Genomic DNA, 57,671 nt, shown 5'->3' on the forward strand with positions numbered 1-57,671 from the left:
GCGTTCTGCAGCTGGTAATACACGGTTTGGATCTACGCCTTTTTCGAAACGTGCAGACGAATCTGAACGTAAGCCAAGGTCTTTTGATGTACGACGAACTGAACTACCTGCGAAATAAGCTGCTTCAATAACAACAGTAGTCGTTGCATCTGAAACCTCTGATTTTGCCCCACCCATAACACCTGCTACTGCTTCAGGCTCTACACCATTTGTAATTAAGTAGTTATGTGCTTGTAATGTGCGTTCTGCATCATCTAAAGTGATAATTTTTTCGCCATCACGGGCTGGACGCGTTACAATTTCACCAGTACCTAATTTGTCGTAATCAAATGCATGAAGTGGTTGGCCGTATTCCATTAAGATGTAGTTTGTAATATCGACTACATTATTATGTGGACGTACGCCAGCCGCCATTAAGTAATGTTGTAACCAAAGTGGAGATTCAGCTACTTTGACATTTTTAATAACTTTTGCAGCGTATAATGGGTTTGCTTCAGTATCTTCAACACGAAGTTGAAGGACATCTGCTGCTTTTTCAGTTGAAGCAGTGTATGTGATTTCCGGTAGCTTCACATCTGTTGAAAGAATGGCTGCTACTTCATATGCCACACCTAACATTGATAAAGCATCTGAACGGTTTGGTGTTAAACCAAGCTCTAAAATTGTATCGCGTAAGCCTAATAATTCAAGTGCATCTGAACCTGGTACACTGTCAGCTGGTAGTACGTAAATACCTTCAGCATAAGCTTTTGGTACAAGACGACCTTCAACACCTAGCTCTTGTAATGAACAGATCATCCCGTTTGATTCTTGTCCACGAAGTTTTGCTTTTTTAATTTTAATGCCGCCTGGTAATTTTGCGCCTGGGCGTGCAACGATTACTTTTTGACCCTCATCAACGTTTGGTGCGCCACATACGATTTGTTGTAACTCTTCTTCACCAACGTCTACTTGGCAAACATTTAATTTATCTGCTTCTGGGTGTTTTTCTTTTGCTACGACATGTCCGACAACGACATTTGACATGCCATGAGAACGGTCGATTATTGCGTCTACTTCAATTCCTGAGCGCGTAATTTTTTCCGCTAACTCTGCAGGAGCTATATTTTGTGTGTCTACATATTGACTAAGCCATTTTAATGATACTAACATTGGTTGGTCCTCCTTACGCCTCTGTGCGGTGGAATTGTGATAGGAAACGTGTGTCATTTGTATAGAAATGACGGATATCATCCACCCCGTATTTTAACATCGCGATACGTTCTGCACCGATACCGAATGCAAAGCCTGACACTTTCTTCGGATCGTAGCCAGCCATTTCAAGTACATTCGGGTGAACCATACCAGCACCTAAAATTTCGATCCAGCCAGTTTTCTTACAAACGTTACAGCCTGATCCGCCACATTTGAAGCAAGAAACGTCTACTTCTACAGATGGCTCTGTGAATGGGAAGAATGATGGACGTAGGCGGATTTCACGTTCTTCACCGAACATTTTCTTCGCTAGTGCATTAAGTGTTCCTTTAAGATCGCTCATGCGGATGTTTTCGCCGATGACAAGGCCTTCTATTTGCATGAATTGGTGTGAGTGCGTTGCGTCATCTGTATCACGACGGAATACTTTACCTGGGCAGATGATGCGGATTGCTTCGCCTTTTTTCGCTTCCATTGTACGGGCTTGTACTGGAGACGTATGTGTTCGAAGTAAGATTTCTTCTGAGATATAGAATGAATCTTGCATATCACGTGCCGGGTGACCTTTTGGCAAGTTAAGTGCTTCAAAGTTGTAGTAATCTTTCTCGACTTCTGGACCTTCTGCAATCTCATAACCCATTGCGACGAATAAGTCCTCAATTTCTTCGATTACGCGAGTAAGTGGATGACGGTTTCCCGCTTTCACTGTTGCACCTGGTAAAGTTACGTCGATTGACTCATTTTCAAGCTGTTCAAGGATGGCTTGCTCTTCCAGTGCAGTTACTTTTGTTTCTAGCACAGCTGTTACGTTTTCACGTACTGTGTTGACAAGTGCCCCCATTTTTGGACGTTCCTCAGCAGATAATTTACCCATACCTTTAAGTAAATCTGTGATTGGTCCTTTTTTACCTAAATAGGCAACGCGGACGTCATTTAGTTCTTTTAGGTCGCTAGCTGCTTCAATTTTCGCTAACGCTTCTTGTTCTAGTTGCTTTAATTGTTGTTCCATTGTTTGAATTCCTCCTTGTAAAAGTGCGTGCAGCCAAAAAAATGTTTGTTCATGGGCATTTGCAGGTGATCTCTATCAGTTATGGCGAGTTATCTATCTCGTCAGAAAAGTTATCTATCATTCGCCCACAAAACACAGGCCAAACACATTGTTTAGGCATTAGAAAGACACATCTCACCCCAAAATAGGGGGAAGATGATGTCCTTTATTATGTGGTTATGGAAGTTATACTTTCTTAACCACAAAAAACCCCGCCCCTATAAAAGGGACGAGGACGAGTTTCGCGGTACCACCCTAGTTATTGCAACTCGTGCAATCACTTCATTTGAAATAACGACTCTTCGCCGGCTAACCTTTCATCAGGCGTACTGAATCCCGGTAGCTGCTCGCGGGGTGAACTTCAATATTCATGTTTGTACGCAAGCTTACAGTCAAGGCTCGCATTCCCTAAAACAAACAATAGAACATCTACTCTTCCCGGTCGATGCATTTTAATCATTATTAATTTACATCTTTCATAGTACGACAGTTTCGTTTTCGTTTCAAGCGTTAACGTACAAATGCATACAGTAAAATCCCAGTAGCAACAGCGACATTTAGTGATTCTGCTTGTCCTAAAAGCGGGATAATGACATTTTGATCTGTTTTTGCAAGAAGTTGCGGACTAATACCACTACCTTCATTGCCAACGATTAATGCAAATGCATCACTTGCTTCAATGTCTTTATAAGATACAGACTCTTCTAATGAAGTACCGTATACTTGCACTCCATCCTCTTGTAGGTTTTCCACCCATTCAAGTAACTCGCCGCGCACTACGGGAATATGGAAGTGAGAGCCTTGAGCAGAGCGCACTGTTTTTGGATTAAATGCATCCGCACAGCCTTTTCCTAAAATAACAGCATCAATACCTGCAGCATCTGCTGTGCGAATCATCGTGCCGATATTGCCTGGATCTTGCACGGCATCCACAAGTAACACTTTACGCCAGCCTGCCATTTCAATTTCAGTTGCCATGCGCTGTTTGCAATGTGCAAACACACCTTGAGAGCTTTCTGTTTCTGCAATTTCTTTTGCAACAGCTTCATTTACTTGTACCATTTCTACTTCGTCAATTGCCCAAAGTAAAGGTAGGTCGACATCTTCACGTACGATAATTTGTACGATTTGGTCACTATTTTTCAATGCTTCTTCTACTAAATGGAAACCTTCTACGATAAATTCACCTGATTTTTCACGTTCTTTGCGCGTTGTCACAAGCTTTTTCCAGTGCTTTACTAGAGAATTCTGTGTTGATTCGATTCGTTTCATATTGTTTACGTACCGTCCTTAAATAATTATTTCTTTTATTATACTGCATTTTTGACAAAGAATCATTTTACCACGTCATGTTGGAAAAACACAGTTTGTTCAAAATCGAGTGAACCGACTTCTTTTCTCATCCACCGAAAAAATCCCCTACTAGTATTTAATGGAATGATATTTTTTCGAAACAAGCTAAATTAAAGGACTTTTTACCCGTATTTCAAATAAAACGAATCAACTATTTGAAAACAACCTACACTATAAAGAAAAAGGAGGTTGCATAATGGATTTTCAAATTCGACAAGCAATTACATCAAATGTTACAGGACAGACTGCTGAGGAGTTTACGGACATTGTTGCGGATGCCATTGATCGTGGTGAGGAACATTTACTCCCAGGACTTGGAGTATTTTTAGAAAAATGGTGGACGAGCGCTAGCGATGCAGAACGACAAGCCTTCTCACAAAAATTAGCACAAAATTTCGCTTCGTAACCGAGCAGCCATTGCTCGGTTTTTTAATTTTCTAAATATTTTCTCTATGATATAGTTACTCTATACAAGGGGGTTTGAAAATGGCTTACATAGTTGAAGAAATTACTATTTTACTTAAAAAAATATTATCGGAGGAGCAAATTTCCACAAATTTAACTGTCCGTGAACTGCATGGACGTGATGAATCCTATCATGAACCTGCCCTACCTGATATTGTTGTGTTTCCAAAAACGGCACAGCAAGTAAGTGACATTTTGAAAGTTGCCAATGCGCACCGAATTCCGGTCGTGCCGTTTGGTGTTGGTTCAAGTCTTGAAGGACATGTAATACCTTATGACCGTGGAATTACGATTGATTTTAGTGAAATGAATGCCATATTGGAAATTCGAGATGAGGATTTACTTGTTAAAGTGCAGCCTGGTGTGACACGTTCGCAGTTAAATAAGGAACTGAAAAAACACGGCTTGTTTTTCTCAGTTGATCCAGGTGCGGATGCAACTTTAGGTGGAATGGCCGCAACGAATGCAAGCGGCACAACTGCTGTCAAATACGGCGTCATGCGTGACCAGGTTCATGATTTAGAAGTTGTACTGGCAAACGGGGACATTATTCATACGGGGAGCTCTGCAGCAAAATCCTCATCTGGCCTACATTTGAATGGTCTATTTGTTGGCTCTGAAGGAATATTAGGCTGTATTACGGAACTCACATTGCGCGTTTACGGGATACCAGAGTTTGAAGTAGCGGGCCGCGCTATATTTGCATCAAATGAGGCTGCTATACAAGCAGTCGTAGCGATTACACAAGCAGGCATTCCAATCGGCCGCGTAGAGCTCGTTGATAGCGCATCAGTTCATCAGGTAAACGCTTATAGCGAAACGAACTATCCAGAGCGTCCAACCCTATTTGTTGAATTCCACGGCAATGAGGCTGGTCTTGCGCAAGATATTGAATTTGCGACAGAAATTTTCAATGATTTCGGCTGTGAGGATATCCAGTTTGAAAAGGATACAGCTGCGCGAAATAAGTTATGGGAGGGGCGCCATCACTTAGCCTATGCATATATTCATAGTTTCCCGAGTAAAAAGCTAATGAGTACCGACGTCTGTGTACCGATTTCACAACTTGCATCTTCCATTGATTTTGCTCGTGTAGAAATGGATCAGCTTGGTCTAGATGGCGGCATTGTTGGGCATGTGGGCGATGGCAATTTTCACGCGCTCTTAATGATTAATATGAAAGACCCCGAGGAAATAGCGAAATCCATTGCTTATAATGAAAAATTAGTAAAGTTCGCCATTGCGCGCGGTGGCACTTGTACAGGGGAGCATGGCGTTGGTGTCGGCAAACGCAAATATCAAGTACAGGAACATGGTGCAGCACTTGATGTCATGAAGGCTATTAAAGCAACACTTGACCCGAACAATATTATGAATCCGAATAAGCTTCTATAATTAGAAAGACACATTTTTCCCCAATAGTGTGCGAGATGCGGTTCATTCTTAACTACTAAACAAAGCGGTCCATCAGATGGTTTGATGAAACCGCTTTTTGTTCATTTCATTTCCACATGTTCAATCTAATATTTATACACTTACCCACCGTCAATTGGAATGGCCGACGTAATTTTAGGTGCGCTTGCTGGGGCAATTGAAATTATCGGTACGCCATATAGCGCAGGGTTTGGCACTGCTTGTTTTTTTGATTTTAGTGCGTTCAGCTTGGTCTTTAGTGCGTTCGCGACCCTCTTTAGTTCGTTCAGCAGCGTGTTTAGTTTGTTCACACCTGCAATTATGCGGATACCATTTTTTAGTGTGTTCAGCAGCCCACTCAGTACCCTCACCAATCTCTTCCCAACAATAAAAAGAACAACCCAGCGTCTCCCAGGTTGTTCTCATATGTAGTGATGAGGCTATCCATCTTGACAACATTCATCACATTTGTAGTATATTCATGCATTGCAGCGTCTCCCGCACATCCATGAATAAGAACTACACCAATGCCTATTCGCCACGTCCTGCTTCCAGACATTGGGTATTTCACAAAATGAAGGCCGCTACCCGCGAACCCAGCATTTATTAATTGGTATTAAGCAAGCACAGATGCTAGTACTGCTTTTTGAGCATGAAGTCTATTTTCAGCTTGTTCGAAAATGTAAGAATTAGGTCCATCAATAACTGATGTTGCCACTTCTTCCTCACGATGAGCTGGTAAGCAGTGCAGGAACATATAATCTGGCTTCGCATGCGTAACTAACTCTTCGTTAATTTGGTAACCCGCGAAGTCTTTTAAGCGTTGTGCCGTTTCTTCCTCTTGACCCATTGACGTCCAAACATCTGCATATACTGCATCAGCATCTTTCACCGCAAGTACTGGATCGTTTGTTACGTATACTGTACTACCATTTGTTACTGCAATTGCTTTTGCTTTTTCGATAATTTCTAAGTCGCATTCGTAGCCAACTGGTGTAGCCACTACTACGTCCATTCCTACATGGGCTGCCGCAACAACTAAAGCATGCGCTACATTATTACCGTCACCTACGTAAGCAAGTTTCAAACCTTTTAACTCACCTTTATTTTCAGCAATTGTTTCAATGTCTGCAAGTGCTTGGCATGGATGATCAATATCTGTTAATCCGTTAATAACAGGAATTGTCGCGTACGCAGCAAGTTCTTTTACCATCTCATGAGAGTTTGCGCGAATCATGATCCCGTCTAAATAGCCTGATAACACACGACCTGTATCTGAAATCGGCTCGCCTCGACCAATTTGCATATCGCGTGCATTCATAAACATGCCGTAGCCACCTAGCTGTTGCATGCCTACTTCAAACGATACGCGCGTACGTGTTGAACTTTTTTCAAAAATCATGCCTAGTGTTTTACCTTCTAACAAACGAGGACATTTGCCTGCTTTTGTAATTGTTTTTAATTGAGTCGCTAATTTTATTAAGTCTTGAACTTCTTCACTTGTATAGTCAAGTAATGTTAGTAAGTCTTTGCCCTTAAGACTTGTTACTAACTTCAGTTGTACTTCCTCTAACAGTTTCATAATACTTTCGCTCCTTTAAGGTTAATCATATTCCATATTATACATATGCATAATTATAAAATCAAGTGAATTAATATTTTATTTTTAAAAAATCTAAATTTTACATTAATTCATTTATTAATACCACATTTCTTTCAACACAACCTTATTTAATACGTTTTAACTCACTTATCATTATTCATCTTATTTTTATTTTTATGCATTTTTTGTATATTATTTTTTCTTTATTATTCACTTATATACAAAATTAAAAGCCTCCTCTTAGAAGAGAAGGCTTTACGATTGCAGTTATTCAAAAATAATTTTATTCACTGTATCACGGTCTAGCTTTTTGATCACCGCAACGATTAATTTTACTGCATTTTCATAGTCATCACGGTGAAGGATACCTGCGTGTGAGTGGATGTAGCGTGTTGCTACGCCAATTGCTAGCGATGGTACACCGTTTGCTGTTATGTGAATGGAACCTGCGTCTGTTCCACCGCCAGCGAGTGCTTCAAATTGATACGGAATGTTGTTTTCTTCTGCAATGTCGATAACGAAGTCACGTAGTCCATTATGTGCAACCATTGACGCGTCGTAAATAACGATTTGCGGCCCGGCACCCATTTTTGATGTGGACTCTTTAGGTGTTACGCCCGGTGTGTCTCCAGCAATGCCGACATCAACTGCAAAACCGATATCTGGCTCAATTTTATGTGTAGAAGTTTTTGCACCGCGTAAGCCGACTTCTTCTTGCACGTTTCCTACGCCGTACACGATATTAGGATGTTGCTCGTCTTTCAGTGCACGTAGCACATCAATGGCAATCGCACAGCCGATTCGGTTATCCCATGCTTTTGCGAGTAGATGCTTGTCGTTTCTCATGACGTTGAATTCAAAATATGGTGTGACCATATCTCCAGGTAACACGCCCCAGCTTAGTGCTTCTTCCTTTGAGGTAGCACCGATATCGATGAACATTGCCTTAATATCCACTATTTTATTTCGTGCTTCAACAGGTAAAATATGGGGCGGTTTTGAACCGATGACGCCAATGACTTCCTCCCCTTTACGTGTTGTAATCGTTACGCGCTGCGCTAGCATTACTTGACTCCACCAGCCCCCAACTGTTTGGAAGCTTATAAAGCCACGGTCATCGATTTTAGTAACCATAAAGCCCACTTCATCTAAGTGACCGGCTACCATAATTTTGGGGCCGTTTGCATCGCCTACTTTTTTTGCGATTAAGCTGCCAAGGTTATCTGTTTCGATTTCATCTACGAATGGTGCGATATACTTTTTCATCACTTCACGCGGTGCACGTTCATTACCAGCAATTCCGTTTGCATCAGTTAACTCTTTAAGCATTTGTAACGTTGGGTCTAGCTGTGTCATTATTTCACCCTCCTATATATCTATTCACTCCATTATAGCTTGAGTAATTTGAAAAATGAATTAATTTAATATCCCGAACGCTGACGCTCATAGTTTTTTTCATTTTTCGCGATATAGGCTGAGATAATATCTTCTTCTGTAAAATCAAGGTTAAATGCTAATACACTGTACGCATTCCACATCGCAATATACGTTTGTTCGGATTGCTGCTCGATAAATGTCAGCACGGCTGTTGTCGTGTATAAAAACCATAGTGTAAGGTCCTGCTTCCCTTCCACTGTTGGCCACTGTTGCAATGCAAAGCCACGCATATTGCCTAGCGACAGCATGAAATGAATTGAGTCAACAAACTCCTCTAAAATAACGTCACGCTCAGATGCACCTTTCGTTGACCAAAACTTAAAGCAGCGTGTTTCGTTCGCAAGCTCTGACAGTTCGACTAGTAAAGCTAGCCCTTTTTCATTAAAAACATCATGTTCAATATTTTGTGTGTCCTCGATAAAACGGTCAAGTTCACGCTGCATTTCAAATAATTTTTTGAATTCCATAAAAAATCCCTCATTTTCTTTCTAAAAGTGAAACTTCTACTGCTACTCAATCGTATAGCAAAGAAACATGGTATGACAAGGGGGAACTTTCATGGCTCTTCTAATCCGTTTACTTATTATTGTGCTCATCATTTACATATTTTATAAAGGGGTTCGTTATTTAACCGATCCTAAGCGGAAGCTAGATGAAGCGTTTGAGAATGGACAATATTATTTTTATGATGATGTAAAGAATGTACGAAAAAATTTCTTCATCTCCTATAAGGGTGCTCTGTTTGAAGGCGAAAAATATTTAGGGACGACTGACAATGCGTTCGAAGTTGTATCTATCTTCGTTTTTGTCCATGAAGCAATGAAGCTACAAGGCTTTACAAAAGAGGATTTTCTTTATTTAGAGAAGGAAATAACGATGAACTATCCGAATGCAAAAATCAATTGGAAAAATCCTATTGAAAAGCTGATGAATCAATGAATAAAGGACAAAGAAACATGAACTACGTTTCTTTGTCCTTTTTACTCGCTATTTAGGCAATAAGTCTGACAATGAGATAAATTTGAACAGCCGTAATCAACGGAAAACCAAATGCAAAGGTATTGTGCTGGGTTTTATGACGGAATAAGTACATCCCTAACACACCACCAGCTGCCCCACCAAAAATCGCTAGAATAAATAATGTTTTTTCGGCAATTCGCCATTCTCTTTTTATGGCGCGTTTTTTATCAATATACATGAACGCACATAGTATGAGCGACATAATGCCTACATACGAAAGTAAAGCTAGTTCCATACATATTCCACCCCTTATGAACAAATGCGCTAAAGCGCCTGTTTAGCCCCGACAAGCTGCTTGCGAGCCCGAAGTGAAGGCGCTCTCTTTGCCTTCGCCCGAGGACAGACCGCGACCTCGAGGGGCTGGCGCTTTAGCCTAGACGTTGCATTTACTTATTTGAATGTTATCCACATGGCGAATTTTTATAATTTCCTTAACAGTTAGAAAGTCACATCTGGCCCAAAATAGGGCGAGATGCTGTCCTTACTTATGTAGATAAGAAAGTTATACTTTCTTATCTACCAAAAAAGACTGATAGGAACGAATCCCTACCAGTCTTGAGCTGTTTGAAATTAAATTATTTCGCTACTTAAGTTAAATCGTCTGTTCGAAAAGTTCGAAGTTCTTATTTAGCTTGTGCAGTTTTAGCAGCTTCTGCTAATTGAGCGAATGCTACTGCATCAGTTACAGCTAGGTCAGCTAACATTTTACGGTTAACTTCGATACCAGCTAATTTTAAACCGTGCATTAAACGGCTATATGAAAGACCATTCATACGAGCTGCCGCATTGATACGAGTGATCCATAATTTACGGAAATCACGTTTCTTTTGACGACGGTCACGGTATGCATATTGACCTGATTTCATTACTGCTTGGTTAGCTACTTTATATAATGTATGTTTTGAACCATAATAACCTTTAGCTAATTTTAAAACTCGTTTATGACGCTTGCGCGTTACTGTTCCGCCTTTTACGCGTGGCATACTAATTACCTCCTGCTAATTCTTTCGAATGTTAGTTGTTTTTGTTTGAACGATTGTTCAACGATTATTTCATGTAAGTTAATAACGTACGGATACGTTTGAAATCGCCAGAAGTAGCGATTTTTGCTTTACGAAGCTTACGTTTCGCTTTAGTTGATTTGTTAGCGAATAAGTGGCTACCATAAGCACGGTCAAATTTTAATTTTCCAGTACCCGTCTTTTTGAAACGCTTCGCAGCTCCACGGTGAGTTTTCATTTTTGGCATGTCGATTTCCTCCTAAACTATTTCATCAAATAATTATTGCTTTTCGTTCTTTGGTTGAAGAACTAAGAACATGCTTCGGCCTTCCATCTTCGGTTTTTGTTCCACCGTAGATACTTCAGCACAAGCTTCAGCAAAGCGATCTAATACGCGCTGTCCGATTTCTTTGTGCGTGATAGCACGTCCTTTAAATCGGATACTACATTTAACTTTATCACCTTTTTCAAGGAATTTGATACCGTTACGTAGTTTCGTTTGGAAATCATGTTCATCGATTGTGGGGCTCAGACGAACCTCTTTCATCACGATGATTTTTTGATTTTTACGAACTTCGCGGTCCTTCTTTTGCTGTTCGAACTTAAATTTACCATAGTCCATGATACGAGCGACTGGCGGCTTGGCTTGAGGGGCCACAAGGACAAGATCCAAGTTTACACGAGTTGCAATTTCAAGCGCTTCGTTACGTGTTTTGACGCCTAGTTGATCTCCATTGTGATCGATTAATCGAAGTTCACGTGCGCGAATGCCTTCGTTTACATACATGTCTTTGCTAATAATAATCCACCTCCAAGGTAGTGTCGCGAATACATGGTTTGGTGTATAGTCTAACCCGGTTGAACGGTACACCTCTTTGTCGTGTCCATATAAGAAAGACACATCTCGCCCCAAAATAAGTCGAGATGATGTCCTTTCTTATGTAGGAAAAGGAAAGATTTACTTTCTATTTCCAACAAAAAAGGACGGACACTTGAGATGTCCGCCCGCTTATATATGTATACGCAAAGTCCTGCGTAAAACAATTCAACGTGTCATACCTGCTAACAGCTTTATGCGTTCATCAGGTGAGAAGCGGGCAGCCTCTACTTTCAAACTTTGTATTCATAACTTAAATAATCTTAACATCGCTATTAATAAGTGTCAATACTTTTATTCCATTATTTTTTTAAAATGAAGTTTTCAATACCCATCTTTCATATAAACGGTTACTTTTACTTTATCACCATTTGATGCTGTAATCGTTGTTGTCCCCTCTATTAAAGGCTTTAACAACGACACGCATAGTATGATTTTTTTGGATTTGCATAATCAGAACCACTCACCGGATTTGGGGGATAAGCAGTTATTTTTACAATAGATGTATCGTCAGCAGTGGGCGGTAATATTTTTTGATCTACATTAAAATGCTCATATAAAAATAGTTTATGACATCACTTCAAGAATTAATCACGTATATCTCAATAATTATACATTGTTAAATCGCTCAAGATTAGCGTACGCTTATATAGAAAGAAGCGGTTCACCAAAGCTTTTTCTACTATTTTCGCCATTTGCCCACTTGTTAAAAATCATATGGTAATTATTTTAAATAACTTTGCTTATTATGAGGACTTACTTAAATGGTACATAATTCCCTTAACAAATTAGAAAAACGCACCAACAACTGTTGATGCGCTTCCTCATTATTTTGCTACTTCTTTTTTAATATTGCTTAAGAACTCTTCAAATGATACTGTTTCTGAGTCTTTTGAGCCGTAACGACGAACGTTTACGCCGCCCGCTTCCACTTCTTTGTCCCCGATTACTAGCATGTACGGGATTTTTTTCATTTGGGATTCACGGATTTTGTAGCCTAGTTTTTCTTCACGATCATCCATTTCAACACGGATACCTGCAGCAACTAATTTCTCCTCGATTTCACGAGCGTAGTCATAGTGTACTGCGTTTGATACTGGAATAACCGCTACTTGAACTGGCGCTAACCAAGTTGGGAATGCCCCTTTGTATTCTTCGATCAAGAAGGCTACGAAACGTTCCATAGTTGATACTACACCACGGTGGATAACTACTGGTCGTTGTGGTTGACCATCTTCACCGATGTAAGAAAGATCGAAACGTTGTGGTAATAGGAAATCAAGTTGAGCAGTTGATAATGTTTCTTCTTTACCAATCGCTGTTTTCACTTGAACGTCTAGTTTTGGACCGTAGAATGCAGCTTCATCTTCTGCTTCGTAGTAATCTAAACCAAGCTCATCCATTGCTTCTTTTAACATGCGTTGCGCAGTTTCCCACATTTCATCGTCATCAAAGTATTTCTCTTTATTGTTCGGATCACGGTAAGACAGACGGAATGAGTAGTCTGTTAAATCAAAGTCTTTGTATACGTCAAGAATTAACTCCACAACTTTTTTGAACTCTGATTTAATTTGGTCAGGACGTACGAATAGGTGAGCATCGTTTAAAGTCATCCCGCGTACACGTTGTAGACCAGAAACTGCACCACTCATCTCGTAACGATGCATTGTACCAAGCTCTGCGATACGTAATGGTAAGTGACGGTAAGAATGCAGACCATTTTTGAAAATCATCATATGGTGCGGGCAGTTCATCGGACGTAATACAAGTGTTTCATTGTCCATTTCCATAGGAGGGAACATGCCGTCTTGATAGTGATCCCAGTGACCTGACGTTTCATATAAAGTTTTTGAACCAAGTACTGGTGTGTAAACATGTTTGTAACCTAATGATACTTCTTTATCTACGATGTAACGCTCGATTACACGACGGATTGTCGCACCATTTGGTAACCATAGTGGTAAACCTTGACCTACCGTTTGAGACGTCATGAATAAGTCTAATTCTTTACCAATTTTACGGTGATCACGCTCTTTTGCTTCTTCAAGCATTTGTAGGTGATGTTTTAATTCTTCTTTTGTGAAGAATGCAGTACCGTATATACGTTGTAGCATTTTGTTGTCTGAGTTCCCTCTCCAATAAGCGCCCGCTAAAGAAAGAAGTTTGAACTCGCGTAATTTACCTGTTGACGGTACGTGGATACCACGGCAAAGGTCAAAGAAATCACCTTGGTAGTAAATTGATACTTGGTCATCTGCAGGAATTGCTTCAAGAAGTTCTAGTTTGTACTCGTCGCCAACTTCTTCGTAAATCTTTTGCGCTTCGTTGCGCGATACAGCCTTGCGTTCAATTTCGATATTTTCAGCAATAATTTTTTTCATTTCTTTTTCGATTAACGGAAGATCTTCCATTGTTAGCGGTGTTTCTAGGTCAATATCATAGTAGAAACCTGAGTCAATAACTGGACCAATCCCTAGTTTTACTTCTGGGAATAAGCGTTTTACCGCTTGTGCTGTTAAGTGAGCCGTTGAGTGACGTAGGATTTCTAAGCTTTCAGGTGATTTTGGTGTAATAATTTCAATTGCAGCATCTTCTTCAATCGGCGTTTTTAGGTCGATCAAAACGCCGTTAATTTTACCTGCTAACGCTTGTTTGCGCAGACCCGGACTAATTGAGCCCGCTACGTCTTCAGTTGAAGCCCCGCGTGCGAATTCTTTTACCGCACCGTCCGGGAATGTTAATTTAATCATTTCTGACATGTGAATGTCCTCCTTTAGATTGTTTGTTGAGTATGAGGTGAGCGTGGGGTTATGAATTAGTTTCCTGAAGTTATCTATCACTTCCGAAAAATATCGATCAACCCACAAAATAAACACAAAAAAGCACCGTCCGCGTAAAGGGACGATGCGTATATGCTCGTGGTGCCACCCTTCTTCCTTCCGAGTTAAACTCGAATGAAGCTCAAGGTCAGTTAACGTACTGAAGAACGTTGACGGATTGGCCCCGTCACTGCTCCAAGGTAGTAAAGTATATGTCGTACTAGGAAGCTCCCAGCCTAGGCTCCCCTCTCTAAAAGTCGGTTCATAAAACTTCTTATCCTTTTCAAAGCATTTACAAATGTTTTAATTACTAGCAAAGTATACGCTCGTTTCGCACGAATTGCAACTGCCCAAGATTGAATTTTTTGTGCAATTAACTACGACGATTGGCGCCGTCCATTTGAATCGGTGTTGTCAGGGCCTTAATACGCTCCATAATTCGAGCAGCCTTCACTACCTCTACATCCCCACGCTGTGATTGCGCCAAATGATGCTCAAGACCCGCATAGTCAAAGTTGGACGTAATAAATGTCGGTAGTTCCTCGCTCATACGATAATGAAGAATCGTCCCTAAAATTTCATCGCGCGTCCAGCTTGATAATGTTTCCGCCCCAATATCATCTAGCATCAGTACTGGTGCCTTCTTCACATAATCAATTTTTTCATTCAAGGATTGATCTTGAATGGAATTTTTCATCTCACGTAAAAATTCAGGAACGAAAACTACGACTGAACGCACTTTAAAAGTTGCTAATTCATTGGCAATGGCACCAAGCACAAATGACTTCCCAACGCCAAACTGACCATATAAATAGAAGCCCTTTGCCGGCAATTCGCCTGTTTGCTTATATTGCGCAACAAAGTCCGCAGCTTTATCAGCAATACTAAGACGTGAATGATTATCAATCGCTAAATCTTTCAGCGTTGCCTTCAGTACGTCCTTTGGCATATGCATACTGGAAATCATATTCGCTACTTCTCGGCGCTCGTCCTCGCGTAGCTTTTGTTCACAACGTTCATATGTTACATCAATGACATTACGCGTAATGAACAGTTTCGGTACAAAGCCCTTTAGTAAATTTGTACAGTTTGCGGTACTGCCACAACCACAGCAGTCTGTTGCTTGCGTTGTATATTCATAAAGCTTCGGTAAACTACGCTCAACCATTTCCTTGTTTACGATTTGATCGTTTTCAGCTAAAAACTTTTGCACTTTTTCGTTTTCCAACGTGTCACGTCGCATTGCCTCATAACGTTCTTGAAATGAAGGAATGCGTGCTTGCACTTTTTTTAACGCTTCCTTAATCGGTTCGATGTTAGTTCACCTGCCCATCTTGTTGCCCTAATTTTTCTAATATTTTTTGACGTTCTTTTTCAAAATCCACTGAGCTATCTGCTGGTGTTGCCTCCTGCGCCTTATCATCGCGCTTGTAAAACCAATCCGGCACCTGCTCCTCACGATAATTTGTTTTGCGTCCTGGCTTACGTGTTTGGTTTGCCGCATTTGCTGCATTTGTCGATTTTGCCGTTTTTTCATTTTTCCACTGAGCGTATTTATCTCGCTCCAGACGCGCTAATTCCATCGCCTCTTTGGCAGTTTTTAAATCTTTACGGTTCCAATGGTCAGCAATTTGTTCCACATATTTACGCGGTAATTTCATATCGGTGGACAGCATGACATACTCAAGCAGCACATTGACGACTCCAATAGGCATGCCGTACTGCACAACCAAATCCTCTGCTAATTGGACAGATGCTGGAATCGGCTCCTTGCCATTATTTATTTCACGCAGCACTTGAAGTGGCGGCGTCGTTTCCAAATAATGGAGCCGTTCTTGCTCCTTCGATAGGTTTTGTGGTGTCATCGCAGGCTTTTGTCCAAACGTTTTCGCTAGCTTAGGTGCATCCTTTGAAATTGTGAGCTTATAATAATCCGCCGCCGCTTTTTTTAGGCGTTCTGTTGGAAGCTTCATATGATCATCTAAAGCTAAAATGACCACCTTCTGCATATCAAGTGGTGATAAATGATACAAAAAGGCGAGCTTTGCAATCATTTCGCGCGCCTCTACTGTTAACGCACTAGAAGGCACTAACTGCTCCGACAGGCCGGATTTCAATAAATTAAAATCAAATTGCTCATAGTAAAACGGATAATCTTGTTGCGACTTTTCAGGCTCCTCATAAAAATCTTTTGGTACATTCGTATGCACCGGTTTATAAACATCAATAAAGGAGCGCGTCACTTCCTCATACGATTCCTTACTCGTCTGTGTTAAAAAGCGCTGACGTAGCTTACGATATGCATGTTCACCAATTTTACTATATAAAAACATCGATAACAGAGGATCGTGGAAAAAGCTATGTGCATCAAGCGGGCGAACAAGTTCATAAATAAAACGTCGACTGTCTCCCCCGTCCTTACGCCATGTACGTAACAAGCCAATTGCTTCAAGTGCTACGCGTGCCTCGAACACCTTCCCGATTGGCATCGTTAGCACATTCATTAAATAATAATGTGTCATCTCATAGCTTGACGGATGCTCTGCCTCTGCCCATAGCGTTAAATATAAGCTAACTGGCTCTGCTCCCGTTAGCGGCTGATAAAATAATGTTAAAAGCTGACGTTCATTTGTGGATAATGCATGAGGGAGCGTTATTTCAAAATGATCAGTTGGCTGTAGTTCTTTATACAAATGAACCATTTCAAGTCCCTCCTAAAATTTATTTGTCTTTAGATTGGCGTAGAATTATCTCCTTTAATTCATCGATAAACACATTAATATCTTTGAATTGACGATAAACAGAAGCAAAACGCACATAGGCAACCTCATCGATTTTTGCAAGGCGGTCCATAACCATCTCACCAACATCTTCTGAACGGACTTCCGAATTTCCAATACGGCGTAAATCCTTTTCAATGGACATCACAATTTCTTCTAATACTTCGAGTGAAACAGGACGTTTTTCGCATGCTCGAATAAGCCCGCGTAATACTTTTTCGCGACTAAACTCTTCACGTGCCCCTTCTTTTTTCACAACGATCAAAGGTGTTTCTTCTATTTTTTCAAATGTAGTAAAACGAAAAGCACATGATTCACATTCTCTACGTCTACGTATTTCTTTATTATCATCTACAGGTCTAGAGTCTACAACGCGCGTTCCGTTGTACTGACAAGATGGACATCTCATAGCGGTTTCTCCCGATTCATTTCAATTTACTATTTGTATTATAACAAATAACATTATATGAGAAATAATAATTCACGCTTTATTAAAAAAAACGCTTTTAAGGTAGGATATATTTCCCTACCGTTTGTACTAGTATATGGCTTAACAAAGCGCCTCGCAACTTTAGGCAGTCACATCTCGCCCCAAAATGATGGACTTTCTTAAATACTAAAAAAACCTTCCCGAGCAATTTACGGGAAGGTTTAGAAATTCATTTACACTTATGCTTGAACTGTACTTAATGCTTTTGTTAATTTTTTTGCTAAGTCGACAACGCGCGCAGAGTAGCCCCATTCATTATCATACCAAGCAAGTACTTTCACTTTGCGAGAACCAATTACCATTGTAGTCAAGCCGTCGATTGTTGATGAGTACTTTGTTGTGTTGTAATCAGAGGATACTAAAGGCTCCATTGTGAAGTTTAAGATACCCTTCATTGGACCTGATGTTGCAGCACGCTCAAATGCAGCATTCACTTCTTCCACTGTAACGTCTTTCTGTAAGTCTACTACTAAATCTACTAAAGATACGTTAGGTGTTGGCACGCGTAAAGACATGCCGTGAATTTTACCATCTAATTCCGGTAATACTAATCTTAAAGCTTTTGCAGCACCCGTAGATGTCGGAATAATTGATTGGGCACAACCACGAGCACGACGTAAATCTTTATGTGGATTATCCAAGTTTTTTTGGTCATTTGTAAATGAATGAACTGTAGTCATTAAACCGTTTACAATTCCAAACGTGTCATTTAATACCTTTGCTACTGGAGCTAGGCAGTTTGTTGTACAAGATGCATTTGAAATAATGTCATGCTTAGAAAAATCAAGCTTATCATCATTTACCCCTAAAACAACTGTGATATCTTCGTTTTTACCTGGAGCTGTTAAAATAACTTTTTTGGCACCAGCTTCTAAATGCAATGCTGCTTTTTCGCGGTCATTAAATTTACCTGTTGCTTCTATTACGATGTCTACACCCATTGTAGCCCAAGGTAATTGAAGTGGGTCGCGCTCGCTAACAATTGCCACATGTTTACCATTAACAATTAATGAGTCTCCCACTGCTTCAATTGTACCGTCGAAAGTACCATGATTTGTGTCATACTTAATTAAATGCGCTAACGTTTCAGGTGGGTAACTCGCATTAATCGCCACTACATTTAAGTCGTCTTGCACAATCGCCTGTCTGAATACCATACGACCGATGCGGCCAAATCCGTTAATAGCAATAGAAACTGTCATTATTTTAATATCCTCCCGTAATATACATATTAATTATGTTTACTTTATATGGTCATTAGTATAACACATTAAACCGAAATGGGAACATTATTCGATTACATTTAAAAAGTTATTATATTCTGACAATGAAAATTAAATATAACGCTTATCTTCCTATATCCCAAATGCCTTAACAGTCCATTTTCCAAGAACAAAAGCGCTAGAAAATTCGAGTTGAATGCGCCATTTGCCTTCGCCCGAGGACAGAACACAAACTCGAGGGACTGGCGCCTTCACCTAGAAGTTACATTTCCTTATTGATATGTTCTCCACAAAGCGGAATATTATTATTTTCTTCACAACAAAAAAACTGAGTAAAAAGTGTCCGCTCATCACTTTTCACTCAGCTTCCTTTAATTAGGCTCTGTTAAACACAACAAACAATTGTGCAGTCACGCTAAAGGGCAACACAATACTGTTCATGGTGGCAATACCGCATGGATGTAGTTTATTGCTAACTTCACGCTATACAAGGCGTGATTGGATTGATCTTACACTCCAATATTCCCCATAAATATCAACAAAGAAATTTAACAAAACCTAAAATTAAATTACTGCCCAGTCTATTAAAATCTTCTTCAATTGCTGCGCTGTTGATTCAAGCGTGTCATTATTGAAAATGACCGCATGTGCACCCGCTTCTTTTACAGAAAGGGGGAGCTGTGAGGCAATACGTGCCGCCGCTTCTTGTTGTGTCAAATCATTACGCTCCATTAAGCGTTGTAATTGAACTTGTTTAGATACCGATACGACTAAAATCTTATCTACAAAATGCTGTAACTTACTTTCAAACAGTAATGGAATATCCATCACAACAGTTGGCGCACCATTTGCAATATGTTCATCACGTTGTCGTAGCATTTCCGCTCGGATCGCGGGGTGAATAATTGAATTTAAGACGTCTCGTTTTTCTGCATCATGGAAAATGATTGAGCCCACTTTAGCGCGGTCCATTGTGCCATCCTCACAAATAACGTCTACCCCAAAAGCATCTGCTATTTTCTGAAGTGTTGACTTACCTGGCTCAACAACGATACGGGCTACTAAATCTGCATCAACGATTGGGAGCTGATAGTCTGCTAGCATTTTTGCGATTGTACTTTTTCCACTTGCAATACTTCCTGTTAATCCAATAATCATGTAAACGACACCTCTATTTTTGGCAGTTTGAACAATACACCGACGTGCGACCGCCGATGACCATTGATTTTGTAGCATTCCCGCATGTCGGACAAACCTTTTTACCATACATTTCCAACCGGTGCTGCATGCCTCCAGCCTCACCATTTATATTACGGTAATCTGAAATGGTCGACCCGCCCGTATCAATGCTTTCCTGAAGAATGACACGAATTGCTTCAAATAACTTAATTTTTCGTGCGCGACTAATACGATTCGTTTTACGCCCAGGGTGAATATTCATTTTAAATAGCGCTTCTGTTGCATAAATATTTCCGCAACCTGAAATGACTTGTCCGTCCATAATCACTTCTTTAATCGGTTTATTTTCGTATTTCGCTTTTGCACATTGCGCTAAGAAAAATCCACATGCATCCTCGTCAAAAGGTTCCGGCGCCATTTGTAGCAGCGGCGGGTGATCTGCAATTTGCTTCACAAACCGTAGCTCTCCGAAGCGGCGAATATCTGAATACACGAGTAGCTCGCCCGTATTTAATGTAAGAATGGCATGCACATGCTTGCGGAATTTAACTTCTGTAATTTCAAGGACATCTTGAACGATAAACCACGCGCCAGTCATACCGAGATGATTGACTAAAACAAAATCTTCGCCGTCCTTTTCAATCGTAAAGAAAATATATTTCGAACGGCGATTAATTTCTTTAATGATCATTCCTGCAAGTACTTCTTCAAATAAATGTGGTTCAATATTCTTTACGATGCATTGCTTACCTGCATTTGTTGAGGCAAACACGACGTCGGATAACGCTACCCTTTCAATCGTTTTTCCTTCAACAACTGGCTTCAATGCGCGAACCACACCTTCTACTTCTGGTAATTCCGGCATAATTTCGCTCCTTATTTTGCCTCATACCAAGATGCGCCATATGAAAAGTCTACCTTTAATGGAACAAGTAGCTCAATCGCATGCTCCATCACTTCTGGTACGATACGCTCTAAAATTTCAATTTCCTGTGGTGGTGCCTCGAAAATTAATTCATCATGCACTTGTAGTAATAGTCTTGAACGGAGCCCTTCTGAGCGTAAACGAGCATCCATATCAATCATCGCCTTTTTAATAATATCCGCTGCACTGCCTTGGATAGGTGTGTTCATCGCTGTACGTTCAGCAAAGCTACGCAGATTAAAGTTTGAGCTCGTAATATCTGGTAAATAGCGACGGCGGTTTAAAATTGTTGTTACATAACCTTTTAATTTGGCCTCTTGCACAACGGAATCCATATAGCCTTTTACACCTGGGAAGCTTGCTAAGTAATTTTCAATAAATGTTGCTGCTTCTTTACGCGTAATATCTAAGTTTTGTGATAGACCGTAATCACTGATTCCATACACAATCCCAAAGTTTACAGCTTTTGCAGCGCGGCGCATATTCGAATCTACTTCCTCCGCTGACACTTTGAACACATCCATCGCTGTACGTGTATGAATATCCATGCCTTGCTTGAACGCATCTACTAGTGCAGGGTCCTCACACATATGCGCTAATACACGTAGCTCAATTTGCGAGTAGTCGGCCGCGAATAGCACCCAGCCTTCTTGTGATGGGACGAACGCTTGACGAATTTTACGACCTTCCTCTAAACGAATCGGGATGTTTTGTAAATTCGGATCAGTAGAGCTTAAACGACCTGTCGCAGTTAATGCCTGCTGGAAGCGCGTGTGCACCTTGCTATCTTCATCGTGTACTTCTTTTACTAAGCCTTCAATATATGTCGACTTCAATTTTGCAAGTGTACGGTACGTTAAAATATGTTTCACTACATCATGTTCAGACTGTAGTTTTTCCAGCACATCTGCCGCTGTTGAATAGCCTGTCTTCGTTTTTTTTATAACCGGAAGACCCAGCTTATCAAACAAAATAACACCTAATTGCTTCGGTGAATTAATATTAAATTTTTCGCCTGCAAGCTCGTAAATATCCTTTTCAATAATTTCTAGCTTCGCGGCAAGATCCGCACCCATTTTTTCTAATGTTGGTACGTCCACTTTAATGCCTTCACTTTCCATTTTCCCTAAAATTGAAGCTAATGGAAGCTCTAAATTTTTATATAGTTCAAACTGTTCGTTTTGCTGAAGTTTTTCCTCAAGGACTGGTTGTAGGTTCCAGACAGCAACTGCTTTACGGCTTACATGCTCTGCTAATATGTCCGATGCTGGTACCACCCATTTTGCACCTTTGCCATAAATTGCTTCGTTTGACTGCACATCTGTGTAGCCGAATTCCTTTGCAAGCGTTGCCACATCATCCCCAGAAATGGATGGCTTTACAATGTACGAAGCAAGTAGTAGGTCAAACTCCACACCTTGTAGTTCAATATCAACGCGCTGCAGGATCGCTTGTGTTGCCTTGCTATCGGCGATGTATTTTTTCTTAGATGGATCTTTTAGCCAATCTTTTAGTAAACGATTACCAGATGCAATATCCATTGGTATATACACCGTTTCCTTACCGTCTGTTAAGCTAATGCCAAGTGCATGGCAGCTATGGTAATGCTCATTTTCAAGCTCGACATGTACCGCCATTACATCCTTGAATAAATCTGCTGTTATTTCGTTGACAACGTTAAATTTAAGCTCTGCTTGTTCCTTCACCTCGTCGGCAAAATCACTTTTTTCGATTAATGATTTAAAGCCAAGCTCCTGCCAAACTGCAATTAACTCTTCTTCGTTTGGACCTGGATATGCTAATTCATCTAAGCCTACTTCAATCGGAGCTTCTGTATAAATCGTCGCTAACTGCTTGGATAAATGCGCCTGTTCTTCATTTGCGACCAGCTTTTCTTTCATTTTTGAAGCCTTCATATCGTCAATTGCTGTATATAAGGCTTCAACAGAACCATGCTCTTTTAACAACTTAATCGCAGTTTTTTCACCAACGCCAGGAACCCCAGGAATATTATCAGAAGCATCGCCCATTAAGCCCTTCATATCAATGATTTGTAATGGGGCAAGGCCATACTTTTCTTCGATATGAGCTGGTGTATACTTCTCCATATCCGTTATACCTTTACGTGTGATATACACCGTTACTTGATCCGTTGCGAGCTGCGTTAAATCTTTATCGCCAGAAACAATAATGACTTCCGTTTGCTCAGTAGCAGCTTGTTTCGCGAGCGTACCTATAATATCATCTGCCTCATACATCGGAAGCTCATAACGCTTAATGCCGTACGCATCAATTAATTTACGTAGGTACGGAAACTGCTCAGATAATTCAGGGGGTGTTTTTTGACGTCCCCCCTTATATTCACCGTACGATTCATGTCGGAAAGTCGTTTTTCCTGCATCGAACGCAACGAGCATTTTTGTCGGCTGCTCTTCCTCTAAAATTTTTTGTAACATTGTTGTAAACCCGTAAACGGCATTTGTATGAATACCACTATCATTTGTTAATAGCGGCAAGGCGAAAAACGCACGGTACGCTAAACTATTTCCATCTAAAAGAAGTAATTTTTCCTTTGTCATGAAATCTCCTCCATCTATATAAACTTGCACGTTTTATATGCAAATTTTCGTTTATGTATAATTGGTCTCCACTACCTACTTTAGCGATTGTTCCCGTGAAATGCCAATATTAATAAATGAAATAATTAGAAAGACACAACTCGCCCTAAATAGGGCGAGTTGATGTCCTTACTTATATGGTTAAGAAAGTTATACTTTCTTAACCACAAAAAAAGATGCTCGCCTAAGCAGAGGGCACTGAAAAAGTTGAATTCTACTGATAATTCTAATAAGTAAGTGCTAAATAGTGATAGGTCATTGGTGCTCTGGCACTCGCTTTCCGCGGGCGGTGGCGAGCCTCCTCGGGCCAACACGATGTTGGTCACAAAGGCGTTGCCACAGGACGTGGCGTTCTTAGCCTTCGTTCCTAAAAGCTCCTGCGGGGTCTCACCTGTACCGCTTTTCCCGCAGGAGTCTCGCGCCGCCGCACCAATGCTTTCTGAATAAAATAAAGCAGAGGCATTAAAATACTATAAAAAAATATTGTTTCGTGGTTTTTCAGTTAGTAGCTTCAATATTCGTTTCATATTGACAGCGAATATCGTTGTGGCCCCTTGTATTTCCATGCCAAATAGGCACGTAGCCGATACCGAATCCTACCCGTGTCTGTTTTTCACTTCACTGCTCTTCGCTTCTACTATGTAGCGATTTGCGGCTAATTGTTTAAATGATTCCGTATTTTGAGCGTTCCACTAAGTCGATGTCTAATACACTATGAATCGCCTTTAATAATAAATATTTATATATACGGATTTTGGGGAATCGCTTTACGTCCATTGTCTAAACAATATTTTGTTTTTAACTCTTCTAAAATGAATGAAAAGCCAAAAAGTTCATTGATTTGGCGAAGCATGTTATCTTTAGGCACAACAAGTTCGTAAATCGCAATAAATGGGCTTAAGTTGAGTGTTTCTTGGTTTAAAACAATTTTGAAAAACTATCAATAATGCGTTCCAATTAGAATGCAAAAAAAATCATCCTTTTTTTGTGTGAGCGAATGACGCATTCATTCTTAACAGATACAAGTTGATTGGAGTGGAGGCGACGACTTCTAGGGGATTAGCGAGCAGCTTGAGACCCTGGAATGAGGCCAACACGATGTTGGTCACAAAGGCGTTGCCACAGGACGTGGCGTACTTAGCCTTTGTTCCTTTGTTACCCGAAAGCGGCTCAAGGCTCGCCCCCAGAAAAGCGTTCGCCGCAACGGAAATCAACGACATCGAAGAAAAAAGCCAGTTCTTAAACGATGTCTCGTTCTAGAACTGGCTAAACTACTTTTTAGAATTTTTTCAAATGCTCGCCTAAGCAAACATCTTACTTCAATTTTTTAAACTTAAATTCTTCGACGCTAGCTTTTTCTTCAATGTAAAAAATTTCTTGATAGATTACTGTTAGTAAAAACGCGTTCATAAACGCAAACACTAAGTATAACGGCATACCACCAAGTTCTGGCTTCATCAGGATTCGGGCAAATACTTCGACAAAACCTACTTGCGTGAAGTAAAAGATCATTCCAATGCCCACTTGCCAAATTTGAAGCTTGTCCTTACGCTTTTCAAACCATAGAACTTTTTTAAACGAATTACGAACATCCTCTGCAATGAACAGACTTAAACCAAACATAATGATAAACAATAAAGATATATTAAAAATACCGACTTTCATCCACTCAAAATTTGTTGAGTTAAAAAGTGCGGTAATTGACGTTGCCATAATAAATGCGAGTAATGTATTTTGAATCCAATTGCTCAAGTGAGTCACCCCTTCTTGAAATCTCACTATTATTATATCATTTTTTATATTATTATAAAGTATTTTATTTGAACGTTTCATGAACGTGCGAAAGAAGCACAAAAAAGAGGGCACTGCAAAAAGTTGATTTCTAATGAAAATTCTAATAGGTATATGCAAAATAGTGATAGGTCAATGGTGCTCTGGCACTCGCTTTTCACGGGCGGTGGCGAGCCTCCTCGGGCCAACACGATGTTGGTCACAAAGGCGTTGCCACAGGACGTGGCGTTCTTAGCCTTCGTTCCTAAAAGCTCCTGCGGGGTCTCACCTGTACCGCTTTTCCCGCAGGAGTCTCGCGCCGCCGCACCAATGCTTTCTGAATAAAATAAAGCAGAATTATAAACATACTATTAATAAATACTATTTTGGGGTTTTTCAGTGCCCTAGCTTAAAAGGAGGGGTTTCTTGGTTTGAAATCCTCAGGAGCACCACCTGTAATTCGTTCCTTTTAGTAGACAAGAAAATCACTCTTTTTAGATAAGGGAATAATCCATTTATTCTTAACAGGTACTAGTTGATTGGAGTGGAGGCGACGACTTCCAGGGGATTAGCGAGCAGCTTGAGATCCTGGAATGAGGCCAACACGATGTTGGTCAAAAAGGCGTTGCCACAGGACGTGGCGTACTTAGCCTTTGTTCCTTTGTTACCCCGAAGCGGCTCAAGGCTCGCCCCCAGAAAAGCGTTCGCCGCAACGGAAATCAACGACATCGAAGAAAAAAGCCAGTTCTTGAACGATGTCTCGTTCAAGAACTGGCTAAACTACTATATAGACTTTTTCAGTGGCCTCGCTTAAAAGTCAATGGCAATTGACTTTTAGTACAGCCCCGTAAGAAAGACACAACTCGCCCAAAATAGGGCGAGTTGTGTCTTTTCCCACTAAAAAACTATTGATTAATTTTACTCGCTTTATACGCACATTTGCCACCTTCAAACGCATAATAGCCCCACATCCCGTGCGTATACGTTGCGTCTGTTGTCGATACTACTTCTTTGCCATTCACGAATACTGTTATGCGTTCGTCAATGCAAACTACCTTTAAGTCGTATGGCGTATTTAGATGCCAGTCATACTTTGCAGACACTAAAACCTTTCTACCAGAATTATTTAGCCCAATAGCGACCGTTTGTTTATCTATAAACCCAGCGAAATAATAGCGTTCAGCCCCTTCTGCACGGAAAATCAAACCGTGTTGGTAGCCCGCTGCCGGAATAATTGTCGACTCAATAATAGACTGTTTCATATAATAGTGACCTGTTACACTTATGCAATCTGTGTCACTTTCCATTTGTAGTTGATCGTTTTTCAATGTCCATTGCCCGCGATGATGTGCAAATGGTGTTACGCATTTAAATTCCATCACTTGCTTCGCAAAATCAATTGTATAGGAAGGGGTACCTGTAATTAAAAACTCATCCAAAAAAATTTTACCAAATGCACGGAATGTTGCTGGGGAATGTGTTTGAATTTTAATACCCACTTCCTCGACGATATCACCATCAGTATCGGGAATCGTAAATTCAATTGTCTGCCAGTCGCTTGAAGCAATAACTGCTGAGCCCGTTAAAATTGCTTGTTTCGAATGAGTTAAACGAATATATGGCGTTAGGAGTATAGCTTTGCCGTAGTACTGTTCCGCCATTACCTTCATCGAAACACGCTGGCCGCTATATGCGGTGGCAGAAAAGTTCGGCTCGTATTTTTCATCCATCAGCTGCTTACGGCGATAAAATGTACGGTAATATACATGAGACTGATCATGACCATACAATCGGTCTAGAAAAATCTCTAACGCACCAGGATTTTCATAGCCAACCTCATCGGTATGTTTCAAAAATGTTTTAAACGGATAGGACGTTCTAAAGCCATGTGTTGAACCGGGGAGCGTAAAGTCAAAATAAATATCTTGTTCCTTATAGCTATCACGTAATTGCTGCGGTGCTTGCTCATTCGCTAATTGGTAACCAATTAATGCTACCTGTTTTGCAAATGTCGGTAAATCCACATTATTTAAGTAGCCAGAAATACTTGAGGCAACAATTGCATCATTAATCGACTCACGATAATGTGGAGCGATTCCTTCAATGCCGTTTAATACACCAACAATGGAGCCGACACTTCCTGCATTACAATCTGTATCCCAACCACACATTGTTGCAATTTCAATCGTTCTACTCGTATTCCCCTCACCGTACAATAACGCTAAAATACAAACGCCCGCATTCGGGATGATATGGCAAATACCACCGTACTTATCATAGCCCCATTGTTCTTCTAAAAACTGACGGCAGCTACGGAAATCTTCGGGGTGTTGCGCGTGAAAATTCAGTACAGCGTGCACTACTTTCGCATAGGTGCTATCGGCGGGAATTTCTCGGAGCCCAATCGCTATAATGTCTCGAACCGGTTGCTCTGTAAACGCCGCTGCAATACAAGCTGCGATAAAGCGCGCACCATAAAGTCCATTGCCATCATGCGAAACACTCGCTGCGATTTCTGCATAATCAGCTGCCTGCGTTGGTTCATTCGGAAAAATCCAACCAAATGAATCAATAAAAATCTGCCCACCAATTTGCTCTGCTAAAAGCTGACCGTTAACAGCGATCGAACCGGACTGTGGTGCGGGTATCCCCTTTTTTAAATTTAAATAGGCGGTATGTTCTGTACTAATTCGATCGCCACCCCACCAAATAATACCAAGGCCTTCACGCATATAATTTAACCATGTTTTTGCAACATCCTGTGATTGCAGCGGACGATTTTTCGCCAGATCTGTCACTGCGCGTATAAAGAAAATCGGACCATTCGCATCATCATCAGCGGAAAACACAGTATAATCTTTCACGTATTTCGTCACATCACCATAAACATCCTGAATGATTTCAGGTGTCCATTCCACTGGCTCAACCGGTGCGCCTAAACGAATCCCCGCATTCATTGCTAAAATTCCAGCATACACTTTCACTACATAATTCATCGGAATCGTTATTATGCACCTCCGTATGCCTCATTTACAACTTGTTGCATTATCTTTGCCCCTTCAATATCTTGTTGAATAATCGCCTTTGCTACTTTCGCAAAGGATTTAGCTTCCTGCTCAAAATCTAGTCGATTAGCAGATTCAAGCAATAGCACATCATCCTTGTGAATGACGCCACTCCCATACTTAGCACCTAAAATTGCACCGACCATCACACCAATTGAATCCGTATCGCGCCCCGAATTAATACCATCCTTTAACGTTTTATAAAATTCGCCGTCATTAAAAATGATAAACGCAAGCGCCAGTGGTAATTCTTCAATTGAAAATAAACGACTTGGTGTATAGTGATTCGACGGAATACCGACTTTTGCAATTTTGCGGTGTACATCATCGCCCATTGGAGAAAACGGTGCAATTTTTTCGTGTAGTATTTGTACTGCTTCTTCGTAACTAGTATCGCTCGCTTTTAACATATGAGCTGCCTCAGCCACTGCAATTATGGCCTGCTTCGTACCATCTTTTGCAACATCAATCGCTGTTGCAATAATGGCTTCAATCGTCACATTTGGTTGAAATGCTTTTGCTACACATGCTGCCAGTACACCAGCCGCCTCGAGTCCATAGCTCACCTGATGCCCAGATGCAAATAATATTGCTTCATTATATGCAGCAAATGGATTACCGGCATTAACTATTCCCACTGGTGCAATATACATGGCCGCGCCACAATTGACCATATTGCCATATCCTCCTTCGCGCGGCTCACAATTAGCGAGCACATGGCGAAGGAAAATATGTTTTTCAGGATAAAATAACCGATCTAAAATAAATGCATCTTTTTGAAATTCGGGTATAAATGTCTTCTTAAATGCAAGCTCTTTTACGAACGAATTTGCAAGATCATACGCATCCACATGACGACGTTCTTGCTTATATACACGGCACAGGGCGAGCGTCATTAATGTATCATCTGTTACAATGCCATGACCGCGCTGCTTCCCTAACGTTACATCTGAACCAAGCTGTTCCTTATACCAATTCGTCTTAATTGAGTCCACATAGCCATACTGCTTTTGGATTTGCTGGCGACTTAGTTTTTCAATCGGTGCGCCTAATGCATCTCCAAGTGCCGTTGCCAGAAGTACACCTTTTACTCGATCTTCAAAATTTAGCATCTAGTATTCTCCTTACTTAATTGTATCGTTCGCTAACTGTGTAATTGCCTCGCCGCCTGCTTCATTCCATTTTTGAACGAATTCATCAAATGCGTCGATTGATTTTTTACCCGTAATGATGTCTGCTGAATATTCTTTGTATAGATTTTCCATTGCATCCCACTGCGCAATATATTCTTCTGGTAATGAGAAGTTATTATCTTGCGTATAAAATTGTGACACAGCGTCTTTAGAAGCAACTCCAGCTGCGCTTAATACAGGTGTTGATTTACTTACCGCGACTTCTAATGCTGGATTTGCTGGCTCCCAGTAACGTGCATACCACTCTGCGTAATATTTATCTGTTAATTCAATTTCGCCGTTTACGGTGTTGTATTGCTCACCCTCAAAGCCAAACATGTCAAACTGCATACCTGCTGGACTTGCTAAATAATCTAAAATGTCGAATACTAACTCTTTGTTCGGCGATTGGGATGAAATGGCTAAACCACGTGTTTCCTTTGTGACACTTGTTGCGCCGTAGCCTTGTCCAATACCTTTAGCTGGTGGTAATACAGTAAGTTCAGCTGACTCACCATTTACTTCTTTTTGACGCGAGTTGTAGAAATCGATTACTTTGCCATTTGTTCCAATAATTACGCCTGTTTCATTGTTATAGAAAGCATCCTCTTTTGTATCCCATTGCTTCGTTAAATATTGGTTATCTAATAAGCCTGCTGCATAGAGTTCGCTATAGTAAGCTAGTTTATTTTTCTCAGCTTCTGAAACCTTGCTATACACATAGCCAGAGCCATTATCAATCCAAGTACTTGTCTCACCAAATGCCATATTAAACACAAAATCTAGCTCGGTAATCGCTCCTGCAACTGTTACTCCGTTTTTCACAAACCCTTTGTCTACAAGCTCTTGGAAAAACGCTTTGTAGTTATCCGGAGTTGGATCTGCCAGTAGCGCTGCGCCTGAAGACGTTTGCTCTAAGAAATCCGTACGTACAACTGGCACTTTATTATCAATCCCCTTTACCCATAAAAGATACGGGTAGTTTGCTAAACGTGTTTCATTATGTGGCATTAAAATAGCCTTTAAATACTCGGATTCCGCAATATACGGTGTTAGATCTTCCAGTAAATCTTGGCTTGCAATTTGCTCATCGCCACCTTGGAAGTAAATTAAATCAGGAATTTCACCACTATATAATAGTAGGTTTAATTTTTCAGAATAGGTGCCTTGTGCTACTTCCACAAGTTCAAACTCTACATCAATTCCTTTATCCGCTTTTAATTTCTCAGCAAGTGTATCGTAAAATTTCACTGCTGCTGGATTGGAAGGACCATCATCTTTAAAGACAACTTTAATAACGGTACTACCCTCTTCTGTTACGACTGGTTCTGCTGGTGTTTGCGTATCATCACTACATGCAGCAAGTACAACGAATAACATCGTGCACAATAAATAAAAACTAAATTTTTTCATTGAAATACCCCCATCTTAATTTTTTATTCTTTCACTCCGCCGTCCATCGCGCCCTTTGTGAAGTACTTCAGGATGAGCGGATAAAGTAATAACATCGGTACGACCGCAACGACAATTGTTGCAGCTTGTAATGAACCAAAATCTAAACTCGCCAGAAATTCGGCTGATTTCCCATCAATCCCGTTTAGCAGTGTTGTATTATCTTGCGAGACTACAAACTGTCGCAACACAACCTGCAAAGGCCATTTTGATGGATCTGTTATATAAATCGTCGCACGGAAATATTCATTCCAGTGATACACGCCGTAAAATAGTGCGAGTGTGGCAAGTGCAGGCTTTGACAGAGGAATCATAATTTGCGTAAAAATACGGAAATGGCTTGCCCCATCAATTTTTGCCGCTTCAATAATGCTATCTGGTACCTCTTGGAAGAAACGCATTAAAATAAATAAATAATAGACATTGATCGCCTTATACAAAATAAGCGAAGCATAGGAATTTAGAAGGCCTAAATCCTTCATTAATAAATATTCCGTAATCATTGACGGCTCAAATACCATAACCGCAATAAGTAAAATAAGCACAATATTTTTCCCTACAAAGTTTGTCCGTGCTAATACATAGGCCGTTAATGCTGTTAAAAACAAATTCACTATTGTCCCTACAATTGTAATGAACACGGAGTTTAAAATACTGCGCACAATAAGTGGATTTGCTAAAATAATTTCATAATTTATAAGAGAAAAACCCTTTGGCAAGATGCCTAGGCCTGACAGTTCAGACACTTTGCTTGGATCAGATAAGGACATCGCCAAAATATTTAGTAGAGGGATTAAAATAGCTAGTACAAATATAAATAAGACAAACTGAATAATGGATTTCATTACACTGAAATTCCTCATTTTATTCCTCCCTTCACCAAACACCCTTGCCTGTTAAGCGTTTCGAAATAAAGTGTGTGCTTAAAATTAACACTAAGCCAATCACACCTTTAAATAAGCTCGCCGCTGTTGCATAGGCATACTGACCATTTAAAATCCCGATGCGGTATACATATGTATCTAAAATATCGATGACACTTAACACCGAATCATTCATTAAGTTAAACACTTGATCAAAGCCAGCATTCATAAAGAAGCCTAAGTTTAAAATGAATACCGTCACAACCGTACTCATCATTGCTGGTACTGTAACATAACGCATTTGTTGGAAGGTCGTCGCGCCGTCTATTTTCGCTGCCTCATAAAGTGCCGGGCTAATCTTTAAAATTGCCGCAATGTAAAGGATTGTATCCCAACCAGCACTACGCCACATTTCAGAGAAAATGAGCACCCAGCGAATATGCTCCTTACTCGTCATAAAATCAAGCGACGGTAAGTTGAAAAATCCACGGATAACATTAACTCCGCCTTCCACTGGATTTAAAAATGCAATCCAAATTCCCGCAATAACAACCCATGATAAAAAGTGAGGTAAATAGGAAACGGATTGTATAAATTTACGATACGGTCCGAACCGCAATTCATTGATCATGAGCGATAAAATAATTGGAATCGGGAAAATAAATATCATTTTCATCGTACTAATAATAACTGTATTCATGAGCACATCTTTAAACGCTGGAGATCCAAATAGCACGTTAAAATGTTTGAGGCCAACCCAAGTGTTTTCTCCGATAATCCGGTAATCCTGAAAAGCAAGCTTCATATTTAAAATCGGAATAATATGAAACACTATGAAATAAATCATTCCGGGCAACAGCATGACATATAAAACCCAGTCTTTTCGCATTTGCCTCAATGTATTTTTAATTTTCATAAAACACCCCTTTGTATGGTTCGACTCCTCCTACACCTCAATATTCATTAATGGCGCATGCTGCTGTGTTCCGTACACATCCCGGTCTCCTGGACTACCCGATGAAATTTTACGTGCAATCGTAATTTTAATTCCGAGCGCCTGATCAAAATAAATAAAATGATAAATCTCATCTAGCGCAATATTATAAGCTTTCGCAATGACTTCCTTTGTCAATACACCACTCGCCTTCACTTCCTCATATGCCTGTTTGTTATCAAATAACACATCTAGCGTCAATTCAAAGGGACCTGAATTTTTGCTACGTAAAATTTTTGCCTTTTCATACAGCTTCACGCTAGTGACACCTCCACTATTTCTAGGCGAAAAGGGTTGTCCGTAATTTCCATTAGGTGATAAATTGAAAATTCATATACTGGGCCAAACTCAACATCACTAGGCGCGAATGGAAATGCCAGGTTGCCGGCGGTGGATTTACGATTTTCATAGCCATAATGTAAATACGTTGAACGAACATTTGCACAAATGGCATTTGCCGTTTCCTGATTTTCCGCTAGCACTTCAAACATTATCCCTACCTCATGCCCCGTAAAAGTTTCTGGCTCCTGCTCACCTAGCACCGCATCTTTTCCGTAGTGATAAAAATTCACCTTGTACGTATCTTTCGGGATTTCTGAAAAATACGTTTGCACCTGCTGTAACACTTGTGCTTCTACATCTTCTAGCTGCCCTAACAATAGTGGATCACGAATACCTGCTAGCACGAACGTACGGTATGCTACTTTACGTGCACCTTCTAACTTAATCTTCATGACGTCACTCGGAATGTACTGACTATTACGCACCTCTACGACACCCTCTGCTATTTCAGTAAACGTACAGAGCTCTAGGTTTAACATAAAGCCTGGCCCATGCAAAATATACGGGTGTTCCTTTTCGTAAAACGTATGAGCAGCAACACTTGTTGGCGTACATTTCCGAATCGGATTTAAAGACTGTACAGTAAAATAATCTTCATATAATGTACCTAAAATACAGTCCTTCGTAGTACCTGGTTCCGCACATAATGCCCCACATTCTAAAATTTTTCCGAGATGATACGCCAATCCCTCGTCCATCCCGTGATAAATGCCTAATGCAGCAAAAGGAGATGGGTCATAGCTTCGACCGCACACGATAATATCGCACCGCTCCTCTAGCGCTCGCAAAATAGGCTCATGTCCCATCTGCGCTACAATTGTTTGTGTATGTAAAATCAATTCCTCCGTCAGCGGGGGAATATGACGGCTAAGTGGGTTAATTTTTCCCGCTTGATTTGCTTTTATTATTTGCTGTTGATCAAAGTCGGCCCAAATAATCGCAATTTTCGCCGATTGCTGCTGTTCTTGTAAAATTTCTCTTATAACGTCCATTGTTCGCTCTACATGTGTTTTAGCACCTGCCCCACCGGCCGAACCGATAATAACTGGTATTTTATGCTGTAGACCCATTTCAATCATCAGTGATAAGTCTTTTTTCAAGGCAAGTCGGCTTACAATCGATACATTGGCTCCTAATTTATGTGGCCCGGCATCGGTTGATCCAGCATCCACTACAATGCCATGAATATCCTGGTCGAATGCTTTTAAAAAGGATGCTACCGGAAAACCGTAGCCAAGCATGCCACACGGAGATAAAATATTTACTCCACCCATCATCCTATTCCCTCCGTTTCTAGCTAGCTTAAGCAATTAATTATTTTTAAGTTGCCCAAGTCTTGCCATGACTTCCGTATTAGAAGGCATGCCACCTTGCGCACCAAATTTTTCAACAGAAATAGATGCGGCACTATTGGCAAATTGAACGGCCTCCTGAAGTTTGTAGCCCTCACAAATTGCATAAGAAAGCGCCCCGTTAAACGTATCGCCTGCACCAGTTGTATCGATTACTTTTGCGCTATAGCCTTTAACGTGAACAGGCTGCTCTCCATCATAAAAGTAAGCACCATTACCGCCTAATGTAACAATTACTTTATTTGGATAGTCCTTTACAACCTCTGTAAACAATTTCCCAAAAATTTCTTCACATTCATTTTCATTCGGCGTTAAATAGGTCACATCTTTTAACCATTTCACATCAAAATATTTTGCGGGTGCAGGGTTTAATAATACCGGCACACCGGACTCCTTACATTTCATTAAAATATAGTCCACCGTTGGCACTGGAATTTCAAGTTGTAATACAACGAGCTTACTTTGTGAAATAACAGACCATTGCTGATCAATTAATGCTTCATCTACATCATAATTTGCTCCTGGTACGACAATGATGCGATTATCCTTTTCATAAAGTAAAATATTCGCAATGCCAGTAGCTTTTTTACTAGTGGCTATCCCTTTCACATCTACGTTTTCATTTTCTAAATTGCTATACAATGTCGTGCCAAAGGAATCGTTTCCTACACAGCCAATCATTGCTGTAGGTGCACCCAGTCGCGCAGCAGCGACAGCCTGATTTGCCCCTTTGCCTCCGGGAATCGTTTCAAAAAATTCGCCCAATACGGTTTGTCCTTGCGTTGGAAAATGATTTGTACTGATGACTAAGTCCATATTCAAACTGCCAATGACGGTAATCAATTGTTCCCTCTCCTTTCATGTTGTGCTTCTACGCTGGCGTAACTTTTTATTTAGAAGCTGTTCAATAGAAAAAACCTAATAATTTTGTAACTGCTTTTGGTTGTGTTCTGATAAATTCTCTCTATTAAAATATGTATGTATTCAGTTACATAGATTATGTCTATTTAATAAATTGCTGTACACCAAAATCTGAACTTGACAGCACATTCCACTCCAGGCGGGCGCTTTCCGCGGGCGTGGCTTGAGCCTCCTCGGGCCAACACGATGTTGATCACGAAGGCGTTGCCACAGGACGTGGCGTTCTTAGCCTTCGATCCTAAACGCTTCGTGCGGGGTCTCATGGCTCACGCTTTTCCCGCAGGAGTCGCCGCCTTCCGTTCCATGTGCCTATAAAGTAGTACACCTTCTTTTAAAGTAAAGAACATGTTTTGGTAAAGACCTTTAATAAATTGCTGTAATTAATTTTAAGAATAGAAAGACACAACTCTTCGAAAATAGGGCGAGATGTGTCCTTCTAATTTTTAACTCTTCTAAAATGAATGAAAAATCAACCAGTTCATTGATTCGCAAAGCCATGTTATCTTTTGGCACAACAATATCGTAAATTGCCATAAACGTGCTTAAGTTGAGTGTTTCTTGGTTTGAAATCATCGGAGTACTACTTGTAATTCGTTCCTTTTAGTAGATAAGAGAATGTTACATTCATTCTTAGCGTTTACAAGTTGATTGGAGTGGAGGCGACGACTTCTAGGGGATTAGCGAGCAGCCTGAGACCCTGGACTGAGGCCGACACGAAGTTGGTCACAAAGGCGTTGCCACAAGGACGTGGCGTACTTAGCCTTTGTTCCTTTACTCTCCTGAAGCGGCTCAAGGCTCGCCCCCAGAAAAGCGTTCGCCGCAACGGAAATCAACGACATCGAAGAAAAAAGCCAGTTCTTCAACGATGCCTCGTTCAAGAACTGACTTAACTCTTTAATGACTTTTTCAGTGCTGTCGCAATTGACAGCCTCTTTCGTTTAAATAAATTATTCTACATAACCAGATAATAACTTCGCATATGGTGAATCAGATGGAAGAATAATAACCGTATCCTCACCAATCGTTTTCTTATAAGACTCTAATGTTCGGTAAAGCGAGTAAAACTCTGGATCCTTTGAAAATGCCTCATTATAAATTTTAGCCGCCTGTGACTCACCTTCCGCTTGAATTAGCGCTGCGTCTTTGTTCGCAGTAGCGAGCAACTCCTGCACTTGACGATCCGTTTGAGCTTCAATACGGCGTTTATCCGCGTCTCCTTCAGATAAATATGTTTGTGAAGTCGTTTCACGCTCGGATACCATTCGCGTATAAACAGATTGTTCATTTTCAGCAGGTAAATCGATACGGCGAATACGTACATCCATTACTTCAATGCCATAATCATCCTTTGCTAAGAACTCATTTACTCGTGCTGTCACACGATCATTAATACTGCCTCGTGAAGAATTTTCATCACTAATAATATCATCATAGTCTAGCTGTCCAAGCTCAGTGCGGATAACCGAATAAATAAACTCCTCCATACGCGATTCCGCATTAACTAATGTCCCTGCATTTGAAATCAATGCCTTTGGATCGGTTACACGCCAAACTGCATAGTTATCAATAATAATACGCTTTTTATCAAATGTACTAATTTCTTCCTCCGTCATATCATAGGTCATTAAATTTTTCGGTAGCGTTGTGACACTTTGAATGAATGGAATTTTCATATGAAGTCCCGGCTCACGCTCATATTTCACTACTTCACCGAACTGACGAACAACCTTATATTCGCTTTCCTTTACAACATAGAGATTGGCTATCAAAATAACGAATACAGCGAATAATACCGTTACTACAATGCCTGATGCCATCCATTGACGCATGTTAACTGGCTTTTTCGGGGCTTTTGACTTGTTACTCGTTGGTTCTTCCATATCAACCACTTTGCCTGGCTTGTTATTTTTATTCGCAAATAATTTGCGGATGAATTTTTCTAAGTCGCCGTCAAAATTATTATTGCTCATTAGTTGCCACTCCCTTCTGTTGTTTTAGGTTGCGTCGATTGAATCGGCAAGTATTTCAACGTATCTCCACCGTCATCATTCATAATGTAAATTTGAGCAGTTGGAAGTACTGCTTCTAATGTTTCAATGACTAAACGCTCACGCGTAATTGCTTTGTTCCCGCTGTACTGCTCGTATAACTTATTAAATACCGCTACTTCCCCTTCAGCTTGTTGAATACGCGCTGTTTTTTGCCCTTCAGCTTTTGAAATAATGGCATCCTTTTCCCCTTGCGCCTCACTTAACCGTTTATTTTCATATTTTTTTGCTTCATTTATTTTGGTGTTTTTGGTTTCACGTGCATCTGTTACCGCTGTGAAGGCTGCGCGCACTTCCGCGTTTGGTAATTCTACGTCCTGTAGCTTGACGCCAAGTACACTAATTCCAATATCATATTTTTCGATTAATGAAATAAGTAAATCACGTGTATTCGCTTCGATATCTGCTTTTCCATCTGTTAATGCCGCATCAATTTTCGAGCTTCCGATAATTGAACGAATTGCACTGGAAGTAGCACTATGCAAAATTTCCTGCGGGTTTTGTGAATTAAATAAATATTTTTTCGGATCGCTAATTTTCCACTGTACGACTAGATCGGTTAATACAATGAATTCATCGCCCGTAATCATTTTCGTTTCCTTATCAAATGCTTCGAGTGTTCCGTCAGCATTTTGCTTGTAACCAAACTGCAGACTGAGTGTTTCTTTCTTTAAAATCTCAGCCCTTTGAATCGGCCACGGAAGCTTAAAATGCAACCCTGAGTCCGTAACCATATCATCTGCACGACCAAATGTAATGACGACCGCTTGTTCAGATTCATCAACCGTATACCAAGATGTTAATGCTGCTATTAAACCAACGACAACAAAAACCCCAAGGCCAAACGTTAACATTGTACGTTTAACGCTCATGTTTCTTCCCCCTCTATATGTACTGTTTTTTATTCCCAATTCATTTACGAGTCAAACGTTGGAAAAGTTTCACAAAAACGCAAAAAATAGTGAACAGTTAAACTGTCCACTATTTTTTATTATCGCTAGAATATGCGAATATTTGAAACAGGGGGTTTCTATTACTTAACTTATCACCCGAATATAAATTTCTAGTATCAGCTTTGTAAATAAATTGTTAAGACTTCTTATCCAGAGGTAATAAAACTTTAATGCATGTTCCTTTTCCCACTTCGCTTGTCAATTGAATTTTCCCGTGATGCGCCTCCACTAAATGTTTCACAATCGATAACCCAAGCCCGGTTCCACCTGAGTCACGGCTACGTGCTCGATCAACGCGATAAAAACGTTCAAACACACGTGGTATTTCACTTTTTTCAATTCCAATTCCTTGGTCATTTACTTCAACAATCCCGTAAGCATCTGAAGTACTAATTCGCAATGATACCGTTTTCCCTTCTTTTGAATAGGAAATCGCATTATTTATTAAGTTTGTGAAAATTTGAATGAGACGATTTGCATCGCCAATTACGTGTACATCCTTCGAGATATCCACATCGAACTGCATATCTTTGTTATCAAGTTGCGTGCTGGTCAGATCCATCGCTCGAATCAACACATCCTGCAAGCTTGTCGACGTTACATCCAACGAAAAACCGTGACGTTCAATTTTAGAAAGCTCCAGTAAATCATTTACTAGCATTTGCAGGCGATTACTTTCTTGATAAATAATTTCTAAAAATGATAGCAGCATTTGCTCATCTTTAAAAGCTCCATCCAGTAATGTTTCAGAGAAGCCTTTAATCGAAGTAATCGGCGTGCGTAGCTCATGCGAAACATTTGCAACAAAGTCTTTTCGAATTTGCTCTAAACGTATTAACTCACTCACATCATGCATAACGATGACTACACCTAACCAGCGTCCATGTTCACCCATAACTGGCGCACCATATGCTTGCTTGTATAATATCTCTTGCTGTATTTCCATTTCTAACTGCTGTCTATATGGCATTTCCGTTAAAAATACATGATCAATAAATTCCTCTAGCTGTACAGGCAAGCCAAGCATTAAAAAGCTTTTGCCACTAACGTCCTCATAGTCTATATCAAAGCGTTGTAAAAACTTTTTATTGACAATGGATACTTGGCCTTCACGGTCAATCATCATGAGGGCACTACCCATATTTTCGATTAGCGTTTTGAGACGTTCTTCTTCGATTTCACGTGTTTTTGTAATATCCTGTAAGTTTCGCGCCAAAATATTAATCGAATTCCGCAGCTCAACAACAGTTTTTGGCCCATTAGCAAAAGCCCGCGCGCGGTAATTCCCAATTGCAAGCTCTCTTGCTGTGCGCGTGACATTTACAATTGGCTCCACGAAATTGTGAACAACTCTGTTCGATACGATGCCAATTAATACAAAGGCCGCAACCATTAACAAAGTAAGTACAACTACTAAACGGTTTTGCATCGGCTGAAATTGTTCCTGTTCCGTACTAATTATAAAAGTTTCTAAAAGCGCTTGACGGTCGACTTCTGACAACGTGATATTACGCTCATCAATAACTTGCTCCAGTTGCGCTTGTGACGTTTCTGCTGTTATATCAACATATTCTTCCACATAAAATGGAAAAAGCTGACCTATGACAAGACCTAGGACAGCTAAGATGGATCCGACTAGAAAAATAAATGAATAAAATAAACGACTAGTCATTGATTTCATCATTTTTTTGGCTCCTCAAATTTATAACCTAATCCTCGAATCGTTTTGATGAAGACCGGTTTTCTACTGTTTTCTTCAATTTTGTCGCGTAAATGACTAATATGTACGTCAACAATACGTGTATCACCAGCAAAGTCATAATTCCATACTGCACTTAATAGCTGATCACGTGTTAATACGCGGTTTTTATTTTCTAATAAATATACAAGTAACTCAAATTCCTTCGGTGTAAATTCCAATACTTCCACATCCAAAAATGCTTCAAAGCGTTCTGGATAAACATGTAAATCACCAAATGAATAGATAAGCTCTGCCGGTTCTTCAACTTCTTCTACAACCGGAGCAGAGAATCGACGTAGCACTGCCTTTACGCGTGCAATGACCTCACGAGGACTAAACGGCTTTGTCATGTAATCGTCTGCCCCTAGTTCCAGTCCAAGTACTTTATCAAACTCATCATCACGAGCCGTTAGCATAATGATTGGAATATTTTTACGTAAACGACGGAGCTCTTTGCATACTTCCATTCCATCTAAAATTGGCAACATTAAATCAAGCAACATTAAATCTGGGGACTGTTTTATCGCCGTATCTAATCCCGCTTGCCCATCATGTGCCAATAAGACTGAAAATCCCGCCTGTTCCAAATTATATTTTAATAAGGTAGCTATCGAAATTTCATCTTCTACTACTAAAACTGTTTTTACCATGTATGGTTCCTCCAAAATCGACTTGAAACCCCCATTTCAAATCTATGAACTATCACTTAATATGGAGGGGATACCTTAAATATGCCCTCTACAATCGGCTGCTTGTCTGCATTAAATGCCCTCACACTAACATCGATTACGTGCTGTTTTGCATCTACATGTTCCACTTGAAGCATGAAATCTATCGTTTCATAATGAAAGACAGGATTTAAAAACTTTAGGTTTTGCTCACGAATGTGCGAACCTGGGCCTGGCATATGCTTTGAAATGGCAGAAGTAATAATACCATTTAACATAATGGCGGGTACAATAGGTTTTTCAAAAGGTGTACTTGCCGCGTAATCATGCTGAATATAAAGAGGATTACTATCGTTTGTTAGACCTAAATATAATAGTAAATCTTTATCTTCGATTGTTTCTGTTAAATGCAATTTTTCCCCTACTAGTATTTCTTCAACTTTTTTGCCTAATTTCCCATTTTTTCGTAACAAATTATGCGCAACCCCTTTTATTTGAGATTACCTTCATAGTAACAATTTTTTCAGAAAAGTACAATTATGTATATCAAACCTTTTATAGATAGAAGGAACAAAAGCGCTAAAGCGCCTGTTTAGCCCCGACAGCTGCTTGCGAGCCCGAAGCGAAAGTAAACGCTCCACCACTTTCGCCCGAGGGATCGAAGCGACCTCGAGGGGCTGGCGCTTTAGCCTAGACGTTTCATTTACTTTTTTGAAAGTTATCCACATGGCGAAATTTTATAATTTCCTTAACAAAAATAAAGCACTCCCTGTTCAAAATTGAACAAGAAGTGCCTTAGTTTTAAGTTAATACTGCCATAACTGCTTTCACAGCTTCAACAGATTTATCTAATTCAGCTTTTTCAGTAGCAGTTAATTCAAGTTCGAAGATTTTTTCGATCCCGTTAGCACCAAGTAAAGTTGGCACGCCTAAGTATATACCTTCGTAACCAAATTCACCTTCAAGATAAGCAATAGATGGTAAAATACGTTTTTGGTCTTTAATTACTGCCTCAGCCATTTCAACAATAGCAGCAGCTGGAGCGTAGTATGCAGAACCATTACCTAGTAAGTTTACAATTTCGCCACCGCCAGTACGCGTACGTTGGACGATTTGTTCTAAACGCTCAGGAGCGATTAACGTTTCTAATGGAATACCACCAGCGAAAGAATAGCGAGTAAGTGGTACCATAGTATCACCGTGGCCACCTAATACGAAACCAGTAACGTCTTTAACCGATACGTTAAGCTCTTCTGCAACAAATGCACAGAAACGAGCTGTATCAAGCACACCTGATTGACCAATTACACGGTTTTTAGGGAAACCAGTTTCTTGGAATACTGTGTAAGTCATAGCATCAACTGGATTTGTAAGAACGATGATAATTGCATTTGGAGAATGTGCTGCGATTTCTTTAGATACAGATTTCATAACGCCTTGGTTGATTTGAACTAAGTCGTCACGGCTCATACCTGGTTTACGAGCAACACCCGCAGTGATGATCACTACGTCTGAATCAGCAATATCTGCATAGTCAGAAGTACCTTTAACATATGAGTCGAAGCCTTGTACAGGAGCAGCTTCCCACATATCCAGTGCTTTACCTTTAGTTGGATTTTCTACTTGAGGGATATCAACTAATACTACATCGCCAAGTTCTTTTTGTGCCACTAAGAATGCCGCTGTTGCACCAGTAAAGCCCCCACCGATAACTGAGATTTTCTTTCTTTTTAAAGACATTCGAATACACTCCTTTTGATTGGGTTTGATTGTATACGTCTTTATACTTAGAAAGACACATCTCGCCCAAAATAGGGCAAGATGATGTCCTTTATTATGTAGTTAAGAAAGTTATCCTTTCTTAACTATTAAAAAAAGAGAGAAGACACATGCTCTCTCCCTCTTTTTATTGTGATACTTGATCATACTAATGTCAATATTTTCTATTTCACATGAAGCAAAATAACAAATAGTGAAGTAATTCACATAAATTATTATATTGGATTTCTTCAGTAAAAGTATTAGTCAAATAAAGATCTAGTAAAATTATAGGTTTTCAATTAATGCATCAGCGAATTTAGAACATGAAACTTCTGTAGCGCCATCCATTAAACGTGCAAAGTCGTAAGTTACAACTTTCGATGCAATTGTTTTTTCTACTGAATTTGTAATTGAATCAGCAGCTTCTTTCCAACCAAGGTGTTCTAATAGAAGAACGCCAGAAAGTAATACTGATGATGGGTTTACTTTGTCTAAACCAGCATATTTAGGTGCAGTCCCGTGAGTAGCTTCGAAGATCGCGTGACCAGTAACATAGTTAATGTTAGCGCCTGGAGCGATACCGATACCACCAACTTGTGCAGCTAATGCATCAGAAATATAGTCACCATTTAAGTTCATTGTAGCTACTACATCAAACTCTTTTGGACGAGTTAAAATTTGTTGTAAGAAGATATCAGCGATTGAATCTTTTACTAAAATTTTTCCTGAAGCTAATGCGTCAGCTTGTGCTTTGTTAGCAGCTTCTTCACCTTGTTCAGCTTTGATAGCATCATATTGGTTCCAAGTGAAAGTTTGATCAGCAAATTCAGTTTCTGCTAATTCATAACCCCATTTTTTAAATCCACCTTCAGTGAACTTCATGATGTTACCTTTGTGTACTAAAGTAACTGATGGACGTTTGTGCTCGATTGCATATTCGATTGCAGAACGAACTAAACGTTCAGTACCTTCTTTAGATACAGGTTTTACACCAATACCTGAAGTTTCTGGGAAACGAATGTTTTTAGTACCGAACTCTGTTTGTAAGAAGTCGATAAGTTTTTTAGCTTGTTCAGAACCTGACTCAAATTCAATACCAGCATAGATATCTTCTGTATTTTCACGGAAAATAACCATATCAACATCTTCTGGACGTTTAACTGGAGATGGAACACCTTCGAAGTGACGTACTGGACGTAAGCATACATATAGGTCAAGTTGTTGACGTAATGCTACGTTTAGGGAACGGATACCGCCACCGATTGGAGTTGTAAGAGGACCTTTGATTGCAATTAGGTACTCATTGATTTTATCAAGAGTTTCTTGTGGTAACCATTCACCAGTTTGGTTGAATGCTTTTTCACCAGCAAGTACTTCTAACCATTCAATTTTCTTTTCGCCGTTGTATGCTTTTTCAACTGCAGCGTCGATTACGCGAGATGCTGCTGCCCAAATATCTGGACCAATACCGTCACCCTCGATGAAAGGAATTACCGGGTTGTTTGGAACATTTAATTTGCCATTTTCTACTACAATTTTACCGTTAGTCATAAATATTGCCTCCTATATTCGTAAATCCAGGACTGTGCATAGAGCACAGTCCTAGATAATCTTAGCATATTTTCTATATTATCGCTCATTTACTGGAACGTATTTTTGCATTCCTGGTCCTACATAATCTGCACGTGGGCGGATTAGGCGGTTATTTGAATATTGTTCAAGGATATGTGCTACCCAACCTGATGTACGAGATACAGCGAAGATTGGTGTGAATAAGTCATGTTCGATGCCTAATGAATCATAAACTGATGCAGAGAAGAAATCTACGTTTGCCGGTAGGTTCTTTTGCTCTACAATCATGTCATGGATTTTAACTGACATTTCATAAAGCTCTGGTTTACCAGTAAGTTCAGTTAATTTTTGTGACATTACACGTAAATGTGGTGCACGTGGGTCGCCTTTACGGTATACGCGGTGACCGAAGCCCATGATTTTTTCTTTATTGTCTAATTTGTTTTGGATGTAAGATTCAACTTTACCAAGTGAACCAATTTCAGATAACATTTTCATTACTTGCTCATTCGCACCACCGTGAAGTGGACCTTTAAGTGCGCCGATAGCTGCAGTAACACCAGAGTAAACATCTGATAATGTAGCTACACATACGCGAGCAGTGAATGTAGATGCGTTTAATTCGTGATCAGCATGTAGAACTAGTGCTTTATCGAATGCTTCTATTTCGATTGCTGCTGGTTCCGCGCCTTTTAACATGTATAAGAAATTAGCTGCGTAGCCAAGCTCTGGTTTTGGAGCTACTGGCTCTAGACCATTGCGGATACGTGCGAATGCAGTTACTACTGTAGCAATTTTCGCTTGTAGGCGGATTGCTTTACGATAGTTTGCTTCTGGATCCATAACGTCTGCTTCTTCGTCAAAAACACCTAGTAACGAAACAGCCGTACGTAGTGCAGCCATTGGGTGTACTGTAGTTAATGGATATGATTTAAATTGTTCTAGAATAGCAGCTGGAACTTCCATATTGTCTGCTAATTGTTGTTTTAATTCAGCTAGCTCGTCCGCCTTTGGTAAACGAGTGTGCCATAATAAGTAAATTACTTCTTCGAAAGAAGCATTGTCTGCTAAATCGTCAATGTCGTACCCTACATATGTAAGTGTGTCATCGATAATTGAACTGATTTTAGACTCTGCTGCAACGATGCCCTCTAAACCTTTAGTTGCTGACATAAATAATCTCTCCTTCATGTAATAAGTTAGTTTTGTAAGTGCTTTCTTTCCCAAAAGTAAAAGCACTCGTATTGTTCTGCTCAATGAACCTATTAGTAAATCGCTTACACAATTCATTATAATCAATTTTGACGGCTTTGTGAATGAAAAGCCAGGAATCCAAGAAAATGACGCATTTTTAATAGAATTGGTGAACAAGAGAGAATTATAAGTTTCAAACGAGATAGATATAACATATTTTAGGAGTTGACTACTTTAGAATGAATAAAAATTCTCTATTTTCATCCAAAAGTACTATACGTTTTTCGGTAATTATTATCTATTTAATAGTCATTTTAGCCATTTTACCTATTTCTTCTGCTATATTTTTAGCATATTTAATTTTCCCAATTGTAAATTTTTGCAATACTAAACTAAAAATCCCCTACTTAATTGCAATATGTTTAGTATCATTCTTCATATTTTCACTATTCGCCTTGCTTGGATTTATCCTGTTTCAAAGTTTAGTGCAAATTCTACCTTCTATCCAAACGAATATTACTTCCTTTTCAACCACTTATATTTCACATCCACTATTCCCAGTATTTATCGAAAAACTAGCTACTATTTTAGATACCGTAGTCATGTTCAGTGCCTCTCTTGCAAAAAACATTTTGAATTCAATTTTTGAGCTACTCATTTTTATTATTGCCTTTTATTTTGCTTTATATGAATCAAAAAAAAATCGACTTTGGTTTTTTGCCTTCACCCCAAAATCTCTTCGTTCGGTGTGGCAACATTATTTTACAAAGTCGATGCAGTTATTAAGTTACTTCATTAATGTAGGTTTCCAACTATTCACATTAACATTCATCTTACTCAGCTGCGGGCTTACTGCTTTACAATTTGATGCTCCTATTAGTAAAGCGTTTCTAATTTCTTTAGCGGACGCATTGCCATTTTTAGGAATTGGTTTATTTTTAATCCCTGCTGCAGTTTATTTTTTCTTTACCGACCAACTACTACTTTGTGTCGCTTTACTCGTACTATATATCTTTATTCAAGTAACAAGGCAGCTGGCTGAATCAAAATTATGGGCGCATACGTTTCAATTACGCATGGTCCACACCTTTTTCATCAGTGCTGCCTCGATTTTATTATTTGGGATTTACGGGATTTTACTAAGCCCTATTTTTCTCGTCATTGCAGTTAAAGTAAAACAATCGTCTATCTTTGAACGATAACAACTTGACCGTTTTTCATCTTTTTACGAAGCCAGAAGAAAATGACCGGCTTAAATATATTGCGTGTGATGCCTGTGACCATTAGTAAACCAATAATATCTGTGATAAAACCTGGGACAACAAGCAACACACCTCCAACGAAAATCATAAATGTTTCGATCATCGCTACACCGGGTGCTTGTCCATTCGCAATGCTTGTTTGAATTGTTTGAAATGATTGCATTCCTTTATTTTTTGCAATCATGACACCAAAAACACTAGTTAAAACAATGAGTAATAATGTATAAAAAACGCCAATTGCTTTACCTACTATAATAAAAGTCGCAATTTCAGCGAATAACACCAATACAAAGCTAAGCATTATTTTTTTCATAGATTCCCCTCCAATGCTTTTCTTATTACTATATACGTTTTCAACCAACAAAAAGTTTCAAAAAAAAGCGACAAAATCCACCATCGGATTTTGTCGCTTGGATAGGCACCATGCCCATCAGTCAACCGTTTAAAGAACGCTCGCGTGTCCTTTGTAAATAACACCTGTCTCTGCGTCCATTGTAATTTCCTGACCGTGACGAATTAATGTTGTCGCTTCTTTTACGCCAACAATAACTGGAATCCCTAAACTTAGGCCAACAACTGCAGCGTGACTTGTTAAGCCGCCTTCCTCCGTAATAATACCAACACAGTTTTCTATGGCTGGCATCATTTCACGGTCCGTTCCAACTGTCACTAACACACAGCCTTCCGTATCGTATGCTAAAGCTTCACCAGCGTTCTTCGCAACAACCACTTTACCTATTACAGAAGCTTTACCAATTCCTTGACCACGTGCTAGTAAATCACCAATTACGTGAACTTTCATTAAGTTCGTTGTGCCGGCTTCCCCTACTGGTACACCTGCAGTAATTACGACAACATCTCCATGATCAACGAAATTATGCTTTAGTGCTTCGTCTACAGCAAGTTCTAAAATTTCATCTGTCGTTGTTACGCGTTGGCATAATATAGGTTTTACACCCCATACAAGTGTTAATAATTGTGCTGTATTCAATGAACCCGTCACAGCAACAATCGGTACACCTGGGCGGTACTTCGCAATCATTTTCGCTGTGTTACCACTTTCTGTTGGTGCCAGTACCGCTTTAACACCTAAGTTAATTGACGTATAGGCTACTGCTTGAGAAATTGCCTCTGTCATATTCGCTTCTTTTTCACGGCTACGCTGCGAAACAATCGCACGGTAATCCAGTGAATCTTCTGTACGTTCAGCAATTTTATTCATTGTTGCTACAGATTCAACAGGGTAAATTCCTGCGGCCGTTTCACCTGATAGCATAATCGCATCTGTTCCATCAATAATCGCGTTAGCAACATCACTTGCCTCTGCTCGTGTAGGACGTGGGTTACGTTGCATTGAATCAAGCATTTGTGTAGCAGTAATAACCGGTTTACCAACTTGATTACATTTTTTAATTAATAATTTTTGGACAAGTGGCACTTCTTCTGCTGGAATTTCAACTCCAAGATCACCACGTGCAACCATTAATCCGTCTGACACTTCAATAATGGCATCAATATTGTCAACGCCCTCTTGGTTTTCGATTTTTGGGATAATTTGAATATGGCCGCCATTGTTTTGCTCTAATAGTTCGCGGATTTCTAACACGTCTTTTGCTGTACGCACAAATGATGCGGCAACAAAATCCACGCCTTGCTCGATACCAAATAAAATATCCTGTGCGTCTTTTTCTGTAATCCCAGGAAGTCGAATTGATACGCCTGGTACGTTAACACCTTTTTTATTTTTTAAAATACCTGCGTTTTCAACGATTGTATGGATTAATCCCTTTTCTACATCTTTTGCTAATACACGTAGCTCGATTAAACCATCGTCTAATAAAATAATGTCATTTTGATCAACGTCTTCGATTAATTGTTCATATGTTACAGAAAAACAGCTCTCCGTTCCAACTACTTCAGTCATTGAAATATCGATTACTTGCCCTGTTACAAGGTGAAGCTCACCATTTTCCATTGAGTGTGTACGAATTTCTGGACCTTTTGTATCGAGTAAAATGCCGACCGGGTTTCCAGTTTTTTCTGACGCATCACGGATAGCTGCAATACGAATGGCATGCTCCTCATGATTGCCGTGTGAAAAGTTTAACCGGGCAACATTCATACCTGCTTCTATTAAATTTTCTAACATTTCTGGTGATTCACTTGCCGGACCAATTGTACATACTATTTTAGTTTTTCTCATATTCTGTCCTCTCCATTTGCACGCTCTAGATTGAAAGTTCTTTTGATAGCGTATATAAACTTAAATCTGCTTTATGATTATTTTCATAAGCCTCTTTTAAATCATAATCAACTACTTCATGATTTTTAATACCAACTGCTCTGCCGCCACGTCCTTCAAGTAAAACCTCTACAGCTTTTGCACCTAAACGCCCTGCTAATACGCGATCGTGTGCAGTTGGTGAACCACCTCGCTGAATATGACCTAGTACGGATACGCGCGTTTCAATACCTGCTTTTTCTTTTAAAATTTTTGCCAGCTCACTGCCAGGCATTACACCTTCTGCTACGATAATAATACTATGTCGTTTGCCACGAGCAACACCATGTTCAATACGTGTGATTATATCATCAATATCATACTCTTGCTCTGGAATTAATACGGATTCTGCACCTGCTGCAAGACCTGCCCATAGTGCGATGTCTCCTGCATCACGACCCATTACTTCAACGATGAATGAATTTTCATGCGAAGTAGCTGTATCTCGAATTTTATCAATCGATTCAATAACCGTATTCAATGCCGTATCAAATCCAATTGTATATTCTGTTCCTGGTACATCGTTATCGATGGTGCCAGGAACACCAACGCATGGGAAGCCCTTATTTGAAAGCTCCATTGCGCCACGGTAAGAACCATCTCCGCCGATGACAACTAAACCTTCGACACCAGCTTCCTTCATTTTTTCAATGCCAAGAAGCTGATATTTATCCTCTTTAAATTCAGAACAGCGCGCTGAATATAATTTTGTACCACCTCGCTGAATAATGCCACCAACTGAACCTAAGTCTAATATCTCCATTTTCCCATTAATGAAACCTTCATATCCATGATAAATTCCCATTACTTCAACACCGTGGAAATTCGCTTTACGAACGACTGCACGGATCGCAGCATTCATGCCTGGTGCGTCTCCTCCACTCGTTAAAACGGCAATTTTTTTCATCGATGCTCTCCTCCTATGAAAAAACTATAACTATTACTATTCACATTAACATGAAAAACGTGTTATGTAACTATTCTAGAAAACAAAAATCATTACTTTATTAAAAAAATAAAAAGAATGCGTTTTCACGCATTCTTCCTTTTTCTAATTAACGAGTAGCGTAAAATTATTCCTCGATAAATTGACCAATATTTTTAAACTTATCATAACGATCTATAATTAATTCATCAGGCGACAGCTTGTTTAAATTCTCTAATGTGTCTTGAATGCAATCCTTCATCGCCAATGCTTGCTTTTCTACATTTTTATGAGCACCACCTGAAATTTCAGGAATAATGCCATCAATGATACCCATCTCCTTTAAATCTGGCGCTGTAATTTTCATCGCTTCAGCAGCCTGCTTCGCTAAAGTTGCATCCTTCCATAAAATCGATGCGGCACCTTCTGGAGAAATGACCGAGTATGTCGAGTTTTCAAGCATGAAAATTTTATTGGCCACACCTAGTGCTAAGGCACCACCACTCCCACCTTCTCCGATCACAATACTAATAACCGGTACCCGTAAGCCAGCCATTTCAAACAGATTGCGCGCAATTGCCTCACTTTGTCCGCGTTCTTCAGCAGCCTTCCCCGGGTAAGCCCCCTTCGTATCAATAAAACAAATGATCGGACGGCCAAATTTTTCGGCCTGCAGCATTAATCGTAGTGCTTTTCGGTAACCTTCTGGATGTGGCATCCCAAAATTACGGCGAATGTTTTCCTTCGTCGTCTTCCCGCGCTGATGACCAATAATCGTCACCGCCTGCCCGTTAAACGAGGCAATACCGCCAACAATTGCTTCATCGTCCTTGAACGAACGATCCCCATGCAGTTCAATAAAATCATCAAATACACGACTAATATAATCAAGTGTTGTTGGGCGTTCAGGATGGCGAGCTACTTGTACACGGTCCCAAGGCTCCATATTTTCGTAGATACTATGTTCAAGCTGACAAAGACGATTTTCTAGCTTTTCAATTTCTCCACTCATATCTACATCCGCGTCGTGTGCGATTGTTTTTAATTCGTCTATTTTTTCACGTAGCTTTACTACAGGTTGCTCAAATGCCATTGTTTTAGACATGTGATATGCCTCCTTGTACATGCAATTTTACAATTGTTGCAATTTTTCCGCGCATATCTTTGCGATGGAATATTGCATCGAGTTGACCGTGTTCAAGTAAAAACTCTGCTGTTTGGAAATCATCAGGCAGCTTTTCACGAACCGTTTGTTCAATAACACGTCGCCCTGCAAAGCCAATCAAACTTTGAGGCTCAGCAATATTTAAATCGCCAATCGATGCAAAACTTGCCGATACGCCACCCGTTGTTGGATGAGTCATAATCGAAATATAAAGTAACCCAGCATCGCTATGTCGCTTTAGTGCAACGCTTGTTTTAGCCATTTGCATAAGCGAGAGTACGCCTTCTTGCATACGTGCCCCTCCACTTGCTGTAAAAATGATGAACGGAATTTTAAGCTCCGTTGCCTTTTCAATTGCGCGCGTAATTTTTTCCCCTACTACCGAGCCCATAGAGCCCATACGGAAGTGCGAATCCATCACAGCGATTGCTATTTTTTCTCCCTGTAGCGTTCCAGTTCCTGTTAAAACTGCTTCATTTAAGCCGGTTTTTTTGACATCTGCCTCAACCTTTTCTATATAGGCAGGAAACCCAAGTGGATTCGATGTTCTTAAATGATCGTCTAGTGATTCGAATGAGCCCTCATCTAAAAAGATTCGAACTCGTTCCTTTGCCGTCATTTTGAAATGATGCTGACATTTAGGACAAACTTTTAGATTCGTTTCAATTTCCTTCGTTACATGGATTTTCTTACATTGCGGGCATTTCGTTACAATTCCTTCTGGAAACGCCTTTTCCTTAGATTGATTAATGATGATTCCATTATTTTTTTTGCGATTTATCGTAAATAAGTCTCGAATAGACATCGTTATCCCCCTTTGTGAATATGTACATTCACTCTTGTTACGTTAATGTTTGTAAGTCACGCATCCAGTCGTCATATGCTTCAATCGCTTCCTCGCTATAGCCCATTTGGATGGATTTAATGAGCATTTGTAATACGACCTTTTCATCTGACGTAATGCTTTTTTTTAATGGTGTAATACTATATGCAAGTAACTGAAGCCATATTTTTAATGCAAGACGGTTTCCCGAAGCAATCATACATTCGCGTAAAATGTCTTCTCGCAGTAGCCCCTGCTCGAGCTCAAGCTTCACAAATAAGCTCTCCCAAACCGGTAGCTGTTGTAGTTCGGCATTATCACAAATCATTCGAATAGCTTCTTTTTCATGCATTTGTCTCGACATATGAACATCGTCAACCGATTTAGGCTCCTGTAAAATAAATGAAGATAGTATTTCGACAAGTTGGTGATGCTGTACAGCAGCTAAAAACGTTCCGCCGCCATGCTTCGTTTCAATTAATCCGAGTAACTCTAAACTTCGCAGTGCCTCTCGCACCGAAGAACGGCCAACATTTAATGTTTCACTTAAAACACGTTCGGAAGGCAGCTTGTCACCTGGCTGAATTTTTTGTGTAACAATTAATTGACGGAGCTGCTTGACGATTTGGATGAACATCTTTTTCGTTGCTTGTTTGTCGTCCATAAGCACCTCTTTCTACAAAAGCGTATTTGCGCCTGTTCACACGCGATTGGCAAAAAAACCAGTCCGTGCAGTATTGTCAAAATGACCAACTTCGAGGTGGCCTCAAACTGTTGGAGATCCCAAAGTGAAAGTACTCTTTTCAACTTTCACCCCAGGAATCTTAGCAACCTAAGTTCGCTGCATCCATGCAGCAACGGTTACATGACCCACATCTTGTGAGCCCGACCTCTTTTGCGAGAGCGCAAATGTCTAGCTATCTCTTGAAATTTAAATTTCTGCCCAAAAGTGGTCTGACCAGTTTTATAGCATAAGCATACAAAAACGACGGAAAAATGTAAAGTAAAAACAAATTCGAACGGTTAATGTTATAAATCTTCCTCACTAAAAAATACTCTCGCCCTTTTTTTATGTCATTTTCCGATTATAATTGACATTGATTTCTTAAATAGCCAAAATGAAAAGAGATCTTTTAAAGGATGGATGATGGATGGTTGGATTTTTCCGGAAATTATTTTCAGTTGATACTACACCGATAGACAAAAGATACAACGAGAATGGATTCAATCTCTATGGCATACATAAAAATGGAACGAAATACAATGATGCTGGATTTGATCTACGAGGATTTAACCAAGATGGAAAAACAATAAATAGACGATATTACGATGAAAACGGCTTTGATGCAAAAGGTATTCACCTAACAGGCAAAAAGTATATCGCAGGATACGATTGCTTCGGCTACGATTCGTTAGGCTTTAATCGCGATGGCTGGAACCGAGAAGGCTTTTATCATGATGGCTTCAATAAACAAGGCATCGATAAAGATGGATTCAATCGTGAGGGTTGGAATGAATTTAATTTTAATCGTGAGGGACTTCACAAAAACGGCACACGTTTCGATAAAAAAGGCTTTGCGGCTGATGGCTTTAATCGAGACGGAATTGACCGCAACGGATTTAATCGCGGTGGGTATAATCAAAATGGCATCGACCGCGAAGGATTTAATCAAGATGGCTATAATAAAAAGGGCTTTGACCGCAACGGGTTTGACCGACAAGGATTCGATAAAAATGGCTTTGACATAGAAGGTTATACATCAGCCGGATTTGATATCGAAGGGTTTGACCGCAATGGATTTAATAAACAGGGCTTCAATCGAAAAGGCTTTGATGCACAGGGCTTTGATAAATTCGGGTTTAATCAAGATAAATTCGATCGAGAAGGGTTTAAAGATAATGGATTTAATGCACTGGGCTTTGACCGTAATGGATTCAACAAACAAGGCTTTAACGCTCAAGGCTTTAATGCAAAAGGATTCAATCAACACGGATTTAATGTACACGGACTCAACGCGCAAGGGTTTGATAGTACAGGATTTGACAAAGATGGTTTGGACATATATGGATTTGACCGTGATGGCTACGACCGGCAAGGTTTTAACCGACAAGGTGAGCGGAAAGTTGAAACGGCGATTGACCAATAAACGGTCATTCGCCTTTTCATTTATTGTATAAACAATTGCTTTATTTTTAATTGAGGTTTATTGAATCGATGTTCAAGAAAGCCTTCAGCATAGACGAATTTTTCTTCTTTCAACATACCCAGTACTGCATTATATTCTTTCGGAAACATTGTTATCGAGACTGTACCAAATTCATCCTGTAGCTGAACAAAGGCCATTAATTCACCTTTTTTCGTACGAATTTGACGAATTTCCTCAATTACTCCGATCATTTTCACAAAAGAGTTTTCTTTCATTGCCATTAACGATTGCGTCGTTGCGTTAACAGCTGGCCAATTTATGCGCTCCCCCGTAATCGGGTGGTCGGTTAAATATAATCCGAGTACTTCTTTTTCGAATTGCAACTTCATCTTTTCGGGCATCGGCTCTGCCTGAACATGCTTCAACTTCCCAAATGCAAACATGGACGAGGAGAATAAATCTTCATCCTCACTAGGACGTACAATTTCCGCCTGCTTCACCGCTGCTTCAACCGTTGCCAGCAATGTGGCTCGGTCTCGCCCAAAGTCATCAAGCGCGCCAGCCTTAATAAGTGGTTCAATTACTTTTCTATTAAAGACACTCGCACTAAGTGATACCGCAACATCAAAAATATCCGTGAACGGCTCCGATTTTTCACCACGTACAGCAAGGAGCTTTTGCAGGAATGGCTGCGGAACACCTTTAATCGCGGATAAGCTAAAACGGATTTTGCCATTTTCCACTTTAAAATGACGCATACTTTTTTGGATAGATGGCGGTAATATTTCCACACCTTTCACCTTTGCCTCAGCAATGATTTGTGCAAGCTTATCCGGATTTCCCGTCGCATTTGTCAGGAGTGCGGCATAAAAATTCACCGGAAAGTTCGCTTTTAAAAAGGCCATTTGATAAGAAATCAAACTATAGGCCACAGCATGGCTTTTCGGGAAACCGTAATCTGCAAAGCGCACAATTAATGCATATACTTCCTCTGCTGTTTGAGCTGGGAAACCTTGATTAACTGCACCTTTTACAAATGCTGCACGCTTCTCCTCTAGCACCTCGCGTTTTTTCTTACTGACGGCACGACGTAGTAAATCTGCCTCTCCAATCGTAAAGCCTGCCATTACGTTCGCAATTCGCATAATTTGCTCCTGATACACAATAACCCCGTACGTTTCTCGTAAAATCGATTCTAGTATGGGATGTGGCATTACTACCGGCTCAAACTCGTGCTTGCGGCGGGCATATACTGAGATAAAATCCATGGGACCTGGACGATACAGCGCATTCACTGCGACAATATCTAAAAAATGCGTTGGCTGGATTTCACGTAACGCCTGGCGCATCCCATCAGACTCTAACTGAAAGATTCCAACAGTATCCCCTTCCTGTAATAAACTAAATGTGTTCGCATCAGTCAAAGGGATTTGATTTAAATCTAGTTGTATATCGTGTGTGAACTGAATCGATCGACGAATTTGTTCTAAAATCGTTAAATTGCGCAGTCCTAAAAAGTCCATTTTCAGTAAACCTGACTGCTCCACTTCTTGCATCGGCCATTGCGTCAAATAAATACCATCATGACCATCTTCAATCGGCACAACGTCTACGAGCGGAACGGGACTTAGCACAACTCCAGCTGCATGCGTAGAAGCATTTCGGGGCAAGCCTTCTAGCTTCAATGCCGCGCCAAACCATTTTCCACGAATCGGTTCTGCTGCAATCCAAGCACGTAATTTTTCCGATTGTGCGAACGCATCTTGCAAAGTAACACCCTGTTTATTTGGAATTAACTTTGAAATCATTTCGAGTGTTTCGTTTTCAAAATTAAACATTCTGGCTACATCACGGGCAACAGCTTTTGCAGATAATGTCCCAAACGTTATAATTTGCGCGACATACTGCTTGCCGTATTTTTTCGCAACGTACTGAATGACTTCCTGACGTCTCGTATCGAGAAAATCAATATCAATATCCGGCAACGACACACGCTGTGGATTTAAAAATCGCTCAAATAATAAATCATATTGCAGCGGATCTACTTGCGTAATTTGAAGTGAGTAGGCAACGAGCGAGCTTGCAGATGATCCCCGTCCCGGACCAGTTAAAATACTCGCCTCCCGCGCAAATCGCATAAAATCCTCAACAATTAGAAAATAATCGGCATACCCCATTGACTTAATGACGTTTAACTCATAATGTAATCTTTCCTTATAAGCTAGCGGTAGCTCGTCCACTTGCAATCTTTGCTGAAGCCCTGTATGTGCATGTTCTAGTAAAATGCTCTCCGCTGTTTGCCCTGCTTCAAGTGGAAATTTCGGCATATACACCGCTTTTTCATCAATCGTTACATAACAGCTTAATAATAGTTCACGTGACTGCTGTAACCACTCAGGACGATCTGCAAATCGCTGCGTCCACTCCTCCGCGGATAATACATATTGATGTGCTGTTTTATTGGATTGCAGGGATTCATTTAATTTCACGCCTGTTTCGATAGCATGAGCTACCTCATAGGCAAAATGATCTCCCTGCTGTAAAAATAAACTCTCATGTGTCGCAATAATCGTTACACCGAGTTTATGACTAAACTGAACGGCTAGCTCTTCCTCTTGCGCCAGCTGTGCCTTGCGTGCAATACCGACGTAAGTCTTTTCTTGAAACATGGCCTTCAGTTCACGTCCATAAGCATCATTATTTTCACGTAGCCATAATGCAGATTCCTCGAGTACAGGAATCATCACCGCACACCCTTTTGCATAAGCGGCTAGCCAGCGAACGGGGATTGTTTCGTCCGGACGGATCGCAATACTACTACTAATTTTTAATAAATGCTGATAACCTTCATTATTTTTCGCATACAATACAAGCGGCAATACCGTTTCCTCGGAAAATTGCACACGTACTGTTAAGCCGATAACCGGACGAATACCCGCTTGCTTCATCGCATACCAAAAAGGCAAAAGCCCGTACAATTTCGTATTGACCATTGCACATGCTTCTGCCTTTTGTTGTTGTAAAAAAGGGATGAGCTCTTCGATACGAATTGTACTTTTAAGTAAATCTGCACTCGTCCGTATTTGTGGATATACAATTGACACTGTCATCCCTCCTAAATTTTATTGATAATCGCGGCAAATTTCCTTTAAATCTTCAATAACTAGGTCCGCTTCTTCCCATGAACTTGCTGAAGCACCAGAAGCTAACGGATGTCCGCCACCGTTGTATTTTTTCGCTAATTGATTAATGATTGGCCCTTTTGAACGAAGGCGTACGCGAATTGTTTCCCCCTCTTCAATAAAGATGACCCATGCGCAAATGCCTTTTACATTGCCAAGTGAACCGACAAGTAAAGACGTTTCAGAAGGCGTCACATCAAAGTCACGTAATACGTCATTCGTTACTTTAATGTAAGCAGCGCCGTTTTCATCAATAACAAAGTTTTGATATAAATAACCTTGTAAATGTAATAGCTTACGATCCATTTCATACATACCATCAAATAATTTATTACGGTCGAAATTATATTGAATTAACTGACCAGCAGCATCAAATGTTTTCACACCCGCACTTGGGAATAGGAATCGACCTGTATCTCCCACAATTCCAGCGAATAATAAACGTGCCGCCGCGTCAGACATTTTCCAATGATGTGTTTCCTTTGCTTCTTCGTATAATTCATAAATCATTTCACTACAAGAACTTGCATCGGTATCTACCCATAAAAAATCACCATATGCATCGTCATTAGG

The 57,671-nt window shown here is 40.1% G+C and carries 51 protein-coding genes, 1 pseudogene and 2 other annotated features (2 of these 54 cut by a window edge); of the genes and pseudogenes, 7 read left to right on the plus strand and 45 right to left on the minus strand.

Annotated features, from left to right (window positions below; genetic code table 11):
* The 3 genes from pheT to MHH87_RS12590 form a co-directional block, all read right to left on the minus strand.
* Nucleotides 1-1,152: the 5' end (the start) of a phenylalanine--tRNA ligase subunit beta gene (pheT, locus tag MHH87_RS12580; protein ID WP_340749650.1), read on the minus strand. Its footprint begins 1,257 nt before the window's first position; 1,152 of the gene's 2,409 nt are visible here — the first part of the coding sequence; its start codon is at nt 1,150-1,152; its stop codon lies beyond the left edge, outside the window.
* A 13-nt stretch (nt 1,153-1,165) separates the two neighbouring features.
* Nucleotides 1,166-2,203, minus strand: coding sequence for a phenylalanine--tRNA ligase subunit alpha (pheS, locus tag MHH87_RS12585; protein WP_340749651.1), 1,038 nt, complete (start codon nt 2,201-2,203; stop codon nt 1,166-1,168).
* A 261-nt stretch (nt 2,204-2,464) separates the two neighbouring features.
* Nucleotides 2,465-2,697, minus strand: a binding site (T-box leader).
* A 55-nt stretch (nt 2,698-2,752) separates the two neighbouring features.
* Nucleotides 2,753-3,514, minus strand: a complete 762-nt coding sequence (locus tag MHH87_RS12590; protein WP_340749652.1) for a TrmH family RNA methyltransferase — start codon at nt 3,512-3,514, stop codon at nt 2,753-2,755.
* 277 nt (nt 3,515-3,791) lie between these two features.
* On the opposite strand from MHH87_RS12590, the gene sspI reads away from it, so the two are divergent.
* Nucleotides 3,792-4,001: a small acid-soluble spore protein SspI gene (gene sspI, locus MHH87_RS12595; RefSeq protein WP_340749653.1), complete on the plus strand. Its 210-nt coding sequence runs from the start codon at nt 3,792-3,794 to the stop codon at nt 3,999-4,001.
* Between the two features lie 80 nt (nt 4,002-4,081).
* Nucleotides 4,082-5,455: an FAD-binding oxidoreductase gene (locus MHH87_RS12600; protein ID WP_340749654.1), complete on the plus strand. Its 1,374-nt coding sequence runs from the start codon at nt 4,082-4,084 to the stop codon at nt 5,453-5,455.
* 140 nt (nt 5,456-5,595) lie between these two features.
* Here the strand turns inward: MHH87_RS12600 and MHH87_RS12605 are convergent, their stop codons facing one another.
* The 4 genes from MHH87_RS12605 to MHH87_RS12620 form a co-directional block, all read right to left on the minus strand.
* Nucleotides 5,596-5,844, minus strand: a complete 249-nt coding sequence (locus MHH87_RS12605; RefSeq protein ID WP_340749655.1) for a hypothetical protein — start codon at nt 5,842-5,844, stop codon at nt 5,596-5,598.
* Nucleotides 5,845-6,089: 245 nt separating this feature from the next.
* Complete coding sequence (argF, locus tag MHH87_RS12610) at nt 6,090-7,055, minus strand: ornithine carbamoyltransferase (RefSeq protein WP_340749656.1); 966 nt, start codon at nt 7,053-7,055, stop codon at nt 6,090-6,092.
* 288 nt (nt 7,056-7,343) lie between these two features.
* Nucleotides 7,344-8,432 carry a M42 family metallopeptidase gene (locus MHH87_RS12615; RefSeq protein WP_340749657.1) on the minus strand — a complete coding sequence of 363 codons (1,089 nt, stop codon included), beginning with the start codon at nt 8,430-8,432 and terminating at the stop codon, nt 7,344-7,346.
* Between the two features lie 65 nt (nt 8,433-8,497).
* Nucleotides 8,498-8,980, minus strand: coding sequence for a dUTP diphosphatase (locus MHH87_RS12620; protein ID WP_340749658.1), 483 nt, complete (start codon nt 8,978-8,980; stop codon nt 8,498-8,500).
* Nucleotides 8,981-9,071: 91 nt separating this feature from the next.
* Between MHH87_RS12620 and MHH87_RS12625 the strand changes: the two genes are divergently transcribed.
* Nucleotides 9,072-9,452, plus strand: coding sequence for a sigma-w pathway protein ysdB (locus tag MHH87_RS12625; RefSeq protein WP_340749659.1), 381 nt, complete (start codon nt 9,072-9,074; stop codon nt 9,450-9,452).
* Between the two features lie 52 nt (nt 9,453-9,504).
* Here the strand turns inward: MHH87_RS12625 and MHH87_RS12630 are convergent, their stop codons facing one another.
* The 13 genes and pseudogenes from MHH87_RS12630 to MHH87_RS12690 form a co-directional block, all read right to left on the minus strand.
* Nucleotides 9,505-9,768 (minus strand): DUF1294 domain-containing protein, encoded by a 264-nt coding sequence (locus MHH87_RS12630; protein ID WP_340749660.1) that lies wholly within the window; start codon nt 9,766-9,768, stop codon nt 9,505-9,507.
* Nucleotides 9,769-10,156: 388 nt separating this feature from the next.
* The gene (gene rplT, locus MHH87_RS12635) at nt 10,157-10,516 is read right to left on the minus strand and encodes a 50S ribosomal protein L20 (RefSeq protein ID WP_340749661.1); all 360 of its coding nucleotides are present in this window, start codon (nt 10,514-10,516) and stop codon (nt 10,157-10,159) included.
* Nucleotides 10,517-10,580: 64 nt separating this feature from the next.
* Entirely contained in the window at nt 10,581-10,781 is a 201-nt protein-coding gene (rpmI, locus tag MHH87_RS12640; protein WP_340749662.1) for a 50S ribosomal protein L35, read from the minus strand.
* A gap of 33 nt (nt 10,782-10,814) precedes the next feature.
* Nucleotides 10,815-11,321: a translation initiation factor IF-3 gene (gene infC / locus MHH87_RS12645; protein WP_340750988.1), complete on the minus strand. Its 507-nt coding sequence runs from the start codon at nt 11,319-11,321 to the stop codon at nt 10,815-10,817.
* A 183-nt stretch (nt 11,322-11,504) separates the two neighbouring features.
* Nucleotides 11,505-11,650, minus strand: a sequence feature (ribosomal protein L20 leader region).
* A gap of 588 nt (nt 11,651-12,238) precedes the next feature.
* Nucleotides 12,239-14,170, minus strand: coding sequence for a threonine--tRNA ligase (thrS, locus tag MHH87_RS12650; RefSeq protein WP_340749663.1), 1,932 nt, complete (start codon nt 14,168-14,170; stop codon nt 12,239-12,241).
* A 433-nt stretch (nt 14,171-14,603) separates the two neighbouring features.
* Entirely contained in the window at nt 14,604-15,515 is a 912-nt protein-coding gene (gene dnaI / locus MHH87_RS12655; protein ID WP_445683094.1) for a primosomal protein DnaI, read from the minus strand.
* A gap of 31 nt (nt 15,516-15,546) precedes the next feature.
* Nucleotides 15,547-16,932, minus strand: coding sequence for a replication initiation and membrane attachment family protein (locus MHH87_RS12660; RefSeq protein WP_340749664.1), 1,386 nt, complete (start codon nt 16,930-16,932; stop codon nt 15,547-15,549).
* Nucleotides 16,933-16,951: 19 nt separating this feature from the next.
* Nucleotides 16,952-17,419 (minus strand): transcriptional regulator NrdR, encoded by a 468-nt coding sequence (gene nrdR / locus MHH87_RS12665; RefSeq protein WP_340749665.1) that lies wholly within the window; start codon nt 17,417-17,419, stop codon nt 16,952-16,954.
* A 260-nt stretch (nt 17,420-17,679) separates the two neighbouring features.
* Nucleotides 17,680-18,702 carry a glyceraldehyde-3-phosphate dehydrogenase gene (locus tag MHH87_RS12670; protein ID WP_340749666.1) on the minus strand — a complete coding sequence of 341 codons (1,023 nt, stop codon included), beginning with the start codon at nt 18,700-18,702 and terminating at the stop codon, nt 17,680-17,682.
* 585 nt (nt 18,703-19,287) lie between these two features.
* Nucleotides 19,288-19,881, minus strand: a complete 594-nt coding sequence (gene coaE / locus MHH87_RS12675) for a dephospho-CoA kinase (protein ID WP_340749667.1) — start codon at nt 19,879-19,881, stop codon at nt 19,288-19,290.
* Between the two features lie 13 nt (nt 19,882-19,894).
* Nucleotides 19,895-20,767: a bifunctional DNA-formamidopyrimidine glycosylase/DNA-(apurinic or apyrimidinic site) lyase gene (gene mutM, locus MHH87_RS12680; RefSeq protein ID WP_340749668.1), complete on the minus strand. Its 873-nt coding sequence runs from the start codon at nt 20,765-20,767 to the stop codon at nt 19,895-19,897.
* 11 nt (nt 20,768-20,778) lie between these two features.
* The gene (gene polA / locus MHH87_RS12685; protein ID WP_340749669.1) at nt 20,779-23,406 is read right to left on the minus strand and encodes a DNA polymerase I; all 2,628 of its coding nucleotides are present in this window, start codon (nt 23,404-23,406) and stop codon (nt 20,779-20,781) included.
* Between the two features lie 714 nt (nt 23,407-24,120).
* A pseudogene (locus tag MHH87_RS12690) lies at nt 24,121-24,373 on the minus strand (IS5/IS1182 family transposase); the annotation flags it as partial.
* 170 nt (nt 24,374-24,543) lie between these two features.
* On the opposite strand from MHH87_RS12690, the gene MHH87_RS12695 reads away from it, so the two are divergent.
* Complete coding sequence (locus tag MHH87_RS12695; RefSeq protein WP_340749670.1) at nt 24,544-24,705, plus strand: hypothetical protein; 162 nt, start codon at nt 24,544-24,546, stop codon at nt 24,703-24,705.
* A gap of 54 nt (nt 24,706-24,759) precedes the next feature.
* Here the strand turns inward: MHH87_RS12695 and MHH87_RS12700 are convergent, their stop codons facing one another.
* The gene (locus MHH87_RS12700) at nt 24,760-25,206 is read right to left on the minus strand and encodes a DNA polymerase I (RefSeq protein ID WP_340750992.1); all 447 of its coding nucleotides are present in this window, start codon (nt 25,204-25,206) and stop codon (nt 24,760-24,762) included.
* A 616-nt stretch (nt 25,207-25,822) separates the two neighbouring features.
* Here MHH87_RS12700 and MHH87_RS12705 point away from each other — a divergent pair.
* On the plus strand, nt 25,823-26,029 hold the full coding sequence (locus MHH87_RS12705; protein ID WP_340749671.1) for a hypothetical protein: 207 nt from the start codon (nt 25,823-25,825) through the stop codon (nt 26,027-26,029).
* A 91-nt stretch (nt 26,030-26,120) separates the two neighbouring features.
* On the opposite strand, the gene MHH87_RS12710 is transcribed toward MHH87_RS12705, so the two are convergent.
* The 16 genes from MHH87_RS12710 to citZ form a co-directional block, all read right to left on the minus strand.
* Nucleotides 26,121-28,211, minus strand: a complete 2,091-nt coding sequence (locus MHH87_RS12710) for an ADP-ribosylglycohydrolase family protein (RefSeq protein WP_340749672.1) — start codon at nt 28,209-28,211, stop codon at nt 26,121-26,123.
* 11 nt (nt 28,212-28,222) lie between these two features.
* Nucleotides 28,223-29,392 carry an ADP-ribosylglycohydrolase family protein gene (locus MHH87_RS12715; RefSeq protein ID WP_340749673.1) on the minus strand — a complete coding sequence of 390 codons (1,170 nt, stop codon included), beginning with the start codon at nt 29,390-29,392 and terminating at the stop codon, nt 28,223-28,225.
* A gap of 12 nt (nt 29,393-29,404) precedes the next feature.
* Nucleotides 29,405-30,865, minus strand: a complete 1,461-nt coding sequence (locus MHH87_RS12720; RefSeq protein ID WP_340749674.1) for an extracellular solute-binding protein — start codon at nt 30,863-30,865, stop codon at nt 29,405-29,407.
* Between the two features lie 23 nt (nt 30,866-30,888).
* Nucleotides 30,889-31,767, minus strand: coding sequence for a carbohydrate ABC transporter permease (locus tag MHH87_RS12725; protein WP_340749675.1), 879 nt, complete (start codon nt 31,765-31,767; stop codon nt 30,889-30,891).
* Between the two features lie 13 nt (nt 31,768-31,780).
* Nucleotides 31,781-32,683: an ABC transporter permease gene (locus MHH87_RS12730; RefSeq protein WP_340749676.1), complete on the minus strand. Its 903-nt coding sequence runs from the start codon at nt 32,681-32,683 to the stop codon at nt 31,781-31,783.
* 30 nt (nt 32,684-32,713) lie between these two features.
* Complete coding sequence (locus MHH87_RS12735; protein WP_340749677.1) at nt 32,714-33,019, minus strand: DUF4387 domain-containing protein; 306 nt, start codon at nt 33,017-33,019, stop codon at nt 32,714-32,716.
* Nucleotides 33,016-34,380, minus strand: coding sequence for an acyclic terpene utilization AtuA family protein (locus MHH87_RS12740; RefSeq protein WP_340749678.1), 1,365 nt, complete (start codon nt 34,378-34,380; stop codon nt 33,016-33,018). Before MHH87_RS12740 ends, MHH87_RS12735 begins: the two co-directional genes overlap by 4 nt.
* Before the next feature lie 33 nt (nt 34,381-34,413).
* The gene (gene rbsK / locus MHH87_RS12745) at nt 34,414-35,298 is read right to left on the minus strand and encodes a ribokinase (RefSeq protein WP_340749679.1); all 885 of its coding nucleotides are present in this window, start codon (nt 35,296-35,298) and stop codon (nt 34,414-34,416) included.
* 1,025 nt (nt 35,299-36,323) lie between these two features.
* Nucleotides 36,324-37,346: a protease modulator HflC gene (hflC, locus tag MHH87_RS12750; protein WP_340749680.1), complete on the minus strand. Its 1,023-nt coding sequence runs from the start codon at nt 37,344-37,346 to the stop codon at nt 36,324-36,326.
* Entirely contained in the window at nt 37,346-38,296 is a 951-nt protein-coding gene (hflK, locus tag MHH87_RS12755; RefSeq protein ID WP_340749681.1) for an FtsH protease activity modulator HflK, read from the minus strand. Before hflK ends, hflC begins: the two co-directional genes overlap by 1 nt.
* A gap of 217 nt (nt 38,297-38,513) precedes the next feature.
* A complete protein-coding gene (pnpS, locus tag MHH87_RS12760) occupies nt 38,514-40,058 on the minus strand; it encodes a two-component system histidine kinase PnpS (RefSeq protein WP_340750994.1) in 1,545 nt (514 codons plus the stop codon).
* Complete coding sequence (locus MHH87_RS12765; protein WP_340749682.1) at nt 40,058-40,768, minus strand: response regulator transcription factor; 711 nt, start codon at nt 40,766-40,768, stop codon at nt 40,058-40,060. Before MHH87_RS12765 ends, pnpS begins: the two co-directional genes overlap by 1 nt.
* 56 nt (nt 40,769-40,824) lie before the next feature.
* Nucleotides 40,825-41,259: a MaoC/PaaZ C-terminal domain-containing protein gene (locus MHH87_RS12770; RefSeq protein WP_340749683.1), complete on the minus strand. Its 435-nt coding sequence runs from the start codon at nt 41,257-41,259 to the stop codon at nt 40,825-40,827.
* Nucleotides 41,260-41,587: 328 nt separating this feature from the next.
* Entirely contained in the window at nt 41,588-42,526 is a 939-nt protein-coding gene (mdh, locus tag MHH87_RS12775) for a malate dehydrogenase (RefSeq protein ID WP_340749684.1), read from the minus strand.
* 306 nt (nt 42,527-42,832) lie between these two features.
* On the minus strand, nt 42,833-44,098 hold the full coding sequence (gene icd / locus MHH87_RS12780; RefSeq protein WP_340749685.1) for an NADP-dependent isocitrate dehydrogenase: 1,266 nt from the start codon (nt 44,096-44,098) through the stop codon (nt 42,833-42,835).
* A 78-nt stretch (nt 44,099-44,176) separates the two neighbouring features.
* Entirely contained in the window at nt 44,177-45,292 is a 1,116-nt protein-coding gene (gene citZ, locus MHH87_RS12785) for a citrate synthase (protein ID WP_340749686.1), read from the minus strand.
* 260 nt (nt 45,293-45,552) lie between these two features.
* Between citZ and MHH87_RS12790 the strand changes: the two genes are divergently transcribed.
* Entirely contained in the window at nt 45,553-46,515 is a 963-nt protein-coding gene (locus tag MHH87_RS12790) for an AI-2E family transporter (protein ID WP_340749687.1), read from the plus strand.
* On the opposite strand, the gene MHH87_RS12795 is transcribed toward MHH87_RS12790, so the two are convergent.
* From MHH87_RS12795 to MHH87_RS12820, 6 genes are all read right to left on the minus strand, one after another.
* Nucleotides 46,499-46,888: an FxsA family protein gene (locus tag MHH87_RS12795; protein WP_340749688.1), complete on the minus strand. Its 390-nt coding sequence runs from the start codon at nt 46,886-46,888 to the stop codon at nt 46,499-46,501. The genes MHH87_RS12790 and MHH87_RS12795 overlap by 17 nt on opposite strands.
* A 129-nt stretch (nt 46,889-47,017) precedes the next feature.
* The gene (gene pyk / locus MHH87_RS12800) at nt 47,018-48,778 is read right to left on the minus strand and encodes a pyruvate kinase (RefSeq protein ID WP_340749689.1); all 1,761 of its coding nucleotides are present in this window, start codon (nt 48,776-48,778) and stop codon (nt 47,018-47,020) included.
* 25 nt (nt 48,779-48,803) lie between these two features.
* Entirely contained in the window at nt 48,804-49,763 is a 960-nt protein-coding gene (pfkA, locus tag MHH87_RS12805) for a 6-phosphofructokinase (RefSeq protein ID WP_340749690.1), read from the minus strand.
* A gap of 166 nt (nt 49,764-49,929) precedes the next feature.
* Nucleotides 49,930-50,886, minus strand: a complete 957-nt coding sequence (gene accA / locus MHH87_RS12810) for an acetyl-CoA carboxylase carboxyl transferase subunit alpha (RefSeq protein WP_340749691.1) — start codon at nt 50,884-50,886, stop codon at nt 49,930-49,932.
* Entirely contained in the window at nt 50,879-51,751 is an 873-nt protein-coding gene (accD, locus tag MHH87_RS12815) for an acetyl-CoA carboxylase, carboxyltransferase subunit beta (protein ID WP_340749692.1), read from the minus strand. The genes accA and accD overlap by 8 nt, the downstream gene beginning before the upstream one ends.
* 37 nt (nt 51,752-51,788) lie before the next feature.
* Nucleotides 51,789-52,433: a FadR/GntR family transcriptional regulator gene (locus tag MHH87_RS12820; RefSeq protein WP_340749693.1), complete on the minus strand. Its 645-nt coding sequence runs from the start codon at nt 52,431-52,433 to the stop codon at nt 51,789-51,791.
* 487 nt (nt 52,434-52,920) lie between these two features.
* On the opposite strand from MHH87_RS12820, the gene MHH87_RS12825 reads away from it, so the two are divergent.
* Nucleotides 52,921-53,916, plus strand: a complete 996-nt coding sequence (locus tag MHH87_RS12825) for a hypothetical protein (RefSeq protein WP_340749694.1) — start codon at nt 52,921-52,923, stop codon at nt 53,914-53,916.
* Nucleotides 53,917-53,936: 20 nt separating this feature from the next.
* On the opposite strand, the gene dnaE is transcribed toward MHH87_RS12825, so the two are convergent.
* A complete protein-coding gene (dnaE, locus tag MHH87_RS12830; RefSeq protein ID WP_340749695.1) occupies nt 53,937-57,020 on the minus strand; it encodes a DNA polymerase III subunit alpha in 3,084 nt (1,027 codons plus the stop codon).
* An 18-nt stretch (nt 57,021-57,038) separates the two neighbouring features.
* Nucleotides 57,039-57,671, minus strand: the 3' portion of a protein-coding gene (locus MHH87_RS12835) for a DHH family phosphoesterase (RefSeq protein WP_340749696.1). The gene runs 312 nt beyond the window's last position; the window shows 633 of its 945 coding nt (coding positions 313-945); its start codon lies off the right edge, out of view; it ends in the stop codon at nt 57,039-57,041.

The organism is Solibacillus sp. FSL H8-0538 (genome assembly GCF_038003525.1).
Taxonomy (GTDB): Bacteria; Bacillota; Bacilli; order Bacillales_A; family Planococcaceae; genus JBBOPI01.

Bases quoted from the DNA above. Each gene is read 5' to 3' on its own strand.
- MHH87_RS12600 (WP_340749654.1), top strand. From the start codon at position 4,082: ATGGCTTACATAGTTGAAGAAATTACTATTTTACTTAAAAAAATATTA.
- polA (WP_340749669.1), bottom strand. From the start codon at position 23,406: ATGACAAAGGAAAAATTACTTCTTTTAGATGGAAATAGTTTAGCGTAC.
- argF (WP_340749656.1), bottom strand. From the start codon at position 7,055: ATGAAACTGTTAGAGGAAGTACAACTGAAGTTAGTAACAAGTCTTAAG.
- MHH87_RS12670 (WP_340749666.1), bottom strand. From the start codon at position 18,702: ATGACAGTTTCTATTGCTATTAACGGATTTGGCCGCATCGGTCGTATG.
- MHH87_RS12630 (WP_340749660.1), bottom strand. From the start codon at position 9,768: ATGGAACTAGCTTTACTTTCGTATGTAGGCATTATGTCGCTCATACTA.
- MHH87_RS12660 (WP_340749664.1), bottom strand. From the start codon at position 16,932: ATGGTTCATTTGTATAAAGAACTACAGCCAACTGATCATTTTGAAATA.
- MHH87_RS12715 (WP_340749673.1), bottom strand. From the start codon at position 29,392: ATGCTAAATTTTGAAGATCGAGTAAAAGGTGTACTTCTGGCAACGGCA.
- thrS (WP_340749663.1), bottom strand. From the start codon at position 14,170: ATGTCAGAAATGATTAAATTAACATTCCCGGACGGTGCGGTAAAAGAA.
- MHH87_RS12590 (WP_340749652.1), bottom strand. From the start codon at position 3,514: ATGAAACGAATCGAATCAACACAGAATTCTCTAGTAAAGCACTGGAAA.
- coaE (WP_340749667.1), bottom strand. From the start codon at position 19,881: ATGATTATTGGATTAACAGGAAGTATTGCAAGTGGAAAAAGTACAATC.
- MHH87_RS12620 (WP_340749658.1), bottom strand. From the start codon at position 8,980: ATGGAATTCAAAAAATTATTTGAAATGCAGCGTGAACTTGACCGTTTT.
- hflK (WP_340749681.1), bottom strand. From the start codon at position 38,296: ATGAGCGTTAAACGTACAATGTTAACGTTTGGCCTTGGGGTTTTTGTT.
- MHH87_RS12625 (WP_340749659.1), top strand. From the start codon at position 9,072: ATGGCTCTTCTAATCCGTTTACTTATTATTGTGCTCATCATTTACATA.
- MHH87_RS12820 (WP_340749693.1), bottom strand. From the start codon at position 52,433: ATGGACGACAAACAAGCAACGAAAAAGATGTTCATCCAAATCGTCAAG.
- MHH87_RS12795 (WP_340749688.1), bottom strand. From the start codon at position 46,888: ATGAAAAAAATAATGCTTAGCTTTGTATTGGTGTTATTCGCTGAAATT.
- rpmI (WP_340749662.1), bottom strand. From the start codon at position 10,781: ATGCCAAAAATGAAAACTCACCGTGGAGCTGCGAAGCGTTTCAAAAAG.
- accA (WP_340749691.1), bottom strand. From the start codon at position 50,886: ATGTCTAAAACAATGGCATTTGAGCAACCTGTAGTAAAGCTACGTGAA.
- accD (WP_340749692.1), bottom strand. From the start codon at position 51,751: ATGTCTATTCGAGACTTATTTACGATAAATCGCAAAAAAAATAATGGA.
- hflC (WP_340749680.1), bottom strand. From the start codon at position 37,346: ATGAGCAATAATAATTTTGACGGCGACTTAGAAAAATTCATCCGCAAA.
- MHH87_RS12615 (WP_340749657.1), bottom strand. From the start codon at position 8,432: ATGACACAGCTAGACCCAACGTTACAAATGCTTAAAGAGTTAACTGAT.
- mdh (WP_340749684.1), bottom strand. From the start codon at position 42,526: ATGTCTTTAAAAAGAAAGAAAATCTCAGTTATCGGTGGGGGCTTTACT.
- mutM (WP_340749668.1), bottom strand. From the start codon at position 20,767: ATGCCGGAATTACCAGAAGTAGAAGGTGTGGTTCGCGCATTGAAGCCA.
- icd (WP_340749685.1), bottom strand. From the start codon at position 44,098: ATGACTAACGGTAAAATTGTAGTAGAAAATGGCAAATTAAATGTTCCA.
- MHH87_RS12720 (WP_340749674.1), bottom strand. From the start codon at position 30,865: ATGAAAAAATTTAGTTTTTATTTATTGTGCACGATGTTATTCGTTGTA.
- pnpS (WP_340750994.1), bottom strand. From the start codon at position 40,058: ATGAAATCAATGACTAGTCGTTTATTTTATTCATTTATTTTTCTAGTC.
- MHH87_RS12740 (WP_340749678.1), bottom strand. From the start codon at position 34,380: ATGATGGGTGGAGTAAATATTTTATCTCCGTGTGGCATGCTTGGCTAC.
- citZ (WP_340749686.1), bottom strand. From the start codon at position 45,292: ATGTCAGCAACTAAAGGTTTAGAGGGCATCGTTGCAGCAGAGTCTAAA.
- infC (WP_340750988.1), bottom strand. From the start codon at position 11,321: ATGTATGTAAACGAAGGCATTCGCGCACGTGAACTTCGATTAATCGAT.
- MHH87_RS12730 (WP_340749676.1), bottom strand. From the start codon at position 32,683: ATGAAAATTAAAAATACATTGAGGCAAATGCGAAAAGACTGGGTTTTA.
- pheS (WP_340749651.1), bottom strand. From the start codon at position 2,203: ATGGAACAACAATTAAAGCAACTAGAACAAGAAGCGTTAGCGAAAATT.
- pfkA (WP_340749690.1), bottom strand. From the start codon at position 49,763: ATGAAAAAAATTGCCGTTTTAACGAGTGGAGGAGACGCACCAGGCATG.
- MHH87_RS12765 (WP_340749682.1), bottom strand. From the start codon at position 40,768: ATGGTAAAAACAGTTTTAGTAGTAGAAGATGAAATTTCGATAGCTACC.
- MHH87_RS12710 (WP_340749672.1), bottom strand. From the start codon at position 28,211: ATGAATTATGTAGTGAAAGTGTATGCTGGAATTTTAGCAATGAATGCG.
- MHH87_RS12825 (WP_340749694.1), top strand. From the start codon at position 52,921: ATGGTTGGATTTTTCCGGAAATTATTTTCAGTTGATACTACACCGATA.
- MHH87_RS12790 (WP_340749687.1), top strand. From the start codon at position 45,553: ATGAATAAAAATTCTCTATTTTCATCCAAAAGTACTATACGTTTTTCG.
- MHH87_RS12695 (WP_340749670.1), top strand. From the start codon at position 24,544: ATGTTGGTCACAAAGGCGTTGCCACAGGACGTGGCGTACTTAGCCTTT.
- nrdR (WP_340749665.1), bottom strand. From the start codon at position 17,419: ATGAGATGTCCATCTTGTCAGTACAACGGAACGCGCGTTGTAGACTCT.
- MHH87_RS12725 (WP_340749675.1), bottom strand. From the start codon at position 31,767: ATGAGGAATTTCAGTGTAATGAAATCCATTATTCAGTTTGTCTTATTT.
- sspI (WP_340749653.1), top strand. From the start codon at position 3,792: ATGGATTTTCAAATTCGACAAGCAATTACATCAAATGTTACAGGACAG.
- MHH87_RS12705 (WP_340749671.1), top strand. From the start codon at position 25,823: ATGTTGGTCAAAAAGGCGTTGCCACAGGACGTGGCGTACTTAGCCTTT.
- rplT (WP_340749661.1), bottom strand. From the start codon at position 10,516: ATGCCACGCGTAAAAGGCGGAACAGTAACGCGCAAGCGTCATAAACGA.
- pyk (WP_340749689.1), bottom strand. From the start codon at position 48,778: ATGAGAAAAACTAAAATAGTATGTACAATTGGTCCGGCAAGTGAATCA.